The 57,671-nt window shown below is 61.9% G+C and carries 52 protein-coding genes and 2 pseudogenes (2 of these 54 cut by a window edge); 32 read left to right on the top strand and 22 right to left on the bottom strand.

What is annotated here, in order from left to right; all coding sequences use genetic code 11:
• From GV819_RS06285 to GV819_RS06245, 9 genes are all read left to right on the top strand, one after another.
• Positions 1–638 carry the 3' portion of a class I SAM-dependent methyltransferase gene (locus GV819_RS06285; RefSeq protein WP_161754557.1) on the top strand. Its footprint begins 124 nt before the window's first position, so 638 of the gene's 762 nt are visible here — the last part of the coding sequence; the start codon falls outside the window, past its left edge; its stop codon occupies positions 636–638.
• A complete protein-coding gene (locus GV819_RS06280; protein ID WP_161754555.1) occupies positions 635–1,120 on the top strand; it encodes a DUF3261 domain-containing protein in 486 nt (161 codons plus the stop codon). Before GV819_RS06285 ends, GV819_RS06280 begins: the two co-directional genes overlap by 4 nt.
• Complete coding sequence (locus GV819_RS06275; RefSeq protein WP_161754553.1) at positions 1,117–2,313, top strand: beta-ketoacyl-[acyl-carrier-protein] synthase family protein; 1,197 nt, start codon at positions 1,117–1,119, stop codon at positions 2,311–2,313. The genes GV819_RS06280 and GV819_RS06275 overlap by 4 nt, the downstream gene beginning before the upstream one ends.
• Positions 2,310–2,783: an ApeP family dehydratase gene (locus GV819_RS06270; protein WP_161754551.1), complete on the top strand. Its 474-nt coding sequence runs from the start codon at positions 2,310–2,312 to the stop codon at positions 2,781–2,783. Before GV819_RS06275 ends, GV819_RS06270 begins: the two co-directional genes overlap by 4 nt.
• Entirely contained in the window at positions 2,780–3,508 is a 729-nt protein-coding gene (fabG, locus tag GV819_RS06265) for a 3-oxoacyl-ACP reductase FabG (protein WP_161754549.1), read from the top strand. Before GV819_RS06270 ends, fabG begins: the two co-directional genes overlap by 4 nt.
• Positions 3,508–4,734 (top strand): beta-ketoacyl-ACP synthase, encoded by a 1,227-nt coding sequence (locus GV819_RS06260; protein ID WP_161754547.1) that lies wholly within the window; start codon positions 3,508–3,510, stop codon positions 4,732–4,734. Before fabG ends, GV819_RS06260 begins: the two co-directional genes overlap by 1 nt.
• 25 nt (positions 4,735–4,759) lie before the next feature.
• The gene (locus GV819_RS06255; protein WP_161754545.1) at positions 4,760–5,206 is read left to right on the top strand and encodes a hypothetical protein; all 447 of its coding nucleotides are present in this window, start codon (positions 4,760–4,762) and stop codon (positions 5,204–5,206) included.
• A 66-nt stretch (positions 5,207–5,272) separates the two neighbouring features.
• Positions 5,273–5,719, top strand: coding sequence for an excinuclease (locus tag GV819_RS06250; RefSeq protein ID WP_161754543.1), 447 nt, complete (start codon positions 5,273–5,275; stop codon positions 5,717–5,719).
• A gap of 215 nt (positions 5,720–5,934) precedes the next feature.
• Complete coding sequence (locus tag GV819_RS06245) at positions 5,935–6,423, top strand: excinuclease (RefSeq protein WP_161754541.1); 489 nt, start codon at positions 5,935–5,937, stop codon at positions 6,421–6,423.
• Here GV819_RS06245 and GV819_RS06240 read toward each other — a convergent pair.
• Positions 6,391–7,290, bottom strand: coding sequence for a LysR family transcriptional regulator (locus tag GV819_RS06240; RefSeq protein WP_161754539.1), 900 nt, complete (start codon positions 7,288–7,290; stop codon positions 6,391–6,393). The genes GV819_RS06245 and GV819_RS06240 overlap by 33 nt on opposite strands.
• 121 nt (positions 7,291–7,411) lie before the next feature.
• On the opposite strand from GV819_RS06240, the gene GV819_RS06235 reads away from it, so the two are divergent.
• A complete protein-coding gene (locus tag GV819_RS06235; protein WP_161754537.1) occupies positions 7,412–8,680 on the top strand; it encodes an MFS transporter in 1,269 nt (422 codons plus the stop codon).
• 485 nt (positions 8,681–9,165) lie between these two features.
• On the opposite strand, the gene hemE is transcribed toward GV819_RS06235, so the two are convergent.
• The 11 genes and pseudogenes from hemE to pilM all read right to left on the bottom strand — a co-directional run bounded on the left by hemE (position 9,166) and on the right by pilM (position 24,337).
• Positions 9,166–10,233: a uroporphyrinogen decarboxylase gene (gene hemE, locus GV819_RS06230; protein ID WP_161754535.1), complete on the bottom strand. Its 1,068-nt coding sequence runs from the start codon at positions 10,231–10,233 to the stop codon at positions 9,166–9,168.
• 211 nt (positions 10,234–10,444) lie between these two features.
• On the bottom strand, positions 10,445–11,863 hold the full coding sequence (locus GV819_RS06225) for an FAD-dependent oxidoreductase (RefSeq protein WP_161754533.1): 1,419 nt from the start codon (positions 11,861–11,863) through the stop codon (positions 10,445–10,447).
• Between the two features lie 33 nt (positions 11,864–11,896).
• Entirely contained in the window at positions 11,897–16,345 is a 4,449-nt protein-coding gene (gene gltB / locus GV819_RS06220) for a glutamate synthase large subunit (protein ID WP_161754531.1), read from the bottom strand.
• Between the two features lie 348 nt (positions 16,346–16,693).
• Positions 16,694–18,271, bottom strand: coding sequence for an SPOR domain-containing protein (locus GV819_RS06215; protein ID WP_161754529.1), 1,578 nt, complete (start codon positions 18,269–18,271; stop codon positions 16,694–16,696).
• A 10-nt stretch (positions 18,272–18,281) separates the two neighbouring features.
• Positions 18,282–19,382 carry a 3-dehydroquinate synthase gene (gene aroB, locus GV819_RS06210; RefSeq protein ID WP_161754527.1) on the bottom strand — a complete coding sequence of 367 codons (1,101 nt, stop codon included), beginning with the start codon at positions 19,380–19,382 and terminating at the stop codon, positions 18,282–18,284.
• 144 nt (positions 19,383–19,526) lie between these two features.
• Positions 19,527–20,045, bottom strand: coding sequence for a shikimate kinase AroK (aroK, locus tag GV819_RS06205; protein ID WP_161754525.1), 519 nt, complete (start codon positions 20,043–20,045; stop codon positions 19,527–19,529).
• Positions 20,046–20,049: 4 nt separating this feature from the next.
• Positions 20,050–21,396, bottom strand: a pseudogene (locus GV819_RS06200) (type IV pilus secretin PilQ); the annotation flags it as partial.
• 169 nt (positions 21,397–21,565) lie between these two features.
• Positions 21,566–22,093, bottom strand: a complete 528-nt coding sequence (locus GV819_RS06195) for a pilus assembly protein PilP (RefSeq protein WP_161754521.1) — start codon at positions 22,091–22,093, stop codon at positions 21,566–21,568.
• Positions 22,090–22,713, bottom strand: coding sequence for a type 4a pilus biogenesis protein PilO (locus GV819_RS06190; RefSeq protein WP_161754519.1), 624 nt, complete (start codon positions 22,711–22,713; stop codon positions 22,090–22,092). Before GV819_RS06190 ends, GV819_RS06195 begins: the two co-directional genes overlap by 4 nt.
• Positions 22,710–23,276: a PilN domain-containing protein gene (locus GV819_RS06185; protein WP_161754517.1), complete on the bottom strand. Its 567-nt coding sequence runs from the start codon at positions 23,274–23,276 to the stop codon at positions 22,710–22,712. Before GV819_RS06185 ends, GV819_RS06190 begins: the two co-directional genes overlap by 4 nt.
• Entirely contained in the window at positions 23,276–24,337 is a 1,062-nt protein-coding gene (gene pilM / locus GV819_RS06180) for a type IV pilus assembly protein PilM (protein ID WP_161754515.1), read from the bottom strand. The genes GV819_RS06185 and pilM overlap by 1 nt, the downstream gene beginning before the upstream one ends.
• Positions 24,338–24,555: 218 nt before the next feature.
• On the opposite strand from pilM, the gene GV819_RS06175 reads away from it, so the two are divergent.
• Entirely contained in the window at positions 24,556–26,988 is a 2,433-nt protein-coding gene (locus GV819_RS06175; protein WP_372242031.1) for a penicillin-binding protein 1A, read from the top strand.
• Positions 26,989–27,093: 105 nt separating this feature from the next.
• On the opposite strand, the gene GV819_RS06170 is transcribed toward GV819_RS06175, so the two are convergent.
• The 3 genes from GV819_RS06170 to rpmE form a co-directional block, all read right to left on the bottom strand.
• Positions 27,094–28,362, bottom strand: coding sequence for a malic enzyme-like NAD(P)-binding protein (locus GV819_RS06170; protein ID WP_161754511.1), 1,269 nt, complete (start codon positions 28,360–28,362; stop codon positions 27,094–27,096).
• 187 nt (positions 28,363–28,549) lie between these two features.
• Entirely contained in the window at positions 28,550–29,329 is a 780-nt protein-coding gene (locus GV819_RS06165) for a thermonuclease family protein (RefSeq protein ID WP_161754509.1), read from the bottom strand.
• A 41-nt stretch (positions 29,330–29,370) separates the two neighbouring features.
• Positions 29,371–29,592: a 50S ribosomal protein L31 gene (gene rpmE / locus GV819_RS06160; RefSeq protein ID WP_161754507.1), complete on the bottom strand. Its 222-nt coding sequence runs from the start codon at positions 29,590–29,592 to the stop codon at positions 29,371–29,373.
• A 299-nt stretch (positions 29,593–29,891) separates the two neighbouring features.
• Here rpmE and GV819_RS06155 point away from each other — a divergent pair, with 299 nt between their 5' ends.
• The 10 genes from GV819_RS06155 (at position 29,892) to GV819_RS06110 (ending at position 42,766) form a co-directional block, all read left to right on the top strand.
• Complete coding sequence (locus GV819_RS06155) at positions 29,892–32,111, top strand: primosomal protein N' (RefSeq protein WP_161754505.1); 2,220 nt, start codon at positions 29,892–29,894, stop codon at positions 32,109–32,111.
• Positions 32,112–32,321: 210 nt separating this feature from the next.
• Complete coding sequence (gene argS, locus GV819_RS06150) at positions 32,322–34,058, top strand: arginine--tRNA ligase (protein WP_161754503.1); 1,737 nt, start codon at positions 32,322–32,324, stop codon at positions 34,056–34,058.
• Position 34,059: 1 nt separating this feature from the next.
• A complete protein-coding gene (locus GV819_RS06145) occupies positions 34,060–34,767 on the top strand; it encodes an SPOR domain-containing protein (protein ID WP_161754501.1) in 708 nt (235 codons plus the stop codon).
• Between the two features lie 200 nt (positions 34,768–34,967).
• On the top strand, positions 34,968–35,498 hold the full coding sequence (hslV, locus tag GV819_RS06140; RefSeq protein ID WP_016984593.1) for an ATP-dependent protease subunit HslV: 531 nt from the start codon (positions 34,968–34,970) through the stop codon (positions 35,496–35,498).
• A gap of 56 nt (positions 35,499–35,554) precedes the next feature.
• On the top strand, positions 35,555–36,892 hold the full coding sequence (gene hslU, locus GV819_RS06135) for an ATP-dependent protease ATPase subunit HslU (RefSeq protein ID WP_161754499.1): 1,338 nt from the start codon (positions 35,555–35,557) through the stop codon (positions 36,890–36,892).
• Positions 36,893–36,984: 92 nt separating this feature from the next.
• Positions 36,985–37,362 carry a gamma-butyrobetaine hydroxylase-like domain-containing protein gene (locus GV819_RS06130; RefSeq protein WP_161754497.1) on the top strand — a complete coding sequence of 126 codons (378 nt, stop codon included), beginning with the start codon at positions 36,985–36,987 and terminating at the stop codon, positions 37,360–37,362.
• A gap of 257 nt (positions 37,363–37,619) precedes the next feature.
• Positions 37,620–39,299: a class II poly(R)-hydroxyalkanoic acid synthase gene (gene phaC, locus GV819_RS06125; RefSeq protein WP_161754495.1), complete on the top strand. Its 1,680-nt coding sequence runs from the start codon at positions 37,620–37,622 to the stop codon at positions 39,297–39,299.
• Positions 39,300–39,429: 130 nt separating this feature from the next.
• Entirely contained in the window at positions 39,430–40,290 is an 861-nt protein-coding gene (gene phaZ / locus GV819_RS06120; RefSeq protein ID WP_161754493.1) for a poly(3-hydroxyalkanoate) depolymerase, read from the top strand.
• A 108-nt stretch (positions 40,291–40,398) separates the two neighbouring features.
• Positions 40,399–42,081: a class II poly(R)-hydroxyalkanoic acid synthase gene (gene phaC, locus GV819_RS06115; protein WP_161754491.1), complete on the top strand. Its 1,683-nt coding sequence runs from the start codon at positions 40,399–40,401 to the stop codon at positions 42,079–42,081.
• 64 nt (positions 42,082–42,145) lie between these two features.
• Complete coding sequence (locus GV819_RS06110; RefSeq protein WP_161754489.1) at positions 42,146–42,766, top strand: TetR/AcrR family transcriptional regulator; 621 nt, start codon at positions 42,146–42,148, stop codon at positions 42,764–42,766.
• 83 nt (positions 42,767–42,849) lie between these two features.
• Here the strand turns inward: GV819_RS06110 and GV819_RS06105 are convergent, their stop codons facing one another.
• From GV819_RS06105 to GV819_RS06095, 3 genes are all read right to left on the bottom strand, one after another.
• On the bottom strand, positions 42,850–43,668 hold the full coding sequence (locus tag GV819_RS06105; protein ID WP_161754487.1) for a phasin family protein: 819 nt from the start codon (positions 43,666–43,668) through the stop codon (positions 42,850–42,852).
• 10 nt (positions 43,669–43,678) lie between these two features.
• Positions 43,679–44,101 (bottom strand): phasin family protein, encoded by a 423-nt coding sequence (locus GV819_RS06100; RefSeq protein WP_161754484.1) that lies wholly within the window; start codon positions 44,099–44,101, stop codon positions 43,679–43,681.
• Positions 44,102–44,321: 220 nt separating this feature from the next.
• Complete coding sequence (locus GV819_RS06095; RefSeq protein ID WP_161754482.1) at positions 44,322–44,597, bottom strand: polyhydroxyalkanoic acid system family protein; 276 nt, start codon at positions 44,595–44,597, stop codon at positions 44,322–44,324.
• 155 nt (positions 44,598–44,752) lie between these two features.
• On the opposite strand from GV819_RS06095, the gene ubiE reads away from it, so the two are divergent.
• The 11 genes and pseudogenes from ubiE (at position 44,753) to GV819_RS33650 (ending at position 52,888) form a co-directional block, all read left to right on the top strand.
• Positions 44,753–45,523, top strand: coding sequence for a bifunctional demethylmenaquinone methyltransferase/2-methoxy-6-polyprenyl-1,4-benzoquinol methylase UbiE (ubiE, locus tag GV819_RS06090; RefSeq protein ID WP_161754480.1), 771 nt, complete (start codon positions 44,753–44,755; stop codon positions 45,521–45,523).
• Complete coding sequence (locus tag GV819_RS06085; protein ID WP_161754478.1) at positions 45,523–46,146, top strand: ubiquinone biosynthesis accessory factor UbiJ; 624 nt, start codon at positions 45,523–45,525, stop codon at positions 46,144–46,146. The genes ubiE and GV819_RS06085 overlap by 1 nt, the downstream gene beginning before the upstream one ends.
• On the top strand, positions 46,143–47,747 hold the full coding sequence (gene ubiB, locus GV819_RS06080) for a ubiquinone biosynthesis regulatory protein kinase UbiB (protein WP_161754476.1): 1,605 nt from the start codon (positions 46,143–46,145) through the stop codon (positions 47,745–47,747). The genes GV819_RS06085 and ubiB overlap by 4 nt, the downstream gene beginning before the upstream one ends.
• A gap of 80 nt (positions 47,748–47,827) precedes the next feature.
• On the top strand, positions 47,828–48,220 hold the full coding sequence (gene hisI / locus GV819_RS06075; RefSeq protein ID WP_161754474.1) for a phosphoribosyl-AMP cyclohydrolase: 393 nt from the start codon (positions 47,828–47,830) through the stop codon (positions 48,218–48,220).
• Position 48,221: 1 nt separating this feature from the next.
• Entirely contained in the window at positions 48,222–48,554 is a 333-nt protein-coding gene (locus GV819_RS06070; protein ID WP_161754472.1) for a phosphoribosyl-ATP diphosphatase, read from the top strand.
• A gap of 25 nt (positions 48,555–48,579) precedes the next feature.
• The gene (locus GV819_RS06065) at positions 48,580–48,861 is read left to right on the top strand and encodes a twin-arginine translocase TatA/TatE family subunit (protein WP_161754470.1); all 282 of its coding nucleotides are present in this window, start codon (positions 48,580–48,582) and stop codon (positions 48,859–48,861) included.
• Positions 48,862–48,871: 10 nt separating this feature from the next.
• Positions 48,872–49,339, top strand: a complete 468-nt coding sequence (tatB, locus tag GV819_RS06060; RefSeq protein ID WP_161754468.1) for a Sec-independent protein translocase protein TatB — start codon at positions 48,872–48,874, stop codon at positions 49,337–49,339.
• On the top strand, positions 49,336–50,130 hold the full coding sequence (tatC, locus tag GV819_RS06055; RefSeq protein ID WP_161754466.1) for a twin-arginine translocase subunit TatC: 795 nt from the start codon (positions 49,336–49,338) through the stop codon (positions 50,128–50,130). The genes tatB and tatC overlap by 4 nt, the downstream gene beginning before the upstream one ends.
• Positions 50,127–50,834: a 16S rRNA (uracil(1498)-N(3))-methyltransferase gene (locus tag GV819_RS06050; protein ID WP_161754464.1), complete on the top strand. Its 708-nt coding sequence runs from the start codon at positions 50,127–50,129 to the stop codon at positions 50,832–50,834. The genes tatC and GV819_RS06050 overlap by 4 nt, the downstream gene beginning before the upstream one ends.
• 101 nt (positions 50,835–50,935) lie before the next feature.
• Positions 50,936–52,030, top strand: a pseudogene (locus GV819_RS33655) (methyl-accepting chemotaxis protein); the annotation flags it as partial.
• Positions 52,016–52,888 carry a methyl-accepting chemotaxis protein gene (locus GV819_RS33650; protein ID WP_372242029.1) on the top strand — a complete coding sequence of 291 codons (873 nt, stop codon included), beginning with the start codon at positions 52,016–52,018 and terminating at the stop codon, positions 52,886–52,888. The pseudogene GV819_RS33655 and the gene GV819_RS33650, both read left to right, overlap by 15 nt.
• Before the next feature lie 81 nt (positions 52,889–52,969).
• Here GV819_RS33650 and GV819_RS06040 read toward each other — a convergent pair whose 3' ends face one another.
• The 4 genes from GV819_RS06040 to mdoH form a co-directional block, all read right to left on the bottom strand.
• Positions 52,970–53,704: an amino acid ABC transporter ATP-binding protein gene (locus tag GV819_RS06040; RefSeq protein ID WP_161754460.1), complete on the bottom strand. Its 735-nt coding sequence runs from the start codon at positions 53,702–53,704 to the stop codon at positions 52,970–52,972.
• Entirely contained in the window at positions 53,697–54,656 is a 960-nt protein-coding gene (locus tag GV819_RS06035) for an amino acid ABC transporter permease (RefSeq protein WP_161754458.1), read from the bottom strand. The genes GV819_RS06040 and GV819_RS06035 overlap by 8 nt, the downstream gene beginning before the upstream one ends.
• 121 nt (positions 54,657–54,777) lie before the next feature.
• A complete protein-coding gene (locus GV819_RS06030) occupies positions 54,778–55,575 on the bottom strand; it encodes a transporter substrate-binding domain-containing protein (protein WP_161754456.1) in 798 nt (265 codons plus the stop codon).
• Between the two features lie 350 nt (positions 55,576–55,925).
• Positions 55,926–57,671, bottom strand: the 3' portion of a protein-coding gene (mdoH, locus tag GV819_RS06025) for a glucans biosynthesis glucosyltransferase MdoH (RefSeq protein ID WP_161754454.1). 825 nt of this gene lie beyond the right edge of the window; the window shows 1,746 of its 2,571 coding nt (coding positions 826–2,571); its start codon lies off the right edge, out of view — the gene reads right to left on this strand; the stop codon is at positions 55,926–55,928.

Below are 57,671 nucleotides of genomic sequence, written 5' to 3'. Positions count from 1 at the left end.
GCTCGCTGTTCGACGGCGAGCCGCCCAGCCACCCGGTGCTGCTGGATGCCGGCTGCGGCCAGGGCAAGTCCTTCCAGTACCTGCGCCAGGTATTCGCTCCGCAGCGCCTGATCGGCCTCGACGCCGACCCCCACAGCCTCCAGCTCAGCGCCGAAGAAGCCCGCCGCCAGCAGCTTCAGGTGGAGCTGATCGGCAGCGACTGCGCCACCCTGGAGCTGGCTGATGCCAGCGTCGACCTGCTGTTCTGCCACCAGACCTTCCATCATCTGGTGGAGCAGCAACAGGCCCTGGCCGAGTTCTACCGGGTGCTCAAGCCCGGGGGTTACCTGCTGTTCGCCGAATCCACCGAGGCCTACATCGATACCTGGGTGATTCGCTGGCTGTTCCGCCATCCGATGCAGGTGCAGAAAAGCGCCGCCGAATATTTGCAGATGATTCGTCAGCAGGGCTTTGAATTCGGCCCGCAGAACGTGTCTTATCCCTACCTGTGGTGGAGCCGCGCCAAGGACTTCGGCCTGCTGGAACGCTTCGGCCTGCGCCAGCCACCGCCGGTGGGCCAGCGCGAGGAAACCCTGGTCAACGTGGTGGCCCGCAAGCCCCTGAATAGCCCTGCTGCCGAGGAAGACCTGTCCGAATGATCCGCGCCCTGCTGCTCGGTTGTGTCCTGTTGCTGAGCGCTTGCGTCAGTCAGGCTCCGCTGCCCGAGAGCAGCCCCTCGCTGGCGTTGCCTCTGCAGTTGCATGTGCAGCGCGAGGCTGAAGGCCAGCGCCAGGACTGGCTGCTGGTGATCCAGGCCGAAGGCCCGAGCTTGCGCTGGTCGCTGATGGACCCCCTGGGCATTCCCCAGGCCCGCCAGCGCCTGGTCAATGGCCAGTGGCAGGCCGACGGCCTGCTGCCGCCCAACCCGGAAGCCCGGGAGCTGTTCGCCGCTTTGCTGTTCGCCCTGACGCCCGCAGCCGAACTGACGGCCAACTACCCCGGTGCCCGACAACAGGGCGCCCAACGCACCCTCGGCCCACGCTGGCGGATTGACTATCAACAACCTCTGGATTTCGAGTTGAACCTGCCTCAAGGCCCGCACTACCACATCACCGCCCTGCGCTCCGAGGCCGTGCCATGACGGCTTACCTGAATGCCCTGGGGGTGATCTGCGCCCTGGGCCGCAATTGCCAGGAAGTCGCTCGCAACCTGTTGGCCGGCGACTGCTCGGGCATGCGTGACGAAAGCCATTGGGTGCCCGAGCGCACCCTGCCAGTGGCTGCGGTGCGTGGCCCATTGGCCGGTATGCCGGCCGGCCTTGAAGCGCAGAACAGCCGCAACAACCAGTTGCTGCTGGAGGCCACGCTGCAGATCACGGACGATATCCAGCAGGTGATCCAGCGCTACGGTCGCAGCCGCATCGGCATTGTCCTGGGCACCAGTACCTCGGGGATCGACGAAGCCAGCCGTGGCATCGCCCACTACCTGCAGGACCGGCAATTCCCGGCAGAGTACGACTACCGCCAACAGGAACTCAGCGCCCCGGCGAACTTCCTCGCCGACTGGCTGCAATTGAGTGGCCCGGCCTATGTGATTTCCACCGCCTGCACCTCCAGCGCCCGGGCCCTGATCAGTGCCCGGCGCCTGCTCGACCTGGGCCTGTGCGACGCCGTGCTGTGCGGCGGGGTCGACAGCCTGTGCAAGCTGACCCTCAACGGCTTCAGGTCCCTGGAGGCGGTTTCCGGGCAACGCTGCAATCCGTTTTCGCGCAACCGCGACGGAATCAACATCGGTGAAGCGGCGGTGCTGTTCCTGATGAGCCGCGAGCCCGCCGGCGACGCCCCCATCGCCCTACTGGGCGGAGGGGCCAGCTCCGACGCCTACCATATTTCCGCCCCGGCCCCCGATGGCCGCGGCGCCCTGCAGGCCATGAGCCTGGCCTTGCGCAGCGCCGGCCTGCAGCCGCAGCAGATCGGCTACCTGAACCTGCATGGCACCGCCACCCTGCACAACGACGCCATGGAAAGCCTGGCCGTGACCCAGCTGTTCCCCGAAGGCGTGCCCTGCTCTTCGACCAAGCCCATGAGCGGCCACACCCTGGGCGCCGCCGGGGCCCTGGAAGCGGCGTTCTGCTGGCTCAGCCTGAGCGCCGAGAACCCCGGCCACGCGCTACCGCCGCACCTCTGGGACGCCCAGGCCGACCCGGCCCTGCCGGTGCTGCGCTGGGTCACCCCGGCCGACCACCTGGACCCGCACGCACCGCGCCGCCTGATGAGCAACTCCTTCGCCTTCGGCGGCAACAACGTCAGCCTGATAATCGGAGACGCCCCATGATTGACTGGCCGCTCGCCGAGTTGCTGCCCCATGCCGGGGACATGATCCTCATCGATCAAGTCCTGGCCTTTGATGAAGAACAGATCCGCACCCGCCTCGAAGTCCGTCCCGGTGGCCTGTTCAATCGCCCCGACGGCAGCCTGCCGGCCTGGGTCGGCGTCGAGCTGATGGCCCAGAGCGTGGCCGCCTACGCCGGTTGCCGCGCCCGCCAGCAGGGCCTGCCGGTGGAGCTGGGCTTTCTTCTCGGCACCCGTAAATTCGAATGCAATGTCGAGCACTTTGCCGTCGGCAGCACCTTGGAAATCCATGCCCTGCGCTCTCTGGAAGACGACAACGGCATGGGTGTGTTCGAGTGCCACCTCACCGGCCCCGGCATCACCGCCAGCGCGCGCCTGAACGTGTTCCGCCCGCCCCAGGCCGCCGACTACCTGCATGAAACACCTGCCTCTTCTACAGGAACCCCGTCATGACTGACTCCGTACTGGTCACCGGCTCCAGCCGTGGCATTGGCCGGGCCATCGCCCTGCGTCTGGCCCGGGCCGGGTATGACCTGGTGCTGCACTGCCGCAGTGGCCGCACCGAAGCCGACGCCGTCAAGGCCGAAGTCGAGGCCCTGGGCCGCAGCGCCCGCGTCCTGCAATTCGATGTCTCGGACCGGGAGGCCTGCCGGGCTGCCCTGGAGGCCGATGTCGAAGCCCATGGCGCCTATTACGGCGTGGTACTGAACGCCGGCCTGACCCGCGACGGCGCCTTCCCGGCCCTCAGCGAAGAGGACTGGGACCAGGTGCTGCGCACCAACCTCGACGGTTTCTACAACGTCCTGCACCCAGTAATGATGCCGATGATCCGCCGCCGTGCAGCCGGGCGCATCGTCTGCATCACCTCGGTGTCGGGGCTGATCGGTAACCGTGGCCAGGTCAACTACAGCGCCTCCAAGGCCGGGGTGATCGGCGCCGCCAAGGCCTTGGCCATCGAGCTGGGCAAGCGCAAGATCACCGTCAACTGTGTCGCTCCGGGGCTGATCGACACCGCCATGCTGGATGAAAACGTGCCGGTGGAAGAACTGCTGAAAATGATTCCCGCCCAGCGCATGGGCACCCCGGAAGAAGTGGCCGGCGCGGTGAACTTCCTGATGTCCGCCGAAGCGTCCTACATCACCCGCCAGGTGCTGGCGGTGAACGGGGGCCTGTGCTGATGAAGCGTGTGGTCGTCACCGGCATGGCCGGCATCACCTCCCTGGGCAACGACTGGGCCAGCATCGCTGAACGCTTTGGCGCCAACCGCAGCGGCATCCGGCGCATGGACGAGTGGGACCGGTTCAGCGAACTCAATACTCGCCTGGCCGGCCCCATCGATGATTTCCAGGTGCCCGCACACTGGACCCGCAAGCAGCTGCGCAGCATGGGTCGAGTCTCGCGGCTCGCCGTCGGGGCTGCCGAGCAGGCGCTGGCCGACGCCGGGTTGCTGGGCGACCCGTCGATCAAGGACGGGCGCATGGGCGTGGCCTGTGGCTCGTCCACCGGCAGCACCGACGAGATCAAGGCCTTCGGCAACATGCTGCTGAACTCGGTGGCAGAAGGACTCAACGCCAACTCCTACGTGCGCATGATGCCCCACACCACGGCAGCCAATATCAGCATCTTCTTCGGCCTCACCGGGCGCCTGATCCCCACCTCCAGTGCCTGCACCAGCGGTAGCCAGGGCATCGGCTACGCCTATGAGGCGATCAAGTTCGGGCGCCTGCCGCTGATGCTGGCTGGCGGCGCCGAAGAGCTGTGCCCCACCGAGGCCATGGTGTTCGACGCACTCTACGCCACCAGCCTGAAGAACGATGCGCCGCACACCAGTCCCCGGCCCTACGATTGCGATCGCGATGGCCTGGTGATCGGTGAAGGCGGCGGCATGCTGGTGCTGGAGGAACTGGAGCACGCCCTGGCCCGTGGCGCGCGCATCCACGCGGAAATCGTCGGTTTCGGCAGCAACGCCGATGGCCAGCACACCACTCGGCCCGAACAAAGCACCATGCGCCGGGCCATGGAGCTGGCACTGGAGGACGCAACCCTGGCACCGACGGCCATTGGTTATGTGAACGGCCACGGCACCGCCACCGAACAGGGCGACATCGCTGAAACCCAGGCCACCAGCAGCTTGTTCGGCAGCCGCATGCCCATCAGTTCGCAGAAGAGCTTTCTCGGCCATACCCTGGGCGCCTGCGGTGCACTGGAATCCTGGTTCAGCATCGAGATGCTCAACCGCGACCTGTACGTGCACACCTGCAACCTGGATCAGGTCGACCCCCGCTGCGGCGAGCTGGACTACCTGCGGGACGGCTTTCGCGCCATGAGCCACGAATACGTGATGAACAACAACTTTGCCTTTGGCGGCGTCAACACTTCGTTGATCTTCCGCCGCTGGCCCTAATGCCTCACTTCACTGGAGAAATGGAATGTCTTCCCTGCTTCGCGCCACCCTCATCGTCCTCGCCCTGCTCAGCGTCACTGCCTGTACCAGCAAGCGGATGTACACCCCCAACCGAGTGCTCCCGGCCACCATCCAGGCCGACCAGGAGCAGGTCAAACAAGCGATCCTGAAAAACCTGGTGGCCCGCAAGTGGACCGTACAGCGCATCAGCCCGGAACTGATCCAGGCCGAGATCACCGTGCGCCAGCAGTTCCACGCGGAGATCGATATCCAGTACTCCGCCAACCACTACAAGATCGTCTACCGCGACAGCCGCGACATGGACTACAAGGACGGCAAGATCCACAAGAACTACATCCGCTGGGTGCGCCTGCTGGACAAGGGTATCTTGCGCGAACTGCGGGACAACCAGAATGAGCGGACCGCGCAACAGCTGTCCGACACGGCGGCCAAGGCCTTCCCTGCGCCGTAATGATTCCTGCCCTGTGACCCCGCTCACAGGGCTGCTTTGCCCCCTTTGCACGTCAAGGAGAATACGATGCGTTTGAAGACTCTGGCGGCCACCGTCACCCTGCTGCTCTGCACCCTGCCCGGCGTCAGCCAGGCTCGCGACACCACCCTGTACCTGCCCTTCGACAAAGTCGTGGCCGAAGCCATCAGCACCGGCAAGATCGACGGCAGCGTGAAGTTTTACCTGGCGGGCAACAAGCCCACCGGCAAGGTCTCGGTACTGAGCCCGGGCGCGGTCACCAACAAGAAGACCAACGCTTTCGGCAAGGCCGACCAGGTGGCCTGCGAATGGGCCCTGCAGTCGGCGCTGATCACCCTGCATGAAGCGGCGAAGAAAGTCGGCGCCAATGCGGTGACCGACATCGCCAGCTTCTACAAGAGCCATGAGCGCAAGGATGCCACCACTTACGAATGCCACGCCGGCGCGATCATGGCGGGCGTCGCCCTGCGCGGTGATCTGTCCAAGGTCCAGTGAGCTGAGTCCTGCGGATGCTGAAGGGCGCCTTGGGGCGCCCTTTTTTGTTGCACGCCAGCGCCTCGAACTGCGCCAATCCCCGTCTACACTCGCAGCAGCAGGCTGAGTCACCGCAGCCTGCGCAAGCCGCATGGCGACGGGATGCTGTCGGGCACCAGCCCGGTCGGCCGATGTGCAATGGCGGCTGTCCTTTCACGTCCGTCAAGGAGCCGACCATGCAAGTGAAAGCACTGATTGCCGTGGCCCTGCTATCCAGCCTGAGCGTCCCCAGCCAGGCCACCAACCTGATGTACATGCCCTTCGAAAAAGTCGTCGCCGATGCCCAGCGCGCCGGGCGCCTGGACGGCAGTGTGAGCTTCTACCTGATGGGCAACCCACACCCGCCAGTGCTTGCAGTCAAGGTCACCGAGCTGCCCACCAACAAGAAAACCAATGCCAGCAACAAGAGCGATATCGACGCCTGCGAGTGGGCCCTGCAATCGGCACTGATCACCCTGCAAGCCGCAGCCAAAAAGGTCGGGGCCAATGCCGTGACCAACATCGTCAGCTACTACAAGCATCACGTGCGCAAGGACCTCAATACCTACGAGTGCCACGCCGGGGTGCTGATGGCGGGCGTGGCCTTGCGCGGCGACCTGGTGTTCCTGCAGGCCCCTGAGCGGCCCAATAGCTCAGGTCGCGGCCCCGGTCTTGCGCGTCAGTAGCTCGACAAACGCTTTGGCCATGGGCGAGCACTGGTCCTTGCGCTGTACCAGCCACACCGCCGACATGGCCTCGGGATCCAGCAAGCGGCGATAGACCACACCGTCGATGCGCATGCGCTGATAGGACGCCGGCAGCACCGAGACACCAAGACCGGCCGCCACCAGGCCGATGATGGTCATGGCTTCCGCCGCCTCCTGGGCGAAATGCGGAGTGAAGCCGGCATCCCGGGACAGCGTCAGCAACTGGGCATACAGGCCGCTGCCATAGCTGCGAGGGAAGAACACAAAGGGCTCGTTGGCCAGTTCCACCAGGTGCACCCCCTCTGCACTGCCACTGGCCAACGGGTGCTTGGAACTGAGCACCGCTACCAGCGGCTCGCGCAGCAACTCCACCACCGACAAGGAATCCGGCAGCGGCAAGGGACGCATGATGCCGACTTGGATCGACTGGTCCACCAGGGCTTCGGCCACCTGGGTGCTGCTCATTTCCTTGAGCTTGAGATGTACCGCTGGAAAGCGCTGGCGAAAGGCGAAGATCGCCTGAGGAATCGTCGAGTTGAATGGGGCCGATGAGGTGAAGCCGATCTTCAACTCCCCCAGCTCGCCCAACTGCGCACGCCGCGCCACATCCGCGGCCTTGTCCACTTGGGCCAGCACCAGGCGTGCCTCTTCGAGAAACAGCCGCCCGGCTTCGCTGAGCTCGACCCGACGATTGGTACGCTCGAACAACCGTGCCCCCACCTCCTGCTCCAGTGCCTGGATCTGCTGGCTCAGGGGCGGCTGGGAGATGCCCAGCACCTGGGCCGCGCGGCCGAAATGCAGCTCTTCGGCGACGGCGATGAAGTAGCGCAGGTGACGCAATTCCATGGGGACCTCATCAAGTCTTTAAACCTATCAAACAGGTCGAACAATATATTGGAAAGAATCATTAGCCAGCTATATGCTTTTTCCATTGCCTGACCGGCTGCGTTCCCCCCCGAGGTCCCCCGTGAAATCCGCTGTTGCCGCTGTTGCCCCCACTGCCCATGAAACCCCTGCCACGCCCCTGGACGAGGTGGTCGCCCAGCTCAACGAGATCTACATCGAGAAAGGCACACCGATGTTCATGCGCACGGTGCTGGCCCTGTTCTCCGGGGGCTTCGCCACCTTCGCCTTGCTCTACTGCGTGCAACCGATGATGCCACTGCTGTCCCGGGACTTTTCCATCAACGCGGCCCAGAGCAGCCTGATTCTCTCGGTCGCCACCGGCATGCTGGCCATCGGGCTGTTGATCACCGGGCCGGTTTCCGACCGCATCGGGCGCAAGCCGGTAATGGTGGCAGCCCTGCTGGCCGCCGCCCTGTGCACCATCGCCAGCGCGCTGATGCCCAGTTGGCACGGGGTGCTGCTCATGCGCGCCCTGGTGGGCCTGTCCCTCAGCGGGCTGGCAGCGGTGGCCATGACTTACCTGAGCGAAGAGATCCACCCGCAGCACATCGGCCTGGCCATGGGCCTGTACATCGGTGGCAATGCCATTGGTGGCATGAGCGGGCGGCTGATCACCGGCGTATTGATCGACTTCGTCAGTTGGCACACGGCGATGCTGGTGATCGGCGGCCTGGCGCTGATTGCCGCGGCGGTGTTCTGGAGAATCCTTCCCGAGTCGCGCAATTTCCGTCCCCGCTCGCTGCACCCGCGCAGCCTGCTGGACGGCTTTGCCATGCACTTTCGCGATGCCGGGCTGCCCTGGCTGTTTCTCGAAGGCTTCCTGCTGATGGGGGCCTTCGTCACCCTGTTCAACTACATCGGCTATCGCCTGCTGGCCGAGCCCTATCACCTGAGCCAGGCCTGGGTCGGGATGCTCTCGGTGGTCTATCTGTCGGGGATCTACAGCTCGGCGAAGATTGGCGCCCTGGCGGACCAACTGGGCCGACGCCGAGTGCTGTGGGGCACCATTGTGCTGATGTTGGCGGGGATCGCCCTGACCCTGCTGAGCCCACTGTCCCTGATACTGATCGGCATGCTGCTGTTCACCTTCGGCTTCTTCGGCGCCCACTCGGTGGCCAGCAGCTGGATCGGCCGCCGGGCCACCAAGGCCAAGGGCCAGGCCTCATCGCTGTACCTGTTCAGCTACTACGCGGGTTCGAGCATTGCCGGAACCGCTGGCGGCGTGTTCTGGCACCTGGCGGGCTGGAACGGCATTGGCCTGTTTATCGGCGCCTTGCTGATCGGAGCCCTGCTGATCGCCATGAAGCTGGCCAAACTCCCTCCTTTGTAACGCCTAGCCTGCGTAGGAGCTGGCTTGCCAGCGAAGGCGGCCGCCAGACAGGCGCAAGTCTCGAAGACCCATTCGCCAGCAAGCTGGCTCCTACACAGGGCGGATCGTAGCCAATGGCCCTTGTAGGAGCTGGCTTGCCAGCGAAGGCGGCCGCCAGACAGGCGCAAGTCTCGAGGGCCCATTCGCCAGCAAGCTGGCTCCTACACAGGCCGGGTCGTAGCCAATGGCCCTTGTAGGAGCTGGCTTGCCAGCGAAGACGGCCGCCAGACAGGCGCAAGTCTCGAAGACCCATTCGCCAGCAAGCTGGCTCCTACACAGGCCGGGTCGTAGCCAATGGCCCTTGTAGGAGCTGGCTTGCCAGCGAAGGCGACCGTCAGGCAGGTGCAAGTCGCGAGGGCCCATTCGCCAGCAAGCTGGCTCCTACAAAAAAGTGTTCGCCAATGAAAACGCCCGGCAGGTGCCGGGCGTTTTTTATGGGGTGGCGCTTATACGTGGTACTGCGCCGACAACTCGTGAACCGCTTCGAGGAAGGCCCCGGCATGCTCCGGTTTCACTTCAGGGGTGATGCCGTGGCCCAGGTTGAACACGTGGCCGCTGCCCTTGCCGTAGCTGGCAAGGATGCGTGCGACTTCAGTGCGAATCGCTTGCGGGTTGGCGTACAGCACCGTGGGGTCCATGTTGCCTTGCAGCGACACCTTGCTGCCGACCCGACGACGGGCTTCGCCGATGTCGCAGGTCCAGTCCAGGCCCAGGGCATCGGCGCCGGCGTCAGCAATGCTTTCCAGCCACAGGCCGCCACCCTTGGTGAACAGGATCACCGGAACCTTGCGCCCATCGTGCTCACGGATCAGGCCGCTGACGATCTTGCGCATGTAGGCCAGGGAGAACTCCTGGTAGGCCGCCGACGACAGGCTGCCGCCCCAACTGTCGAAGATCTGCACCGCTTGCGCACCGGCCAGGATCTGCCCGTTGAGGTAAGAAGTGACCGACTGCGCCAGCTTGTCCAGCAGCAGGTGCATGGCTTGCGGGTTGTCGTAGAGCATGGCCTTGGATTTGCGGAAGTCTTTCGACGAGCCGCCTTCGACCATGTAGGTGGCCAGGGTCCAGGGGCTGCCGGCGAAACCGATCAGCGGTACCCGGCCGTTGAGTTCACGACGAATGGTACTGACCGCATCCATCACGTAGCCCAGGTCCTTTTGCGGATCGGGGATCGGCAAGGCCTCGACGTCGGCCAGGGTGCTGACCACTTTCTTGAAGCGCGGACCTTCACCGGTCTCGAAGTACAGGCCTTGGCCCATGGCATCGGGGATGGTCAGGATATCCGAGAAAAGGATCGCCGCATCCAACTGTGGATAGCGGTCCAGAGGCTGCAGAGTGACTTCACAGGCGAACTCCGGGTTCATGCACAGGCTCATGAAGTCACCGGCGTTGGCGCGGCTGGCACGGTATTCAGGCAAGTAGCGCCCGGCTTGCCGCATCATCCACACCGGGGTGACGTCTACGGGTTGCTTGAGCAGGGCACGAAGGAAACGGTCGTTCTTCAGGGCAGTCATGTCGGCATCCGGAAAAAAAGTGCGGGCATTTTCTCAGAGCGCGACATAAAAGGCACGGCAAGAGCCGTTTCTTTATGTCTATGGGGTCAATTTGTCACGGGGACGGGCACGGACCCCGTAGGAGCCAGCTTGCTGGCGAAGCGATCGACGCGGTGCAGCAACTGCACCGCGGTATCGTTGTTCGCCGGCAAGCCGGCTCCTACAAGGTGGGTCAGACGCCCAGGTAGTCGAGGATCCCTTCGGCGGCATTGCGCCCCTCGAAGATCGCCGTCACCACCAGGTCGGAACCGCGGACCATGTCGCCACCGGCAAAGATCTTCGGGTTACTGGTCTGGTGCTTGTACTGACCTTGCTCCGGAGCCACTACGCGGCCCTGGCTGTCGGTCTGGATGGCGAACTGCTCGAACCACGGCGCCGGGCTCGGACGGAAGCCGAAAGCGATGACCACGGCATCGGCCGGGATGATCTCTTCGGAACCCGGGATCGGCTCGGGGCTGCGGCGGCCACGGGCATCCGGCGCGCCGAGACGGGTCTCGACCACCTTCACGCCTTGGACCTTGTCTTCACCGACAATCGCAATCGGCTGGCGGTTGTAGAGGAATTTCACGCCTTCTTCCTTGGCGTTCTTCACCTCTTTGCGCGAGCCGGGCATGTTGGCTTCATCACGGCGATAAGCACAGGTCACCGACTTGGCACCCTGGCGGATCGAAGTCCGGTTGCAGTCCATCGCGGTGTCACCACCACCTAGCACCACCACCTTCTTGCCTTTCATGTCGACGAAGTCTTCCGGCGACTTTTCAAAGCCCAGGTTGCGGTTGACGTTGGCAATCAGGAAGTCCAGCGCGTCATACACGCCCGGCAGGTCCTCACCGGCAAAACCACCCTTCATGTAGGTGTAGGTGCCCATGCCCATGAACACCGCGTCGTATTCAGCCAGCAGTTGCTCCATGGTCACATCCTTGCCCACCTCGGTGTTGAGGCGGAACTCGATGCCCATGCCAGTGAAGACTTCGCGACGATTGCTCAGCACGGTCTTTTCCAGCTTGAACTCGGGGATGCCGAAGGTCAGCAAGCCGCCGATTTCCGGGTTCTTGTCGAACACCACCGGGGTCACGCCGCCCCGCACCAGCACATCGGCGCAGCCCAGGCCCGCCGGGCCCGCGCCGATGATCGCCACGCGCTTGCCGGTGGGCTTGACCTTGGACATGTCCGGACGCCAGCCCATGGCAAAGGCGGTGTCGGTGATGTACTTCTCCACCGAACCGATGGTCACTGCGCCAAAACCGTCGTTGAGGGTGCAAGCACCCTCGCACAGGCGATCCTGTGGACAAACCCGGCCACAGACTTCCGGCAGGGTGTTGGTCTGGTGCGACAGCTCGGCGGCGGCGAGGATGTTGCCCTCGGCCACCAGCTTGAGCCAGTTGGGAATGAAGTTGTGCACCGGGCACTTCCATTCGCAGTACGGGTTGCCGCAGCCCAGGCAACGGTGGGCCTGGTCGGCCGACTGCTGGGGTTTGAAGGGTTCGTAGATCTCCACGAACTCTTTCTTGCGCTGACGCAACAGTTTCTTCTTCGGATCCTTGCGCCCGACCTCGATGAACTGGAAGTCGTTATTCAGACGTTCAGCCATTGTTAAAACCTCATCAAACTTCTCAGGCGCATATCACTGCGGGTTGGCACGGGTGCTGGAAAGCAACGATTTCAAGCTGGCAGCCTTTGGCTTGACCAACCAGAAACGCCGCAGATAGTCATCGAGGTTCTCGGCGAGTTCACGACCCCACTCGCTGTCGGTTTCCTCGACGTACTCGTTCAGCACACGCTGCAGGTGGCTGCGATAGGACTCCATCGCTTCGCCGCTGATCCGTTGGATCTCCACCAGTTCGTGGTTGACCCGGTCAACGAAGGTGTTGTCCTGGTCGAGCACGTAGGCGAAACCGCCGGTCATGCCTGAGCCGAAGTTGTAACCGGTCTTGCCCAGTACGCAGACAAAACCACCGGTCATGTACTCGCAGCAGTGATCGCCCGTGCCTTCCACCACAGTGTGGGCACCGGAGTTGCGCACGGCGAAACGCTCGCCTGCAGTGCCGGCGGCGAACAACTTGCCGCCGGTAGCACCGTACAGGCAGGTGTTGCCGATAATGGCACTGTCCTGAGTCTTGTAGAGGCTGCCCTTGGGCGGAACGATCACCAGCTTGCCGCCGGTCATGCCCTTGCCCACGTAGTCGTTGGCATCGCCTTCCAGGTACAGGTTCAGGCCACCGGCGTTCCACACGCCGAAGCTCTGGCCCGCAGTACCTTTGAAGCGGAAGGTGATCGGCGCCTGGGCCATGCCCTGGTTGCCATGCAGCTTGGCGATTTCGCCGGAAATCCGTGCGCCGATGGAGCGGTCGCAGTTGCAGATATCCAGAGCGAAGTCGGCGCCGCTCTTGTCATTGATCGCCGCGCGGGCCATCTCGACCATCTTCTCGGCCAGCAGGCCTTTGTCGAATGGCGGGTTGCGCTGCACCTGGCAGAACTGTGGCTTGTCTGCCGGGATGTGGTCGCTGCCCAGCAGCGGCGTCAGGTCCAGGTGCTGCTGCTTGGCAGTCTGACCTTCCAGTACCTCCAGCAGATCAGTACGCCCGATCAATTGCTCAAGGGAACGCACGCCCAGCTTGGCCAGCCACTCACGGGTTTCTTCGGCAACGTAGGTGAAGAAGTTCACCACCATGTCGACGGTGCCGATGTAGTGATCCTTGCGCAGCTTCTCGTTCTGGGTCGCAACGCCGGTGGCGCAGTTGTTCAGGTGACAAATACGCAGGTATTTGCAGCCCAGGGCAATCATCGGCGCGGTGCCGAAGCCGAAGCTTTCGGCGCCGAGAATGGCCGCCTTGATCACGTCGAGGCCGGTCTTCAAGCCACCGTCAGTCTGTACCCGCACCTTACCGCGCAAGTCGTTGCCGCGCAGGGTCTGGTGGGTTTCCGCCAGGCCCAGTTCCCACGGTGCACCGGCGTACTTGATCGAGGTCAGCGGCGAGGCGCCGGTGCCACCGTCGTAGCCGGAGATGGTGATCAGGTCGGCATAAGCCTTGGCCACACCGGCGGCAATGGTGCCGACACCGGCTTCCGCCACCAGCTTCACCGAGACCAGCGCCTGCGGATTGACCTGCTTGAGGTCAAAGATCAGTTGCGACAAGTCTTCGATGGAATAGATATCGTGGTGCGGCGGTGGCGAGATCAGGGTCACGCCGGGAACCGCGTAGCGCAGCTTGGCGATCAGGCCATTGACCTTGCCGCCTGGCAGTTGGCCGCCCTCGCCGGGCTTGGCGCCCTGGGCCACCTTGATCTGCAGCACTTCGGCGTTGACCAGGTATTCCGGGGTTACCCCGAAACGACCGGTGGCCACTTGCTTGATCTTCGAGCTCTTGATGGTGCCGTAGCGCGCCGGGTCTTCGCCGCCTTCGCCGGAGTTGGAACGCGCACCGAGGCGGTTCATGGCTTCGGCCAGGGCTTCGTGGGCCTCGGGCGACAGGGCGCCCAGGGAGATACCGGCGGAGTCGAAGCGTTTGAGGATCGACTCCAAAGGCTCGACTTCACTGAGATCCATCGGCGTGTCCAGGGTCTTCACCTGGAACAGGTCGCGGATCATCGACACCGGACGGTTGTCCACCAGCGCGGTGTATTCCTTGAACTTGGCGTAGTCGCCCTGCTGCACGGCGGCTTGCAGGGTGTTGACCACGTCCGGGTTGTAGGCGTGGTACTCGCCACCGTGGACGAACTTCAGCAGGCCGCCTTGCTGGATCGGCTTGCGCGGGCTCCAGGCTTCGGTCGCCAGGGCTTTCTGCTCGGCTTCGATGTCGACAAAGCGCGCGCCCTTGATCCGGCTCGGTACGCCGCGAAAGCTCAGGTTGCAGACTTCCTCTGACAGGCCAATGGCTTCGAACAGCTGCGCACCACGGTAGGAGGTGATGGTGGAGATGCCCATCTTCGAGAGGATCTTCAACAGGCCCTTGGTGATGCCCTTGCGGTAGTTCTTGAACACCTCATAGAGGTCGCCCAGGACTTCACCGGTACGGATCAGGTCGCCCAGCACTTCGTAGGCCAGGAACGGATAGACCGCCGAGGCGCCAAAGCCGATCAGTACCGCGAAATGATGCGGATCGCGGGCGGTGGCGGTTTCCACCAGGATGTTGGAGTCGCAGCGCAGGCCCTTTTCGGTCAGGCGGTGATGCACCGCGCCGGTGGCCAGGGACGCGTGGATCGGCAACTTGCCGGGAGCGATATGACGGTCACTGAGGACGATCTGGGTGCGGCCGGCTCGGGCGGCTTCTTCAGCCTGGTCGGCGACATTGCGGATCGCCGCTTCCAGGCCGACGCTCTCGTCGTAGTTCAGGTCGATGATCTGCCGCTCGAAGCCCGGGCGATCGAGGTTCATCAGCGAACGCCACTTGGCCGGGGAAATCACCGGCGAGCTGAGGATCACCCGCGAAGCGTGCTCAGGCGACTCCTGGAAGATATTGCGCTCGGCACCGAGGCAGATCTCCAGGGACATGACGATGGCTTCGCGAAGCGGGTCGATCGGCGGGTTGGTGACCTGGGCGAACTGCTGGCGGAAGTAGTCGTAGGGGGTACGCACGCGCTGGGACAGCACCGCCATCGGCGTGTCGTCGCCCATGGAGCCCACTGCTTCGTAGCCCTGCTCGCCCAGTGGGCGCAGCACCTGGTCACGCTCTTCGAAGGTGACCTGGTACATCTTCATGTACTGCTTGAGCTGGTCGACGTCGTAGAAAGCCGAACCGTGGTCGTTGTCTTCCATGGTGGCCTGGATACGCAGGGCATTCTTGCGCAGCCATTGCTTGTACGGATGACGGGACTTCAAGCGGTTGTCGATGGCGTCGGTGTCGAGGATCTGCCCGGTCTCGGTGTCCACGGCAAAGATCTGCCCCGGGCCGACACGGCCCTTGGCGATCACGTCTTCAGGCTGGTAGTTCCAGACGCCGATTTCCGAAGCCAGGGTGATGAAACCATTCTTGGTGGTGACCCAGCGCGCCGGGCGCAGACCATTACGGTCCAGCAGGCAGACGGCGTAGCGGCCGTCGGTCATGACCACACCGGCAGGGCCGTCCCACGGCTCCATGTGCATCGAGTTGTACTCATAGAACGCCCGCAGGTCGGGGTCCATGGTCTCGACGTTCTGCCACGCTGGCGGAATGATCATGCGCACGCCGCGGAACAGGTCGATGCCGCCGGTGACCATCAGTTCGAGCATGTTGTCCATGCTTGAGGAGTCGGAACCCACACGGTTGACCAGCGGGCCGAGTTCTTCCAGGTCCGGGATCAGGTCGTTGGCGAACTTGGTGCGACGAGCAACCGCCCAGTTGCGGTTGCCGGTGATCGTATTGATCTCGCCGTTGTGGGCAAGGAAGCGAAATGGCTGGGCCAACGGCCATTTCGGCAGGGTGTTGGTAGAGAAGCGCTGGTGGAACACGCAGATCGCGGTTTGCAGGCGCGGATCGCCCAGGTCCGGATAGAAGGCGGCGAGGTCCGCCGGCATCATCAGGCCTTTATAGATGATGGTCTTGTGGGAAAAGCTGCAGATGTAGTGGTCAGTGTCGGCGGCGTTGGCCACCGAGGAGCGCCGACGGGAGCTGAACAGCTTGATGGCGAAATCCTGATCGCTCAGGCCTTCGGCACCGATGAACACTTGCTCGATCTGCGGCAGACGCTCCAGGGCCAGGCGCCCGAGCACACGGGTGTCGATCGGCACTTTGCGCCAGCCCACCAACTGCAGGCCGGCGGCGAGGATCTCGCGATTCATGTTCTCGCGAGCGGCTTCGGCCTTCACCGGATCCTGGTTGAAGAACACCATGCCCACCGCATATTGCTTGGGCAGGTCATGGCCGAAGTGTTCCTTGGCTATCGCGCGCAGGAACAGATCGGGCTTTTGCATCAGCAGACCGCAACCGTCGCCGGTCTTGCCGTCCGCGTTGATCCCACCGCGGTGGGTCATGCAGGTCAGGGCCTCAATGGCCGTTTTTAACAAGGTGTGACTGGGTTCGCCCTGCATATGGGCTATCAGGCCGAAACCACAGTTATCCTTAAATTCATCTGGTTGGTACAGACCTGCTTTCATAGACACTTTCTCACCAGGCTGCCTCTTATCGAGACAAATTTCTTTTCAATTCAACCACTTGTCATCCACGTCGAACGTACGTCGACTTTGTGGCGGCAAAAGGGAGGTCATTGTACACACCGACACAAAGGCTCACAAATTTAGCGACGATTTGTCGAAAATTTATGTCGCATTTATGAACGTTTTAAAGCGATACGCTGTGCTAGTCAAAATGTTTTGATCTTGACTGCCGCGACTCAAAAACTACTGTGACGCAGACACCACAAGGCACGCGGCCTGGAAGGCAGCATGCCGATGCGGAAATTTGAGGTTGCCGGGAGAGGCGGCCTGGGTAAGGCCGCCGAATCTTCAGCGGGTTGTTGCCAGTTCTTGTTGAACGCTAGCGACAGTGCGAGGCCAAGGTTTACCAGCCTGAACCTTCGCTGGCAAGGATTTGATGGCGCTGACCGCTGCATCGCGGCTGGAGAAGTTGCCGTAGGTGATCACATACAGCGGCTTGCCGTTGAGGACTTTCTTGAAGTAGCGGTATTCGCCGCCCTGTTCCTTGACGAAGTTCTGCGCAGTGGCTTCCGAGCTGGTACCGAGGATCTGCACCACATAGTTGCCTGGCGCCTGCCCGGCGTACCAGCTGCCACCGGCGGCCTTGGCCACGGTGACCGGCTTTTCTGCCGGCTTGGCGGCTGCAGCAGGTTTGGCGGCCAGTGGTTTTTCCACTGGCTTGGCCGCAGGAACCGGCTTGGCGCTGGCAACCTGGGTCGGTGCTGGAGTTGGACGTGCTGCCGGCGTTGGGGTCGGACCGGCCGCTACACCACTAGGTGGCGCAATAGTGGTGACCGTCGGCGGAACGGCGCTGGAGCCTTCCACAGGAACCCCGTCATCGCCTTCGCTGATACCGCCTGCGGCTTCCGCCAATGGACCGCGCATCACCGGTTGCGACTGACCGACCAACGGCAGCGGCATCGGCTGCGATGAGCCGGCAAATTCCACCGCTGGGTTGCCATTGGCTGTCGGCGTTTGCCCCAGAGGCAGTTGCGCCTGCTCATTGGCAGGAGCCCCGGTAGTTGGCGCCTTGCTGCGACCCGGCATCAACCAGGCCGCGGCCACGGCCACAACCACTACAGCGGAAATGGCCAATACGTGTTTCTTCGGCATGTTGAACCCCATACTTGGACGCTTCACCGCAGAGCGGCTGGCGATCATGGCTTCGATCATTGCATCCCTGGCGACCTGGTTGATGTTGCCCGGCCAGCCATCGGAGCTTTCGTGAATATCACTGATCTGATCTGCGGAGAAAAGTTCGATACCCTGACCTGCGCCTTCAAGTCGCTGGGCCAGATATTCGCGGGTTTCCTCTTCGGTATAGGGCTGCAACTCGATGACGTGGAAGCGCTCTTCCTCGGTGCTCAGTTGATCCAGGTCGGCAATCAGCGACGACTCGCCGAACAGGAACACGTGCGGGCGACCTTCCGGAGCACCGGCCGCCAGGGCCAGCAGGGCCTCAAGCGCGGATTCGTCAAGCTGCTCGGCATCATCCACCAGCAGATAGACTTCCTGGCCGGTCAGGGCCAATTGCACCACCTGAGCCAGGATCGCGCCGATTTCGGCCTGAGCCACGTTCAGCGCCTGAGCCACCTGGCGCAGCACGCCGGCAGCGTCGCCAGCCCCACGGGCGGAGACCACCACGCTCTGCACCGATTGCTTGTTGGTGCTGGCTACCAGGGCCTGGCGCAGCAGGGTCTTGCCGCTGCCCTGAGGTCCGGTGACCACCAGCAGCAGCTGGCTGTAGCGGGCCAGGTGATGTAGTTGCCCCAGCACAGGCTTGCGTTGGGCAGGAAAGAACTTGAAGCCAGGGACCCGTGGAGCGAAGGGATCATGGCTCAACTGGTAATGGCCGAGGAAAGCCTCGTCGGCGTGCAAACTAGTCATCGGGATCTTATTAACCTTTAAGCTGAGCCAGGGCGCGGTAATCCGCTCCCAGCGTGGCCTGTAAAACCTCTTTCGGATAATCGTCGGTCACTACGGCTTCGCCCATGTGGCGCAACAGCACCAGACGCAAACGACCGTCGATCACTTTCTTGTCAATTGCCATGTGTTCGAGAAAATCCGCTTCGGTCATCTCCTCAGGAGGGATGACCGGCAAGCCCGCGCGCTGGAACAAGCGAATACCGCGGTCACGCTCCTGGCTGGAGATCCAGCCCAGGCGCGTGGACATTTCCAGGGCCATTACGGTGCCGGCAGCCACCGCCTCCCCATGCAACCAGACACCGTAGCCCATGTGGGTTTCGATGGCGTGGCCGAAGGTATGACCCAAGTTGAGGGTGGCACGCACCCCCGATTCACGTTCGTCGGCACCCACCACGGCGGCCTTGGCCGCGCAGGAGCGCTCGATGGCGTAGGTCAGCGCCTGCTGGTCCAACGCCCGCAGACGGTCGACATTTTCTTCCAGCCAGGTGAGAAACGGCTCATCGCAGATCAGGCCGTACTTGATGACTTCCGCCAGGCCCGCCGACAGCTCGCGGCTCGGCAGGGTATTGAGGCTGGTGGTGTCGATCAGTACCACATTCGGCTGATAGAAAGCGCCGACCATATTCTTGCCCAGGGGATGGTTGATACCCGTCTTGCCGCCCACCGAGGAGTCCACCTGGGACAACAGGGTGGTGGGAACCTGGATGAAGTCCACTCCACGCTGATAACAGGCCGCGGCAAAACCGGCCATGTCACCGATCACACCGCCCCCCAGGGCGATGACGGTAGTACGGCGGTCGTGACGCGCAGTCAGCAGGCCGTCGAAGATCAGCTGCAGGGTTTCCCAGTTCTTGTAGGCCTCACCATCGGGCAAGACCACCGAGATCACCGAGAACTGCGTCAGGCTGCGGGTCAGGCGCTCTAGGTACAGCGGCGCGACGGTCTCATTGGAAATAATCGCCACTTGCCGCCCGGCAATGTGCGGCACCAGCAACTCAGGCTGGTCCAACAATCCTTCACCAATATGAATCGGGTAGCTGCGCTCGCCTAGATCGACCTTAAGTGTCTGCATGTGTCCCCACAGTGAAGATGGAAGCAGGCGTTCTGCCTTTATTGACGATGGGCCTCGTCTGGTTTTCTGACGCCGCCCGATAGCTCTGCGCCACACCTTGGCGGTCAGGCGCGACGCCGAGAATAGCGCATTTCGCTCGATGCATTAACGGGGTGGCAGCTGCTGCAGGCGCTCAAGTATGTCCAGCACCACCATTCGTGGCGGCCGCTCATCGGTTTCCACCACCAGATCGGCGATTTCCCGATAAAGCGGGTCGCGGATCTCCAGCAGGTCACGCAGGGTCTTGGCCGGATCGGCGGTGCGCAGCAAGGGACGATTGCGGTCCCGAGCGGTGCGCCCTACCTGCTGCTCCACCGAGGCATGCAGATAGACCACTCGTCCGCCGGCACGCAGTGCCCGACGATTGGCTTCGCGCATTACCGCACCGCCGCCGGTGGCCAGGACCACGCCATCGGCACTGCACAGCTCGGCGATCATCGCCTGCTCGCGATCGCGAAAGCCCGGCTCGCCTTCCTTATCGAAGATCCACGGGATATTCGCGCCTGTACGCAGTTCAATTTCCTTATCGGAATCTTTGAATGGCAGGCGCAGCTCTTTGGCCAGTAAGCGGCCTATGGTGCTTTTTCCAGCCCCCATCGGCCCAACAAGAATCAAATTTCGCACAGAATCAACGACTCACAGCAATCGCCTGGTTGTTCATGATACGTGGAGTGAGAAATACCAGCAGCTCGGATTTTTTCTCCGACACCACGTCACGCCGGAAAAGGCGGCCAAGATACGGCACATCGCCAAGAAATGGCACTTTATCTACAACCTTGCTTTGGGTATTCGAAAAAACCCCGCCAATGACGATGGTCTCACCGTCACTGACCAGGACCTTGGCATTGACTTCGCTCTTCTTGATCGGCGGTACATCCTGGACCTTGTTCAAGTAGTCGGGCTCATCCTTGGTGACCTTGACCTCGATGATGATGCGATTGTCCGGAGTGATCTGCGGCGTCACTTCCAGAGAGAGCGAGGCCTCCTTGAATGACACCGAGGTCGCGCCACTGGAGCTGGCCTCCTGATAGGGAATTTCGGTGCCCTTGAGGATCTTCGCGGTTTCCTTGTCGGAAGTGACCACCTTGGGCTGGGAGACAATCTCGCCATTGCCGGTCTTCTCCATTGCAGCCAGTTCCAGGTCCAGCAACACGTTGTTGGTGATGTAGGCGATGCCGATACCCGAAGTGTTGGCCGTGGCTCCCAGATCGACAAACGGCGAGTTGCTGCCACTGCTGCCTTGGCTGCCAATGGTCGACGAACCGCTGGCCCCGTTTTGCACGCCCGAGGCGTTCCAATTGCCCTTGTTCTGCACCGACCCGCCCCAGCGCACGCCCAGGCTCCTGTCGTAGTCGACATTGGCCTCGACGATCCGTGCCTCGATCATCACCTGGCGTACCGGAATATCCAGCTGAGCGACGATGCGCCGCAGCTCGTCAAGGCGCTCCTGGATCTGGTAGGCAATGATGTTGTTGGTACGCTCATCGACGGTGATCGAACCACGCTGCTCAGCTTTCTCCTCGGTACCGGTCACCGACTGGAACAACTTGGCGATGTCTGCAGCCTTGGCGTAATTGACCTGCAACAGCTCCCGTCGCAGGGGTGCCAGATCCTCCAAGTGTTTCTGCGACTCCAGCTCCTGGCGTTCCCGGGCGGCGATTTCATCCGCCGGGGCCACCAGCAGTACATTACCGATCTTGCGCTGGTCCAGGCCCTTGGTCTTGAGGACCAGGTCCAGGGCCTGATCCCAGGGCACATTCTGCAGGCGCAAGGTGATGCCGCCTTGCACGGTGTCGCTGGTCACCAGATTGAGGCCGGTGAAATCGGCGATCAGTTGCAATACCGAACGCACCTCGATGTCCTGGAAGTTCAACGAGAGTTTTTCGCCGCTGTAGTCAGGAGCCGATGCACTGCGCCTGGCATCTGCATCCGCCAGAGGACGGACGCTGGCGCTCAACCGGGCATCGGCGTGGAAGGTCGAGCGCACCGTATCCGCAGGTTCAGCCAGGCGCTTGCCCGGCACTTGAGTTACTCCACCAGAAGTGGCGGCCTTGGGCTCGGCAGCGCCGACCATCGACGCCTGCAACGCTATCCATAGCGCAGCACCGAAGGCTGAAACAGTCCTGTTCATTTCCAGATCCCACTTAAGAGTGTGTTTTCAGCGGCAGAGTCCGCGGTCGCTCCAGCCAGGCTCCCGTTCCATCGGGAACAATTTCCACTACCTCCACCTGGGAATCCCTGATGGCCACGATCCGGCCTTCGCTGCGGCCCAGGTAGTCACCGACCTTGAGCCGATGCACCCCACCGGCGCCGCGCAGCAGGGCAAAGCTTCCCGAGGCGTTGGACAGGGTCCCGACCATCTGCAACTGCTCGATATCGAAACCTTCGAGGTATTGCCGGACCCGCTGCGGATCGGGCCGAACCGCACTCACTCCCTGCTGACGAGCTGCCAGGTCGGTTGTTTGCTTCGGCTGAAACGGACTGCGCAATGCACTGGCGCTGTAGGTGAACGAGGGGTAAGAGCGGATGAGCGGTGTTGGTTCAATCGGCCCTACTGATTGCCCGCGCACTTCATTCATATAGGCGTCCAGGTCAGCGAAGTCATCGCCACCGCTACAACCCCACAGGCCCACGCACAAGCAACCGAACGCAGCCCAGCGCAAGCGCCTCACGACTGCGGCTCCAGGCGGTCATACCTGTAGGTTCGCGCCTCAATGCTCATGCGCAAGCGCTCGGGATTGCCGGCTTCCACAGGCTTGATCTGAAAATCATGCAGGGTGACGATTCGTGGCAACCCGGCGACCCCGCTGACGAAGGTCGCCAGATCGTGATAGGCACCGGTGACGGTGATCTGAATCGGCAACTCGACATAAAACAGCCGGGCCACCTCCGATTGCAGCTTGATCTCTTCAAAGGCCAAGCCACTGCCCAACCCCACGCGACTGATGTCTTCAAGCAGCCCTGGAACTTCGGCGTCATTAGGCAACTGGCGCAGCAACAGCTCAAAGCTGTTTTGTATGGCCTCTAACTGCTCGCGGTAACGCTCAAGATTGGCCCCCTGTCGAGCCTTATCAGCGAATTGCTGCTTGAAACGGATCTCTTCCTGGCGCTGCCGGTCCAGTTGTTCCAGGCGCGAAGCCAGATAAAGGCTGTAGCCCGACACCAGCACCAACAGCAACAGCAGAACCGCCACCAACGTCTTGATCAGTGCCGGCCAGGAGCCAAGGTTGCCCAGGTCCAGCGCCCGCAGATCGCTGCGACGCAACTCCACTAACCAGCGTCCCACGCTCATCCTCCCGGCTCCACAGGCAACACGGGCGTCTGCCCCACACTGAGCCGAAACAGGTTACCCAGGCCCTGATTGGTATCCGCAGCGCTCTTGACCTTGGTCAGGCTGGGCGCGGCAAAACCCTCGGCAGATTGCAAATTGCGCATCAAGTCCGATACCCGGTTGTTCGACTCGGCAGCCCCGCTGATGACCAGGCTCTGCCCCTGCAGATCCACTTCGGTGAAATACACGCCATCGGGCAAGCTGCGGGTCAACTGCTGGAAAACCCGCACATTGGACGAGCGATTGCCCTGCAGGCCTTCAATGATGCTCATGCGCTCAAGCAGTTGCTGACGCTGTGCCTTGAGCTCATGAATACTGGCGATCTGCTTGTCCAGTCGCAGCGTCGCCTGCCCCAGATATTGGCCACGCAGACGCTGCCGCTCGATCAGCCGACCGATGTAGGCGTCGGCCAACAGGACTACCCCACCCCCGAGCACGATCATTGCTGCCAGCGCCTGCAGGAAACGCCGGCGTCGAAGCTCACGCGACGCCTCGCGCCAAGGCAGAAGATTGATCCGAGCCATCAGTCAAATCCTCTCAACGCCAGGCCGCAGGCGATCAGCAGGCTCGGAGCCTCTGCTGCAAGCAGCTGGGCATCGACCTGGTCGCTCACCGCCATGCCGAGAAAAGGGTTGGCGACAAACGTGCTAATTCCTAGTTGCTGCTCCACCCGTCGGTCCAAACCCGCCGGGCGACTGCCATCACCTGCCAGCAACAACAGGCCCACCGGCTGTTGCTGGGGCGAGGCAGCAAACAACTGCAAGGAGCGGGACAACTGCTGGAGCACGCCTTGTTCGAACGCACGCAGTACTTCCTCGGCACAACCCTCCGGTAGACCGTCCTGACGCTGCGCCAGCAGCATCTCGTCCAGCGTCAATGAATAACGTTGCTCAAGGGTCTCCAGCAACGCTCGACTGCCGAACAGCTGCTCGTGGCTGTGGATGATCTGCCCACCGTGCAGCACGCTGAAAGTGCTCATGTTCGCGCCTATCTCCAGCAGTGCCACAACCGAGCGGGACGCAGATGGCAGATGCACAGTCAGCGTCTGCAGGCAGCGCTCCAGGGCCAGGGGCGCGGTCTCCACTATCTGCGGGGTCAGGCCGGCCAGGGTCAGCACCAATTCGAGGTGTTCAACATGTTCGTTGCGACAGGCCACCAGCAACACCTGGACCCGCCGGGGATCGCCGTGCACCGCGCCCTGCACCTCAAAGTCGATGGTCACCTCCTCCAGGGGATAGGGAATGTACTGACCGGCCTCCAGCACAAGTTGGCTCTCCAGTTCATCGGCGGGCAGCCCCGCCGGCATCTCGATCAGCTTGCTGATCACCACCTCACCGGCCACCGCCACCACCGCGCCCTTGAGGCGGCTGCCGCTCTTGAGCCAGGCGCGAGACAAGGCCATGGCCAGCACCTCGGGATCGGCGCTGCGCTGGTCGAGCAACGTCTCGGGCGCCAGGCACTCCCTGGCATAAGCCTCGACCCGGTAGCCCGTCCCCTGACGACTCAAGGCCAGAAGCGTGACTGAGGTCGCACTGATATCGATCCCCAGAAGGGAACTCGGCTTTTTGCTGAAGAGTCCAAGCACGACCAATTCCCTATGACTATCCGTGAGTTACGGACTCCTTGAGGCGCCTTGCGCTCAATCGCCGCGTCTTGACAGACGGGCAAATGACGCTCTCGGTGGAAAATGCTTATAATGCCCAGCGTTTTTTCCGCTTTTACCTGCTGCGTGGGTCGGCCCCTGATTGCCGTCAATGCCCTGACGCCTAATTCATTCCTTTCTCTGGAAATCCAAAAGCCTTGATTCGTCTGCTGAAGTTTTTCGGGTGGTCCATCGTCGCGGTGTTCTGCGGGCTGCTCCTCGCCCTTTCCGGTGCGTATCTCTATCTTAGTCCCGGCCTGCCGTCGGTTGAGGCCCTGAGAAGCATCCAGTTGCAGATTCCCCTGCGGGTGTACAGCAGCGACGGCAAGTTGATCGCAGAATTTGGCGAAATGCGCCGTACCCCCATACGTTTCGCCGACATTCCACCCAACTTCATCAATGCGTTACTAAGTGCTGAAGACGACAACTTCGCTAACCATTACGGGGTTGACCCCAGCAGCCTGATGCGCGCTGCGACCCAGCTGGTCAAGAGCGGACACATCCAGTCGGGCGGTAGCACCATCACCATGCAGGTGGCGAAGAACTTCTTCCTCAGCAGCGAACGCAGCTTCTCGCGCAAGACCACCGAAATTCTCCTGGCCCTGCAGATCGAACGGCAATTGACCAAGGACGAGATCCTCGAGCTGTACGTCAACAAGATCTACCTGGGTAACCGCGCCTACGGTATCGAGGCAGCGTCCCAGGTGTATTACGGCAAGTCCATTCGTGACGCGAGCCTGGCCCAGATGGCGATGATCGCCGGCCTGCCCAAGGCGCCTTCGCGCTTCAACCCGCTGGCCAACCCGGCGCGCAGCAAGGAACGTCGCGACTGGATCCTCGGCCGCATGTACAAGCTCGGCAAGATCACCGAGGCAGCCTACACCGAGGCGCTCAACGAGCCGCTGAATGCCAGCTATCACGTACCGACCCCGGAAGTGAATGCGCCGTATGTCGCCGAAATGGCCCGCGCCGAGATGGTCGGTCGCTATGGCAGCGACGCCTATACCGAAGGTTTCCGAGTCACCACCACGGTGCCCAGCGACCTGCAGGAGATGGCCAATACCGCGGTCCACGAAGGCTTGATGACCTATGACCAGCGCCACGGCTATCGCGGTCCGGAATCCCGCCTGCCAGGCAAGACCCAGGCAGCCTGGACCACCGAGCTGACCAAGCAGCGCACTATCAGCGGCCTGGAACCGGCGATCGTCACCCAGGTCGAGAAGAATGGCGTCCAGGTGCTGACCCGCAACGGCGAAGAGCATGTGGCCTGGGACACCATGAAATGGGCCCGGCCGTTCCTCAACACCAACAGCATGGGGCCGGTCCCTCGCCAACCAGCGGACGTAGCCCAGGTCGGCGACCTGATTCGCGTGCAGCGCCAGGCGGACAACTCGCTGAAGTTCAGTCAGATCCCGGTGGCTCAAGGCGCCCTGGTGACCCTGGATCCGCAGAATGGGGCCATCCGCGCCCTGGTGGGCGGCTTTGCCTTCGAGCAGAGCAACTACAACCGGGCGATGCAGGCCAAGCGCCAGCCCGGCTCGAGCTTCAAGCCGTTCATCTATAGCGCCGCCCTGGACAACGGCTACACCCCAGCCAGCCTGGTGAACGATGCACCGATCGTGTTCGTCGACGAATACCTGGACAAGGTCTGGCGTCCGAAAAACGACACCAACACCTTCCTCGGCCCGATCCGTATGCGCGAAGCGCTGTACAAGTCGCGCAACCTGGTGTCGATCCGCCTCCTGCAAAGCATGGGCGTGGACCGCACCATCGACTACATCAGCAAGTTCGGCTTCAACAAGCAGGACCTGCCGCGCAACCTGTCCCTGGCCCTGGGCACCGCGACCCTGACGCCCATGGAAATCGCCACTGGCTGGAGCACTTTTGCCAACGGCGGCTACAAGATCAGCCCGTACATCATCGACAAGATCGAAAGCCGCAACGGCGAGATGTTGTTCAGCGCCAACCCGCCCAGCGTCCCCACCGGTGATACCGCCAGCAGTGGCATCGCGGCCCCGGAGCACAACTTCACGGTCAACACAGTCGCTGGCGAGAATCCAGCACAAGCGCCGGTGCAGACTCCAGCAGTGGCCGAGCGGATCATTGACGGACGCACCTCCTACATCCTCAACAGCATGCTCGAGGACGTGATCAAGCTGGGGACCGGGCGCCGCGCACTGGCCCTTGGCCGCTCGGACCTGGCCGGCAAGACCGGTACCACCAACGATTCCAAGGATGCCTGGTTCTCCGGCTACAACGCCGACTACGTGACCACGGTGTGGACCGGCTTCGACCAACCGGAAAGCCTGGGGCGTCGTGAATACGGCGGCACTGTGGCGCTACCGATCTGGATGAACTTCATGGGTGCCGCCCTCAAGGGCAAGCCGCCGCATACCCAGCCCGAACCGGAAGGCATCCTCAGCCTGCGGGTCGACCCGGTCAGTGGCCGCGCCGCTACTCCGGGCACGCCCAATGCCTACTTCGAACTGTTCAAAAGCGAAGACAGCCCACCGTCGGTCAACGAACTGGGCAATGGCGCGGCCCCGGGCAGCCCTCTGCCAGCGGACGAAGCGGCACCGATCGATCTGTTCTAGATCAACCTCAGGCGGCAAGAACGAGCGACACCGCGCGCTCTTGCCGCTTGAAAATTCTGCATAAAAAAACCCGGCACCAAGGCCGGGTTTTTTATGGGTCTGCGATTAACCGTTGAACACGTCATCCACGCTTTTCAGCGGGTAGTTCTTCGGATACGGCAGGGTTGCCACGCCAGTCTCGAGAGCGGCCTTGGCCACTGCATCGGAGATCACGGTGATCAGGCGAGCATCCATTGGCTTCGGAATGATGTACTCACGGCCGAATTCCAGCTTGATGCCGCCGTAGGCATCGCACACTTCCTGTGGCACTGGCAGCTTGGCCAATTCACGCAGGGCGTTGGCCGCGGCGATCTTCATTTCTTCGTTGATGCGCTTGGCACGTACGTCCAGGGCTCCACGGAAGATGAATGGGAAGCCCAGCACGTTGTTCACCTGGTTCGGGTAGTCCGAACGACCGGTGGCCATGATCACGTCGTCACGGGTGGCGTGAGCCAGCTCTGGAGCGATTTCCGGATCAGGGTTCGAGCAGGCGAACACGATCGGGTTCGGCGCCATCGACTTCAGGCCTTCAGCGCTCAGCAGGTTCGGACCGGACAGACCGACGAACACGTCAGCACCTTGCAGGGCGTCGCCCAGGGTGCGCTTGTCGGTGGTGTGGGCAAACACTGCCTTGTACTGGTTCAGGTCATCACGGCCGGAGTGGATCACACCGGTACGGTCAACCATGAAGATGTTCTCGATCTGCGCACCCATGCTCACCAGCAACTTCATGCAGGAGATGGCAGCAGCACCGGCACCCAGGCAGACGATCTTGGCATCGGCCAGGGTTTTGCCAGCGATTTCCAGGGCGTTGATCATGCCGGCTGCGGTCACGATCGCAGTACCGTGCTGGTCATCGTGGAATACCGGGATGTCACACTGCTCGATCAGCGCGCGCTCGATCTCGAAGCACTCAGGTGCCTTGATGTCTTCGAGGTTGATACCGCCGAAGGTGATGGAGATGCGCTTGACGGTGTCGATGAAGGCCTGCGGGCTTTCGGAATCGACTTCGATGTCGAATACATCGATCCCGGCGAAACGCTTGAACAGTACGCCTTTGCCTTCCATCACTGGCTTGGAGGCCAACGGACCGAGGTTACCCAGACCGAGAATCGCGGTGCCATCGGAAATGACGGCAACCAGGTTGCCTTTGCCGGTGTACTTGTAGGCCAGTTCCGGATCGCGAGCGATTTCGCGTACCGGTTCGGCTACGCCGGGGCTGTAGGCCAACGCCAGATCACGAGCGGTAGCAGTGGCCTTGGTGAGCTCGACACTCAGCTTTCCTGGACGAGGATGGGCATGATATTCGAGAGCGGCAGTTTTCAAATCAGACATGTGGGCATTCCGCTTTTTGCTGTTGGACAGACGGACCGCCGAGGATACGCGTGTCGCATAGTCCCCACAAGACTGGCCAGTCACCCCTGTCAAGGCCTGTAGCGTACGACTTTGGGCCAAGAGCCGCGGGATACAAGGCTTTCAACTGTTCACAATCTGATTAAAAAATGTCTACAATTTTTCTTTATCAGAGAAGTCTGAAGGCGGAGGGATCACTCAATGACAACATCCAGCGTGCTCCGGCAGATTTGAAGCGGTCTTCGCGCGAGCGATCCATCACCCAGCCGCGAACCTCGATCCGCCGTCCCGAAAGACCTTTGAGCAACTGGCGATCGAAGCGCCCCAGGACATTGGGTGCAATATGCAATACAACCTTGCCCTGCAATGCGATCCAAATCCCGCCACGATTGCGCTGCACCTTGCTCACACGGCCCTCGACCAAGGCAAAACCCGAGCGGCGGATCTGCTCCGCTTTCAGTACAGGTGAACGTCGCCAAAGCCCCAGCCCAGCACGGCGCGCATGGTTTTCAGCGGCCTGTTGGCAGGCGATCTGGGCGACGTTCGGCGCTACCGCGACCTGATAGGCGAGCCCTTCAGCGATCAGTCGGGCCTCAAAGTTGATGCCACTGGCGCCATAGACATGGGCCAGGGTCCGACCATAGCGATCACGCCTTTCGCGCCCCACCAGCAAGCCAACCCTGCCACCACTTTGTGCCACTAGCTGTTGCAAGCGCTGCCGTGCCGCCAGCGCATAGGGCTCTGCGGGACGCCCCTTGCCGGCCAACTCCGGCGCATTGAGACCGATCATGCGCACGCTGCGGCCATCCTTGAGGCGCAACGTGTCGCCATCCACTACCCGCTGTACCGTCGCAGGAATCAGCCCCTTTGGTGCCGGGCAAAACGCCTGGGCGGCGGTCAGCCAAATCGCGCCCACAAAAAAGGCGCCCACTTGGGACGCCTTTTTCATCAGCGAGGAAAGTCGATATCGGCTTTCCACAACGATCAGCCTTAGGCCTTTTTCGTTGCGCCGAAAGCACCGAAACGCGACTTGAACTTGTCGACACGACCGCCAACGTCCAGAGTTTTTTGCTTACCGGTGTAGAACGGGTGGCACTCGTTGCACACGTCCAGGCTCAGAGGCTTGGCCAGGGTGGAGCGAGTTTCGATGACGTTACCGCAGCTGCAAGTAGCGGTAATGGCTTCGTATACTGGATGGATATTGGCTTTCATGGTGTATTCCTCAGGCTAGCGTGCCGCCACCCAACACTATTGTTGAATACCGCACGAATTAGGGCGCGAATTCTACCAGACCGCATCAATCGCGCAAGAGACCCTGACTGCATTCCATCAGAAAAACCGCCCGTAACCTTGACAGCCCTCGCTTTGCCACCCTTCGAATCGCGCTTGGCGGATCTGGTTCTGCCAGCCTCCCAATCAGCGGGAGGCACGCACGCTTGTACAGGACACTCCACCGCTCCTCTGTTAGGCTCCGGGGCTTATTTACCGTCCGCTCAACGAGATTTTCCCGCGTGCCCGACGCCATCCTGCGCCTCGCCCTGCCTTCGCCCCTGCGCCGCCTGTTCGACTACCGTGCTCCGGCCGGCGTGCTGCGCGCCCAGCTGCATCCGGGCATGCGTCTGCGAGTGCCCTTCGGCCGCCGGGAAATGATTGGCATCCTGGTGGAAGTGGCGGATCACAGCGAGGTCCCGGCGGACAAACTCAAGCCGGCACTGGCCCTGCTGGACCCCACTGCGCCGCTGCCCCCGGCACTGTTCAAGCTGTGCCTGTGGACCGCCCAGTACTATCAGCACAGCCTGGGGGACACCCTGAGCTGGGCCTTGCCGGTGCTGCTGCGCCAGGGCGAACTGGCCGAAGCTCGCCAGGAGCGTTTCTGGTCGATTGCTCCCGGCGCCCGGCAGGACGACCCGCGCATCGCCCGCGCCCCGCGCCAGCGCGAAGCCCTCGCGACCCTGGCCCAGCATCCTCACGGCGTACCCCACACGCTGCTGAGCAAGCTGATGCTGAGCAAGGACAGCCTGGATCTGCTGCTGGCCAAGGACCTGGTGCAGGTAGAAGTGCGCAAGCACGCTCCCGGAGTGCGCCACGAACACTGGTTGGCCCAGCCGGAACTGCCGCTCAACAGCGAGCAACGCGCCGCCTATGAAGCCATTCGCGCAGGCTTCGACAGTTATCACGCCTTCCTCCTGGCCGGCGTCACCGGCAGCGGCAAGACCGAGGTCTACCTGCAACTGATCCGTGAAACCCTGGAAGCGGGCAAGCAGGCCCTGGTACTGATCCCGGAGATCAACCTTGGTCCGCAAACCCTGGCGCGCTTCGAGCAACGGTTCAACGCGCGCATCGCCCTACTGCACTCGGCGGTCAACGATCGCGAGCGCCTGGATGCCTGGCTCGCCGCCCGGGATGGCGAGGCCGACATCATCATCGGTACCCGCTCGGCGCTGTTCACGCCGATGAAGAACCCCGGGCTGATCATCATCGACGAAGAACACGACGGCTCCTATAAACAGCAGGAAGGCCTGCGCTACCACGCGCGCGACCTGGCCCTGGTGCGCGCGCGCCAGGAAAACATCCCGATTGTCCTCGGCTCGGCCACTCCGTCCCTGGAAAGCCTGCACAACGCCTACACCGGCCGCTATGGCCTGCTGCGCCTGAATGAGCGCGCTGGCGGTGCCAAGCAGCCGCGCTTCCTAAGGCTGGATGTGAAGAGTCGCCCCCTGGACAGCGGCATCTCCGGCCCCATGCAACAAGCCATCGGCCAGACCCTGGCGGCCGGGCAACAAGTGCTGGTGTTCCTCAACCGCCGCGGCTTCGCCCCGACCCTGCTCTGCCACGACTGCGGCTGGATGTCCGAGTGCCAACGCTGCGATGCGCGCATGACCGTGCACCAGCGCTCCGGCGAGCTGCGCTGCCACCATTGCGGCCATGTGGAGCGGGTTCCGCGCCATTGCCCACAATGCGGCAAGGTCGACCTGCGCCCCGTGGGAGCCGGCACCGAGCGGGCGGAAGAACGCCTGGGCATCCTGTTCCCCGATTACCCGGTGCTGCGGGTGGACCGCGACAGCACTTCGCGCAAGGACGCGATGAACCAGCTGTTCGCCACCATCCAGAAAGGCCACCCGTGCATCCTCGTGGGCACCCAGATGCTGGCCAAGGGTCACCACTTTCCCCGGGTCACCCTGGTGTCGATCCTCGACGCCGATGGCGGCCTGTTCTCCGGCGACTTCCGCGCCAGCGAGCGCATGGCGCAGCTGATCGTCCAGGTGGCGGGGCGTGCAGGCCGTGCAGAAGAGCCGGGCAAGGTGATCATCCAGACCCACCTGGCCGACCACCCGTTGCTGGTGCAATTGACCGAACAGGGTTACTTCGCCTTTGCCGAACAGGCCCTGAGCGAGCGCCGCGCCGCTGGCCTGCCGCCTTTTGCTCACCTGGCCCTGCTCCGTGCCGAAGCGCACAAGCCGGGCCAGGCCGAGGGCTTCCTCGATGAAGCCTGCAGCGAGGCCGAGCGCCTGCTAGCAGAACAGAATCTGGGGGGGATCGAACTATTGGGCCCGGTGCCAGCTCCCATGGAACGACGCGCCGGACGTTATCGGGCGCAATTGCTGCTGCAGGCTAACGCCCGGGCGCCACTGCATCGGCTGCTCAGCAGCTGGCTGTTGGTGCTGGAGCAGATGCCCAGCGGGCGCCAGGTCCGTTGGTCGCTGGATGTGGATCCGGTGGATTTGTATTGATCGATATCGCGTTTTCGCGGGCAAGCCCGCTCCTACAATGGGCAGCATCAAACCCGTAGGGGCGGGCTTGCCGGCGAAGGCACTCGAATGTCACCACCGATCCCCAAGCAGCCCTCTATAGTTGGCAAGCCCGTTCCAGCAACGGATAATGCTCAGTTTTTCCACCTGCGCACTGAAGCGCCGCCGCACCAGCGGTCGAAAGAGAAGACCATGAAAGACACCATTCGCCAGCTCATCCAGCAAGCCATCACCCAACTCGTCACCGAAGGTGTGTTGCCAGAAGGCCTGACGCCGGCGATCCAGGTCGAAAACACCCGCGACAAGACCCACGGCGACTTCGCCAGCAACATCGCCATGATGCTGGCCAAGCCTGCCGGCATGAAACCCCGCGACCTGGCGGAAAAGATCATCGCCGCGCTGCCGGCCGACGAAAACCTGAGCAAGGCGGAAATTGCCGGCCCAGGCTTCATCAACTTCTTCCAGAACACCCAGGCCCTGGCCGCGCGCCTGGATGCCGCCCTCGGCGACGATCACCTGGGTGTGCGCAAGGCTGGTCCGGTCCAACGCACCGTGATCGACATGTCGGCACCGAACCTGGCCAAAGAGATGCACGTCGGCCACCTGCGCTCCACCATCATCGGTGATGGCGTGGCGCGGGTCCTGGAGTTCCTCGGCGATACGGTGATCCGCCAGAACCACGTTGGCGACTGGGGTACCCAGTTCGGCATGCTGATGGCGTACCTGGAAGAGAACCCCATCACCAGCGACGAACTGTCGGACCTGGAGAATTTCTACCGCGCCGCCAAGCAACGCTTCGACGAGTCCGAAGCCTTTGCCGACCGCGCCCGTGGGCTGGTGGTCAAGCTGCAGGCCGGTGACCCGGACTGCCTGGAGCTGTGGACCAAGTTCAAGGACATCTCGCTGTCGCACTGCCAGAAGATCTACGAGCTGCTCAACGTCAAGCTGACCATGGCCGATGTCATGGGCGAGAGCGCCTACAACGATGACCTGATCAACGTGGTCAACGATCTCAAGGCCAAGGGCATGCTGGTGGAGAGCAATGGCGCCCAGTGCGTGTTCCTCGACGAGTTCAAGAACGCCGACGGCGAGCCGCTGCCGGTGATCATCGTCAAGGCCGACGGTGGCTATCTGTATGCAACCACCGACCTTGCCGCCGTGCGCTACCGCAGCGGCAAGCTCAAGGCTGATCGCGCGCTGTACTTTGTCGACCAGCGCCAGGCCCTGCACTTCCAGCAAGTGTTTGCCGTGGCCCACAAGGCCGGCTTCGTGACCCATCCGATGGAGATGGAGCACATGGGCTTCGGCACCATGAACGGTGCCGATGGCCGTCCGTTCAAGACCCGTGACGGCGGCACCGTGAAGCTCATCGACTTGCTGACCGAAGCCGAAGAGCGCGCCTACGCCCTGGTGAAAGAGAAGAACCCGCAACTGCCGGAAGCGGACCTGCGCAGCATTGCCAAGGTGGTGGGCATCGACTCGGTGAAATACGCCGATCTGTCCAAGCACCGTGCCAGTGACTACAGCTTCAACTTCGACCTGATGCTCAACTTCGAAGGCAACACCGCGCCATACCTGCTGTACGCCTACACTCGCGCCGCCGGGGTATTCCGCAAGCTGGGCAAGGAATTTAGCGAAGTGGGGGGCCAAATCGAACTGCACGCACCCCAGGAACTGGAGCTGGCGGCCAAGCTGGCGCAGTTTGGCGAAATCCTCAACAACGTGGCCGACAAAGGCACCCCGCACATTCTCTGCACCTACCTGTACGACGTAGCCGGGCTGTTCTCCAGTTTCTATGAAAACTGCCCAATCCTGTCGGCCGAGACGCCAACGCAGATGCACAGCCGCCTGCGCCTCACCGAGCTGACTCGCCGTACCCTCAAGCAAGGTCTGGAACTGCTGGGCCTCAAAGTCCTGGAGCAAATGTAAGTTGGCTGCCAAGAAAAAACCTGCACCCAAGCGTGGCGCCAGCCGTTACCAGGCCCCGGCCAAGCAGCCGATTCCGGGCTGGTTGTGGCTGGCCATCGGCCTGACCATCGGCGCATTCATTGTGTTCTTGATGAAGCTCGAGCCAGGCAAAGGCGGTGACAGCGTCAAGCGCGAGAAAATCGAGCAACAGAAAGCCAGCAAGATCGCCGAGGCCAACAAGACCCCGCCGAGCCCACAGCAACCGGTGAAGCCTAAGTACGACTTCTATACCCTGTTACCGGAATCGGAAGTCATAGTGCCGCCAGAAGCGGTGCCGGAAAAAACCCTGCCGACGCCACAGGTGCCGACGGTACCGACCACTCCGGTGACCCCGGCGGAAGCCGCGAAGATCGACACTGCCCGGGCCCAGGCGGCCCTGGCCGGTATCACTCCGCCGCCCCCGCCGCCTGTAGCCAAGGCCGCGCCTGTGACCAAGTTCTTCCTCCAGGCCGGCTCGTTCCGCAAGGAAGCCGATGCCGATAAGGTGCGCGCGCAGATCATCCTGCTCGGCCAGTCGGTTTCGGTAGAGTCCGGCACGGTGAAAGACGAAACCTGGTACCGGGTCTTGGTGGGGCCGTTCAGCAATCGTGAACAACTCACCGTGGCGCAGAAGCAACTGGCGGGCGCCGGCTTCAGCAACCTGCTGTTACAACAGCGCCAGAACCGTTAAGCCAAGCGCCAAACGCTTGATCGTGGGCAAGCCACTCCTACTACCTACTGCCCTGTAGGAGCGGACTTGCCAGCGCTGCTCTGCCCCCTCCCCGAGAATACCGCTGGTCCCTCGACACAGCCCCCGGTTGAAAAATTCTCAGCCACCCCCATATGAGTTTCCATCAGGGCACTTTCGCCCCGCTGCGTGGAGACTCCCCCTTGACCACCATCGTTTCAGTCCGCCGCCACGGCAAAGTCGTCATGGGCGGCGACGGCCAGGTTTCTCTGGGCAACACCGTGATGAAAGGCAACGCGAAAAAAGTCCGTCGCCTCTATCACGGCCAGGTCATCGCCGGTTTTGCCGGAGCCACCGCTGACGCCTTCACCCTCTTCGAGCGCTTCGAAGGCCAGCTGGAGAAACACCAGGGCCACCTGGTTCGCGCCGCTGTCGAACTGGCCAAAGAATGGCGCACCGACCGCTCTCTCAGCCGCCTGGAAGCCATGCTGGCCGTGGCCAACAAGGACGCGTCCTTGATCATCACCGGCAACGGTGACGTGGTTGAACCCGAAGACGGCCTGATTGCCATGGGTTCCGGTGGCGGTTACGCCCAGGCCGCTGCCAGCGCCCTGCTGAAAAAGACCGATTTGTCGGCCCGCGAAATCGTCGAGACCGCCCTTGGCATCGCCGGCGACATCTGTGTATTCACCAACCACACTCAAACCATCGAGGAGCAGGATCTCGCGGAATAAGCCTGTTTCGGCCCAGTGCCACGGCATTCATTCCTGCTTGAGAACCGCCAATTACTATGTCCATGACACCCCGCGAAATCGTCCACGAACTCAACCGCCATATCATCGGCCAGGACGATGCCAAGCGCGCCGTCGCTATCGCTCTGCGTAATCGCTGGCGCCGGATGCAACTGCCTGCCGAGCTGCGCGTTGAAGTGACCCCCAAGAACATCCTGATGATCGGCCCGACCGGTGTCGGCAAGACCGAAATCGCCCGACGCCTGGCCAAACTGGCCAATGCACCGTTCATCAAGGTCGAAGCCACCAAGTTCACCGAGGTCGGCTATGTCGGCCGCGATGTTGAATCGATTATTCGCGACCTGGCCGACGCGGCCATCAAGATGTTCCGCGAACAGGAAATGACCCGGGTCAGCCATCGCGCCGAAGATGCCGCCGAAGAACGCATCCTTGATGCCTTGCTGCCGCCAGCTCGCATGGGTTTCAGCAGCGATGACGCACCGGCCCAGGACTCCAACACCCGCCAGCTGTTCCGCAAGCGCCTGCGCGAAGGCCAACTGGACGATAAGGAAATCGAGATCGAAGTGGCGGAAGTCGCCGGGGTCGATATCTCCGCGCCTCCGGGCATGGAAGAAATGACCAACCAGCTGCAAAACCTGTTCGCCAACATGGGCAAGGGCAAGCGCAAGAACCGCAAGCTCAAGGTCAAGGAAGCGCTGAAGCTGGTACGCGACGAAGAAGCCAGCCGCCTGGTCAACGACGAAGAGCTGAAAGCCAAGGCCCTGGAAGCCGTCGAACAGCACGGCATCGTGTTCATCGACGAGATCGACAAGGTCGCCAAGCGCGGTAATTCCGGCGGCGTCGACGTATCCCGCGAAGGCGTGCAGCGCGACCTGCTGCCGCTGATCGAGGGTTGCACCGTCAACACCAAACTGGGCATGGTCAAGACCGACCACATCCTGTTCATTGCCTCCGGGGCCTTCCACCTGAGCAAGCCCAGCGACCTGGTACCTGAGCTGCAGGGCCGCCTGCCGATTCGCGTAGAGCTCAAGGCGCTGTCGCCGGAAGACTTCGAGCGCATCCTCAGCGAACCTCACGCGTCGCTGACCGAGCAGTACCGCGAGCTGCTGAAGACCGAAGGCCTGGCCATCGAGTTCCTGCCGGACGGGATCAAGCGCCTGGCGGAGATCGCCTGGCAGGTCAACGAGAAAACCGAGAACATCGGTGCCCGTCGCCTGCACACCTTGCTCGAGCGCCTGTTGGAAGAGGTGTCGTTCAGCGCGGGTGATCTGGCCAGCGCCCACAGCGAAGAACCGATCCGCATCGACGCCGACTACGTCAACAGCCACCTGGGCGAATTGGCACAGAACGAAGATCTTTCCCGTTATATCCTGTAAGCCTTCGCCACCCATGTAGGAGCTGGCTTGCCAGCGATAGGGCCACCCCCCGATCGCCGGCAAGCTGGCTCCTACCGGAAGGACTACAACTCATGAGCAAACTCCCCACCGGCATCAACCTGCACAAAGCCTCGAAAACCCTGACCCTGACCTACGGGCCGGATGAGGTCTATCACCTGCCCGCCGAGTTTCTGCGCGTGCACTCCCCCTCCGCCGAGGTCCAGGGCCACGGCAAACCCATCCTGCAATTCGGCAAGCTCGGCGTCGGCCTGAGCAAGGTCGAAGCGGCCGGCCAGTACGCACTGAAATTGACCTTCGATGACGGTCATGACAGCGGATTGTTCACTTGGGACTATCTGTATCAGTTGGCGCTGCGCCAGGACGATTTATGGACCGACTATCTGGCAGAACTGAAAGCTGCCGAAAAATCCCGCGATCCGAATGAGTCTGTGGTCAAGCTGATGCTCTAGCTCAAGGCTTCGACTGTTTAGAGGGCATTTTCTAATTTCATCTGCTTGAATGCGCTGCTGTATGGCCAATGAATGGCCTGCTTGCGAAAAAAATTAAACTCGGGTAACCAATGGTGCTGGCAAGTTCCCTGCAATGCTTTGCGAACTAAAAAGCAGTGGTGCGCACTTAACGGTCACCCGAGCAGTAGTACCTGGCATCGTACTGTGTGACTGCACAGCAGGTCCGGTACTCGTCTCAGGACAATGGAGCGTCGTAGATGAGTAACAAGAATAACGATGACCTGAAACGCCAAGCCTCGGAAAACACTCTGGGGCTCAATCCGGTCATCGGCTTGCGTAAAAAAGATCTGCTTACCTCTGCTCGAATGGTGCTCACCCAGGCCATCAAACAACCCCTCCACAGCGTCAAGCACGTCGCGCATTTCGGCCTTGAGCTGAAGAACGTGATGTTCGGCAAATCGACCCTGCAACCGGAGAGTGACGACCGTCGCTTCAACGACCCGGCGTGGAGCCAGAACCCGCTGTACAAACGCTATCTGCAAACCTACCTGGCGTGGCGCAAGGAGCTCCACGACTGGATCGGCGACAGCAGTTTGTCGGACCAGGACATCAGCCGCGGGCACTTTGTCATCAACCTGATGACCGAAGCCATGGCCCCGACCAACAGCGCGGCCAACCCCGCTGCGGTCAAACGTTTCTTCGAAACCGGCGGCAAGAGCCTGCTGGATGGCCTGTCCCATCTGGCCAAGGATCTGGTGCACAACGGCGGCATGCCCAGCCAGGTCAACATGGACGCCTTCGAAGTCGGCAAGAACCTCGGTACCAGCGAAGGCGCGGTGGTGTTTCGCAACGATGTACTGGAGCTGATCCAGTACCGACCGATTACCGAGCAGGTGCATGAGCGTCCACTGCTGGTGGTGCCACCCCAAATCAACAAGTTCTATGTTTTCGACCTCAGCCCGGACAAGAGCCTGGCGCGTTTCTGCCTGCGCAACAACGTGCAGACCTTCATCGTCAGCTGGCGCAACCCCACCAAGGCACAACGGGAATGGGGCCTGTCCACCTACATCGAGGCCCTGAAAGAAGCCGTCGACGTGGTGACTGCAATCACCGGCAGCAAGGACGTGAACATGCTGGGCGCCTGCTCCGGTGGCATTACCTGCACCGCGCTGCTGGGCCATTACGCTGCATTAGGACAGAAGAAGGTCAACGCCCTGACCCTGCTGGTCAGTGTGCTCGACACCACCATGGATACCCAGGTGGCGCTGTTCGTCGACGAGCAAACCCTGGAAGCGGCCAAGCGCCACTCCTATCAGGCCGGCGTCCTCGAAGGCCGTGACATGGCCAAGGTGTTTGCCTGGATGCGCCCCAACGACCTGATCTGGAACTACTGGGTCAACAACTACCTGCTGGGCAACGAGCCGCCGGTTTTCGACATCCTGTTCTGGAACAACGACACCACGCGACTACCGGCGGCGTTCCACGGTGACCTGATTGAAATGTTCAAAAACAACCCGCTGATCCGCCCCGACGCACTGGAAGTGTGCGGTACACCGATCGACCTGAAACAGGTAACCGCCGACATTTTCTCCCTGGCCGGCACCAACGACCACATCACGCCTTGGAAGTCCTGTTACAAGTCGGCGCAGCTGTTCGGTGGCAATGTGGAGTTCGTGCTGTCCAGCAGCGGTCATATCCAGAGCATCCTCAATCCACCGGGCAACCCGAAAGCGCGTTATATGACCAACACCGAGATTCCACTTTGCCCCGACCAATGGCAGGAAAACTCGGTCAAGCACACCGACTCCTGGTGGTTGCACTGGCAGGCCTGGCAGGCAGAGCGCTCGGGCGAGCTGAAAGCCGCGCCGAGCGTACTGGGCAACAAGAAATACGCGGCCGCCGAGGCAGCGCCGGGAACCTACGTCCACGAGCGCTGAGTCCAGGCATCCAACGATGCGGCACCAGGAGGTGCCGCCACGCCCTATTCTTAAGACGAGGCCTGGCCTCAGGAAATCTGGAGGACGCCCAGGACGGCGCTTCCAATGGTTCAATTCACAGGGCTACGGCATGCCACACTCTTTTATCTTTCGCACCGTCGACCTGGATGGCCAAACCATCCGCACCGCGGTTCGCCCCGGCAAGCCTCACTTGACGCCACTGCTGATCTTCAACGGCATCGGCGCCAACCTGGAGCTGGTGTTCCCCTTCGTCCTGGCCCTGGACCCGGACCTGGAAGTCATTGCCTTCGATGTCCCCGGCGTTGGCGGCTCCTCGACCCCCAGCCGACCCTATCGTTTCCCCGGCCTGGCCAAGCTGACTGCGCGAATGCTCGACTACCTCGACTACGGCCAGGTCAACGCAGTGGGCGTGTCCTGGGGCGGGGCGCTGGCGCAACAGTTCGCCTACGACTACCCCGAGCGCTGCAAGAAGCTGGTGCTGGCCGCCACTGCTGCCGGCGCCTTCATGATCCCTGGCAAACCCAAGGTGCTGTGGATGATGGCCAGCCCACGGCGCTATGTGCAGCCATCCCATGTGATGCGCATCGCGCCGCTGATCTACGGCGGCGCCTTCCGCCGCGACCCAAACCTGGCGGCGGAACATGCAGCCAAGGTGCGCTCGGCCGGCAAGCTGGGCTACTACTGGCAACTGTTCGCGGGGCTGGGCTGGACCAGCATCCACTGGCTGCACAAGATCCACCAGCCAACCCTGGTGCTGGCCGGCGACGATGATCCGCTGATTCCCCTGATCAACATGCGCATGCTGGCCTGGCGAATTCCCAATGCCCAGTTGCACATCATCGACGACGGTCACCTGTTCCTGATCACCAGGGCCGAGGCCGTCGCCCCGATCATCATGAAGTTCCTCCAGGAAGAACGACAACGGGCAGTGATGCACCCGCACCCTCTGCCGGTGCACCCGACGAAATAAAACCACTCAGTCAACAGGATCGTCTCGCGCAAGAAGGGCCAGGACCGACTATGTTATCTGTCTTGGATTGGTCTGCTTGTTAGTGGTTTGACGAAGGAGTGTTGACTCATGCAAGACAAACCTGCGGCGGGCTCGCTGCCCTCCCCTGCCGCGTACATCAACGCGCAGAGTGCGATCACCGGTCTACGTGGCCGGGATCTGTTCTCCACATTGCGCAGCCTTGCTGCCCACAGCCTGCGCAACCCGTTGCACAGTGCCCGCCATACCCTGGCCCTGGGTGGCCAGCTGGGACGTGTGCTGCTGGGCGAAACCCTGCACAAACCCAGCCCCAGGGACAACCGTTTCTCCGACCCGACCTGGAGCCTCAACCCCTTTTACAAACGGAGTCTGCAGGCTTACCTGAGCTGGCAGAAACAGGTCCGCCACTGGATTGATGACAGCGGCATGAGTGAAGACGACCGGGCTCGGGCGCATTTTGCCTTCTCCCTGATCAATGACGCAGTGGCCCCCTCCAACACTCTGCTCAATCCCCTGGCCCTCAAGGAGATTTTCAACACCGGGGGCAACAGCGTGGTGCGCGGCATCAGCAACCTGTTGGACGACCTGCTGCACAACAACGGAATGCCCAGCCAGGTGACCAAGCACGCCTTCGAGGTGGGCAAGAACGTCGCGGTGACCCAAGGCTCGGTGGTGTTTCGCAACGAGCTGCTGGAACTGATCCAGTACAACCCCATGAGCGAACAGCAGTACGCCAAGCCACTGTTGATCGTGCCGCCACAAATCAACAAGTACTACATCTTCGACCTCAGCCCGCACAACAGCTTCGTCCAGTACGCACTGAAAAACGGCCTGCAGGTGTTCATGATCAGCTGGCGCAACCCGGACGTGCGCCATCGCGAGTGGGGCCTGTCGACCTATGTCGAGGCTGCCGAGGAAGCGCTGAACGTCACCCGTGCCATTACCGGCAGTCGCGAAGTCAACCTCGCTGGCGCTTGTGCCGGCGGCTTGACCATCGCCGCCTTGCAAGGTCACTTGCAGGCCAAACGGCAACTGCGCCGGGTCTCCAGCGCCACCTATATGGTGAGTCTGCTGGACAGCCAGCTGGACAGCCCGGCCACCCTGTTCGCCGACGAAAAGACCCTGGAGGCGGCCAAGCGCCGCTCCTACCAGCAAGGCGTACTGGATGGTCGCGACATGGCCAAGGTATTTGCCTGGATGCGTCCCAACGACCTGATCTGGAACTACTGGATCAACAACTACCTGCTGGGCAAGGAACCGCCGGTCTTCGACATCCTCTACTGGAACAACGACAGCACCCGACTGCCCGCTGCCCTGCACGGCGATTTGCTGGACTTCTTCAAGCACAACCCGCTGAGCCATGTCGGCGGACTGGAAATCTGCGGCACACCGATCGATCTGCAGAAGGTCACGGTGGACAGCTTCAGCGTGGCTGGGATCAACGACCACATCACGCCCTGGGACGCGGTGTATCGCTCGACTCTGCTGCTGGGCGGCGAACGACGCTTCGTACTGTCCAACAGCGGGCATGTGCAGAGCATCCTCAATCCGCCGAGCAACCCCAAGGCCAACTATGTGGAGAACCCCAAGCTCAGCAGCGACCCTCGGGCCTGGTACTACGATGCCAAGCATGTCGACGGCAGCTGGTGGAGCCAGTGGCTGGGCTGGATCCAGGAACGCTCGGGAGCGCAACGGGACAGCCTCACCACGCTCGGCAACCAGAACTATCCACCGATGGAGGCTGCACCTGGCACTTACGTGCGCGTGCGCTGAAGACACCTTGCACCACGACTCCGCGCTGGAGTCGTGCCCCCTAATGGACCGACAAGAAGTCAGGATGAAAACCCGCGACCGAATACTCGAATGTGCCCTGCAGTTGTTCAACCAGAAGGGTGAGCCCAACGTCTCGACCATGGAGGTGGCCAATGAAATGGGGATCAGCCCCGGCAACCTCTACTACCACTTCCATGGCAAGGAGCCCCTGGTGCTCGGCCTGTTCGAACGCTTCCAGAACGAGCTGACGCCACTGCTGGACCCACCATCAGATGCGCAACTGGCCCCGGAAGACTACTGGCTGTTTCTGCATCTGATTGTCGAGCGCCTGGCCCACTACCGGTTTCTGTTCCAGGACCTGTCCAACCTGGCCGGGCGCCTGCCAAAGCTGGCCAAGGGCATTCGCAACCTGCTCAACGCCCTCAAACGCACCCTGGCTTCGCTGTTGGCACGGCTCAAGGCCATGGGACAACTGGTCAGCGGCACCCAGGCCCTGGGACAACTGGTGGAGCAGATCACCATGACCTTGCTGTTTTCTCTGGACTATCAGCGAATTCTCGATCGCGAAGGGGAAGTGCGCCTGGTGGTCTATCAGATCATGATGCTGGTGGCACCGCACCTGTTGCCACCGGCGAAGCTGGCCACCGAGCAGATGGCCCTGCGTTACCTGGATGAACAGGGGTAGTCGGTTGTACAGGGCATTGATTGCCGCTCAATAAAAAACGCCCGGGCTTTGCAGACCGGGCGTTTTTTGTGTTCCTGACTCAGTCAGGACTGGCTGCTTGGCGTCGCAGAGGTCGACGTGGCAGCTGGGCTTGCAGCCGGGCTTGACGCTGCAGCGGAGTTCGCCGAGCTGGCCGATGCCGTCGGGGCCGGAGTCGCAGGCTTGGCCGCAACAGCAGGTTTGATTGCAGGCTTGGCGGCTACGGGCTTCTTGGCCACAGGCTTTTTCGCCACGGCAGGCTTTGCAGCAGGCTTGGCTGCGGGTTTTGCCGCTGGCTTGGCTGCAACAGGCTTGGCAGCAGGTTTCGCTGCAGGTTTGGCAGCAGCGGTTTTCACCGCAGGTTTAGCCACGGCTTTGACTGCTGGCTTGGCAACAGGCTTGGCCAGAGGTTTGGCAGCCGATTTTACCGCTGGCTTAGCCGCAGCGGTTTTAGCCGCAACCGGCGCGACCTTGGCACCTGTGAGTTTTTCGATCTGCTTGGTCAGGGTATCGACCTTTTCATGCAGCGCCTTTACTTCATTGCGGCTTGGCACGCCCAGACGCGAGATGGCACTGTTCAAGCGCTTGTCGAAAGCACCTTCCAGTTCGTCCCACTTGCCCAGAGCGCGGTCCTTGACGTCGCTGATACGCGACTTGGCCGAACTGGCGGAATCCTTGGCGGCATCGACTTTCTTGCCGACTACGCTTTTAGTCAGCTTCTCGGCTTTCTCGCCATCTTTGACCAATGTCTCGAAAAGCTTGCTGCCGTCAGAGTCGATTTTCGAGTACACGCCTAAACCAGCAAGCCAAATTTTACGGGAGTAATCTTCGACTTTCCCGATCCACGAGCTGCCTTCTTTTTCAGTATTCTTTTTACCAGCCATCCCGTTCTCCTTAATGTTTACGCGCGACACGTTCGAGCAACGCCGTCAGCTCATCGAGCTTAGCAGAGAGTGTCTCGACGTCATGTTTAGACGGAATGCCGATACGATTCAAGGCACTGGCGACGCGCGTGTCAAAAGCCTTCTCGACCTTGTCCAGTTGCACTTCGACTTTGCCTTTAAGAGTGCTGACATCCCCTTTAACGCTATCTATCTGACTGTTGGCTGCTTCAAGTTGTTCAGTGACAACTTTTTTGCCTTTCTTTTCAACGGATTGACCTGTCTTGATCAGCTCCTGAAAGTACTCGCTGCCTTCCTGACCGACTTTGGCGTAGGCACCCAGGCCTGCCAGCCAGATCTTGCGGGCATAGGTTTTGACTTCACTCAGAGCAGTCGATTGAGCATCAACTTTTTTCTTCAGAATTACTTTGGCCATGGTGCACCTCACGCGCAGAAGGTTTGAGGAACTGCCCTCGAAAAGAGGACCTGAGGCACAACCTAGAGAGAAAAATTAGAATCGGCACCCTAACGAATGCAATAAAACCGTGATGGATCCTTGCAGGAGCGAGCGGACGGCATTGCGCTTGCCGGCGAAGCTCTATGAGCACCCTTGCAGTGCCCGGTGATTCGCTGGCGAACCAGCTCCTGCAAGTGGCTCAGACCAGCGCCTTGTCCAGGGCTTTCTCGATTTCGGACTTGATGGTGCCGCTCATGGCCGACATCAACAGGCCCAGTTCGACATCGATCCTGATGGACTCATCGCCTACATGCACCGTGCCTTTGACCCCGGAACGCTTGAGGTTCAGGGTATCCCCCGCCCACTGCGGCGCCAGGCCATATTGATCGGCGAGTTTCTGCGCCAGTTGGTCGGCCTTTTCACGGGCCGCCTGCTTACCCAGGCCATGGGCACGTTCAACACTAATACGGGCCATCTAAGGACTCCTGCTGGTTCGGGACTTGCCTGGAGCATCTTGACCCTGTGTGCGTCAAAACGTCCCGGCGGATCACTATCTTACATTCAGCCTTGCCAAGACAAAGACCGTCACCGGCATTAGAATGTCCCGCATTCTCTTTTGGTGACAGCGATATGACTGATCAGCGCAAAGGCAGCGATGCCGAACCCACCACTCACTTCGGCTTCAAAAACGTTCCTGAAAGCCAGAAAGCGGAAAAAGTCGCTGAGGTATTTCACTCGGTAGCGGCCAAGTACGACCTGATGAACGACGTGCTGTCCGGTGGCATGCACCGCTTGTGGAAGCGTTTCACCATCGAGTTGTCGGGCGTGCGCGCCGGCAACCGCGTACTGGACATCGCCGGTGGTACCGGTGACCTGACCAAGCGTTTCTCCCATCTGGTGGGTCCGACCGGCCAGGTCGTGCTGGCAGACATCAACGAGTCGATGCTCAAGGTCGGCCGTGACCGCCTGCTGGACTTGGGTGTGGCCGGCAACGTCGAGTTCGTCCAGGCCGACGCGGAAAAGCTGCCTTTCTCGGACAACCATTTTGACTGCGTGACCATTGCCTTCGGCCTGCGCAATGTCACCCATAAAGAAGACGCGCTGCGCTCCATGCTGCGGGTGCTCAAGCCAGGTGGCCGCCTGCTGGTGCTGGAATTCTCCAAACCCACCAGCACCTTGATGTCCAAGGTCTACGACGCCTATTCGTTCGCCTTCATGCCTCTGGCCGGCAAGCTGATCACCAACGACTCGGAAAGCTATCGCTACCTGGCCGAATCGATCCGCATGCATCCGAACCAGGAAACCCTGAAGTCAATGATGGTCGAGGCCGGTTTCGACCGCGTGACCTATCACAACATGACCGCAGGCATCGTCGCCCTGCACCGCGGCATCAAGCCCTGATGCTGCTCAGCGGCCTGCTCGCCAGCGTCGAGACCGGCATCAATCGGGTGCTGCGTCTGGACAGCACGGCCCTGCCGCGCCTGCAGCACCTGAACGGCAAGGTGATCGCTGTGGACTGCCGCAGCCCGGCACTGCAGCTGTTCATCCTGCCCAGCGATGAAGGCCTGATGCTGGCCTCGCAGTGGGCCGCAGACCCTGACTGCATCCTGCGGGCACCGGCCTCAAGCCTGGTGCGACTGGCCCTGAGCAAGGACAAGACCGCAGTCCTGCATGGTCCGGAAGTGGAGTTGGAAGGCGACAGCGGCGTGCTGTTGGACCTGGCGGCGATCCTCCAGGACCTGGAGCTGGACTGGGAATACGAACTTTCCCGCTGGCTGGGCCCAGTGGCCACCCAGCTGTTCAGCGGCCATGTGCGCAGCCGCGCGCGCTGGTATCAGCAAGGATTTGCCAGCCTGAACCAGAACCTCGCCGAATTCCTCGCTGAAGAATCGCGGACCCTGGTGGGTCAGCGTGAAGCCGAAGCGCGCTTTCGCGAACTGGATCAGGCCAAACTCGACCTGGAACGTCTCGAGGCGCGCTTCGAGCGCCTTTCCCGATCCCTTGACCCAAGCGATAACGCATGAAGCTGCTTGCCGTCCGCCGTCTGTTGCGCATCCAGCGCGTCGTGATCCGCTACCGCCTCGATGACCTGCTGTTCGAACTGCCCCTGCCCTGGTTTCTCCTGGCCTTGCGCTTCGCCCTGCCCTGGCGCTGGTTCCCGCGCAAGCCGCTGGACCTGAGCCGCGGTGCACGGCTGCGCCTGGCGTTGCAGGACCTGGGGCCGATTTTCATCAAGTTCGGGCAGATCCTCTCCACCCGCCGCGACCTGTTGCCGGAAGACATCGCCGACGAGCTGATGCTGCTGCAGGACCGGGTCCCGCCATTCGATTCGCAAAAGTCCATGGCGCTGATCGAAGAGCAACTGGGCCAGAAGATCAGCGACGTGTTCAGCCGCTTCGACATCGAGCCCCTGGCCTCCGCATCGGTGGCCCAGGTGCACGCCGCCAAGCTCAAGACTGGCGAAGAAGTGGTGGTCAAGGTGATCCGCCCGGGGCTCAAGCCGATCATCGCCCAGGACCTGGCGTGGCTGTTCATCCTCGCCCGGGCCGCGGAAAAGGTCTCTGCCGACGCGCGTCTGCTGCACCCGGTGGACGTGGTCAGCGACTACGAGAAAACCATCTACGACGAGCTCGACCTGCTGCGCGAGGCGGCCAACGCCAGCCAGCTCAAGCGTAACTTCGAAGGCTCGCCGCTGCTGTATGTACCTCAGGTCTACTGGGACTGGTGCCGACCGAAAGTGCTGGTGATGGAGCGTATCTACGGCATCCAGGTCACCGACCTGGCGACCTTGGCCGACCAGCGTACCGACATGAAGATGCTCGCCGAACGCGGCGTGGAGATTTTCTTCACCCAGGTGTTCCGTGACAGCTTCTTCCACGCCGACATGCACCCCGGCAACATCTTCGTCAGCACCGTACAACCCTGGAGCCCGCAGTACATTGCCATCGACTGCGGCATCGTCGGCAGCCTGACTCCGGAAGACCAGGACTACCTGGCCCGCAACCTGTTCGCCTTCTTCAAGCGCGACTATCGCCGCGTGGCCCAGTTGCACATCGACTCCGGCTGGGTCCCGGCAGAGACCAAGCTCAACGAATTCGAAGCGGCGATCCGCACGGTCTGCGAGCCGATCTTCGAAAAACCGTTAAAGGATATTTCCTTCGGCCAGGTGCTGATGCGCCTGTTCCAGACCGCTCGGCGCTTCAACATGGAGGTGCAGCCGCAGTTGGTATTGCTGCAGAAAACCCTGCTCAACATCGAAGGCCTGGGCCGCCAGCTGTACCCGGAACTGGACCTGTGGAATACCGCGCAACCCTTCCTCGAACGCTGGATGCGCGAACGGGTCAGCCCCAAGGCCTTGTTCGGCAATATCCACAGCCAGATCGAGCAGCTACCGCACCTGGCCAACATGACCCGTGACCTGCTCGAACGCATGTCGCAGCCTCATGCCGCCGACCCTCCGGCACCCTGGCACAAGCGCAAGGACGACTGGTTCCTGCGCCTGCTGGGCACCGCCCATCTGGGCGGTGGTGCGATCCTGGCCGCCGGTGGTCCACTGAATGAGCTGGGACATTGGCCTGCTGGCATCATGATTGCCGTGGGTTTGTATCTGATCGTTCGTCGATAGCCAGTGGCGCGACCTGCTGGCAAACTGTCGAAATCGTCGAGGCGCAACCAGCGGGTTGAGCCCGGTTGTCGGAGTCGAAAATGAAAGATTGGCTGGACCAGATCAAATGGGATGCGGACGGCCTGGTGCCGGCCATCGCCCAGGATCACAAGACCGGGCGCGTGCTGATGATGGCCTGGATGAACCGCGAGGCCCTGAGCCTGACAGCCGCCGAGCACCGCGCAATCTACTGGTCACGTTCCCGTGGCAAGCTGTGGCGCAAGGGCGAAGAGTCCGGGCATGTACAGCAGCTTCACGAAATGCGCCTGGACTGTGACGCTGATGTGATCATCCTGATGGTCGAGCAGATCGGCGACATTGCCTGCCACACTGGCCGCCATAGCTGTTTCTACCGCGTCTATGAAGACGGCGAGTGGAAAACCGTCGAACCGGTCCTCAAGGACCCGCACGCGATTTATTCTGCAGGACACTGACATGAGCGATACCCTCAGCCGTCTGGCCCAGGTGCTGGAAGAGCGTAAAGATGCTGCCGCCGATAGTTCTTATGTCGCCAGCCTGTATCACAAGGGTCTGAACAAGATTCTGGAAAAAGTCGGCGAAGAGTCGGTGGAAACCATCATCGCCGCCAAGGACGCCGCCATCAGCGGTGACTGCAGCGATGTGATCTACGAAACCGCGGACCTGTGGTTCCACACTATGGTCATGCTGGCGCAGCTGGGGCAGCATCCCCAGGCCGTGCTCGATGAGCTGGACCGCCGCTTCGGTTTGTCCGGACACGCCGAGAAAGCCTCGCGTCCGTCCGCCTGAACAACTTTCTAAAAGGAAACGCAGCATGGGCATTTTTGACTGGAAACACTGGATCGTCATCCTGGTGGTCGTGGTACTGGTATTCGGCACCAAGAAGCTCAAGAACCTGGGCACCGATGTCGGTGAGTCGATCAAGGGTTTTCGCAAGGCCATGAACGACGACGAAAAACCTGCCGACCCCGTAGTACCGCCAGCAGCGCAGCCGGTGCCACCGGTTCAACCGCAGCAGAACGCGCCGTTGAACCAGCCGCACACCATTGACGTGCAGGCGCAGAAAGTCGAAGAGACGACCCGCAAAGACTCGTGAGCACTGAATAATGTTTGGTATCAGCTTCTCTGAACTGCTGCTGGTGGGCCTGGTTGCCCTGCTGGTGCTCGGCCCCGAGCGCCTTCCCGGCGCTGCGCGCACCGCCGGCCTCTGGGTCGGGCGCCTCAAGCGCAGCTTCAACGCGATTAAACAGGAAGTTGAACGTGAAATCGGTGCCGACGAAATCCGTCGGCAACTGCACAACGAACACATTCTGTCCCTGGAGCAGGAAGCGCGGAAAATCCTCGCCCCGACCCAGCAGCCAGCGACTCCGGTGGAGCCCGTGTCCGAGCAGACCATTCACGCACCGGATGCCGTCCCTGTAGCCGCAGCCGACGCCGTGCCGGCCCAGGTACCGGAAACCCCTGCGGCTCCAGCGCCGAGCGCCGCTGCGCTGCCGGTCGAGCCGACCGCACCGACAGCGCCAGCCGCCACCAGCGCTCCCCACGACCCCACTTTGCCGCCGCGAGCACCATGAGCGATATCCCAGAGAACGACCAACATATGCCGCTGGTGTCGCACCTCACCGAGTTGCGTACCCGCCTGCTGCGCTGCGTAGCGGCGATCTTCATCATCTTCGCCGGGTTGTTCGCCTTCACCCAGCAGATCTACACCATCGTCTCCACACCACTGCGCCAGTACCTGCCGGTGGGCGCGACCATGATCGCCACCGACGTTGCCTCGCCGTTCCTCACGCCGCTGAAGCTGACGATGATGGTCTCGCTATTCCTGGCGATTCCAGTGATCCTGCACCAGATCTGGGGGTTTATCGCACCCGGTCTGTACAAGCATGAAAAGCGCATCGCCGTGCCACTGCTGGTGTCGAGCATCCTGCTGTTCTACACCGGCATGGCCTTCGCCTACTTCCTGGTGTTTCCGCTAATTTTCAAGTTCTTCGCTGCCGCCACCCCGGCCGGCGTGGAAATGATGACCGACATCACCAGCTACCTCGATTTCGTCATGACCTTGTTCTTCGCCTTCGGCGTGGCGTTCGAGATCCCGGTGGCCGTGGTCCTGCTGGTATGGATCGGCGTGGTCAATGTGACGTACCTGCGCAAGATCCGCCCTTATGTGGTCATCGGCTGCTTCGTGGTGGGCATGATCCTCACCCCGCCGGACATTTTCTCCCAGACCCTGCTGGCCGTGCCCATGTGGCTGCTGTTCGAGATCGGCGTGCTGTTCGGCGGGCTGATCAGCAAGCGCGGCGAGCACCCGGACGATACGCCGGCTGACGACCACAACGACCAGCCGCCAGCGACCCAAGCGTGAACCTGCTGCTGCTTGAGGAGGCCGATTTCATTGCGGCCGACCGTGTGGTGCTGCGCGACCGGCGCCTGACCCATATGCAGGAAGTGCATCGCGTGGCTGTCGGCGACAGCCTGCGGGTAGGGCGCATCGGTGGGCTGATGGGCTCGGCCCAGGTGCTGCGCCTGGAGCCTGCCGAAGCCGAACTGCAAGTGCAGCTTGAACTGCCGCCTCCGGCCAAGCTGCCACTGACCATGATCCTCGCCCTGCCGCGACCGAAAATGCTCCGCCGAGTGCTGCAGACCGTTGCAGCCATGGGCGTGCCACGGCTGGTGCTGGTCAACAGCTACCGGGTGGAAAAAAGCTTCTGGCAAACGCCCTTTCTCGAACCCGAGGCGATTCGTGAACAACTGGTCCTCGGTCTGGAACAGGCCCGCGACAGCGTGCTGCCCGAAGTCGTCATCGAAAAACGCTTCAAACCCTTCGTCGAAGACCGCCTGCCAGCCCTGAGCGCAGGCACCCTGGGACTGGTAGGCCACCCCGGCCAGTACCCGCCCTGCCCTCGCGGCCTGGATGAACCGGTAACCCTGGCCATTGGTCCGGAAGGTGGCTGGATCCCTTACGAAATCGATCTGCTGGGCAAGGCCGGCCTGCAACCGGTACAGCTGGGCGAGCGCATCCTGCGGGTCGAAACTGCGGTGACTGCCCTGCTTTCACGCCTGTTCTAAGCGCCATGCCCCCAACCCCGTACCGGCGGGGGCAACCCTCTTGCAGTGCCCTTTGCCGGCAAGCCGATTGCTACAGGAATGCCTATGGCCGCCGATAGCCTATGGTTAAGCCCAAACTGCTAAAAGGAGTTCGCAGCATGTACCGTTGGCTAGCCAGAAATCTGGGAAACGTGAGTGTCAGCCTCAAACTCGGCATCGGCTTCGGCCTGGTACTGCTGCTGACCCTACTGATCACCGCCACCGGCTGGACTGGCCTGGGCGCAGTGATCGACCGCGGCGACAAACTGGGCAACATTTCTAATCTCTACGCCATGACCAAGGACCTGCGCATCACCCGCCTCGACTTTGAGATGCGCCATGGCGAGCAAGGCCCGGCCGCTGTCAATGATGTGCTCAAGCAGCTCGACCAAGGCCTGCAGGCGGCCCGCGAGCAGTTGCAGCAACCCGAGAGCCTCGCCATGATCGAGCAGCAACTGCAGGCCGTAGCCGAATACCAGAAAGCCTTTGCCGACATGACCCGTGCCACCAGCAGCCGCGAAACGGCCCGGGCTCAGCTTGGCGCCAGCGCGGACAACGCCGTGGCCCGGGTGGCCGAAGTCGAGAAATCGCTGCTGCAAGGCGACAGCGTGGCGCAGTTCAACAACGTCATCGAACTCTCCAAACTGATCCAGCAGGCACGCTTCCAGGTACGCGGCTACACCTACAGCGCCAAATCCGAAGCCAAACAACCGGCCCTGGATGCCATCGACAACGCCCTGAACAACCTCACCAGCCTGCCAGCCCGGCTGCCAGAACAGCACATCGCCAGCCTGCAACAGGCCAGCGACTCGCTCCGGGCCTACCGGGCCGCCGTCAGCGCCTTTAGCGACGCCGAGGAGGCCAGTGCCAATGCGCTCAAGCGCATGGCCGCCCAGGGCGACCACCTGATGGACCTGAGCAAGCAACTGACCACGGCGCAGACCGTCAAGCGCGACAGCGAGGCCAGCCAGGCCAGGAGCACCCTGCTGATTGCCACCGCACTGGCCCTGGTGTTCGGCCTGATTGCCGCCTGGGCTATTACCCGGCAGATCATTCAACCCTTGCAACAGACCCTCAAGGCCGCCGAGCGAGTGGCCGCCGGCGATCTCAGCCAGAACCTCGTGGTGGATCGTCGCGACGAGCTGGGTCAATTGCAGAAGGCCATGCAGCGCATGACCCTCGGCCTGCGGGAGCTGATTGGCGGTATCAGCGACGGCGTGACTCAGATTGCCAGCGCCGCGGAGCAACTGTCCGCGGTCACCGAGCAGACCAGTGCCGGGGTCAACAGCCAGAAAGTCGAAACCGACCAGGTGGCCACGGCAATGAACGAAATGGCCGCCACGGTGCAGGAAGTTGCACGCAACGCCGAGGAAGCCTCTGAGGCCGCTGCGGCCGCAGATCAGCAAGCCCGCGAGGGTGATCGGGTGGTGAACGAAGCAATCGCCCAGATCGAGCGCCTGGCCAGCGAGGTTGGCCATTCCACCGAAGCCATGGGCCACCTCAAGCAAGAAAGCGACAAGATCGGCAGTGTGCTGGACGTGATCAAGTCCGTGGCCCAGCAAACCAACCTGCTGGCCCTCAACGCCGCCATCGAAGCGGCCAGGGCCGGAGAAGCCGGACGTGGTTTCGCCGTGGTGGCGGATGAAGTACGCAGCCTGGCTCAGCGCACACAGCAATCCACCGAGGAAATCGCTGAACTGATCATCAGCCTGCAAAGTGGCACCCAGCAAGTGGCCAGCACCCTGGACACCAGCCGCAGCCTGTCCGACAGCAGTGTCGAGTTGACCCGCCGGGCCGGCGGCTCGCTGGAAAACATCACCCGTACCGTGTCGGCGATCCAGGCGATGAACCAGCAAATTGCCGCGGCCGCCGAGCAGCAGAGCGCCGTGGCGGAAGAGATCAACCGCAGTGTGTTGAATGTGCGTGATGTGTCCGAACAGACTTCATCGGCCAGTGAAGAGACCGCAGCGTCCAGCGCCGAGCTGGCGCGACTGGGGATTCACCTGCAAGGGCTGGTGGGACGTTTCCGGGTCTGAGCCTGATAGCGGCTCGCATCCCTCGCCAGCAAGCCGACGCCTACAAAGGATGATGTAGGAGCCGGCTTGCTGGCGAAGCGATCAAAGCACCTGGCGCAAGAATGCCTGGGCCCGCGGGTCTTTCGGCGCAGCGAAAAACAACTCCGGTGCGGCATCTTCCAGCAACTTGCCGTGGTCGAAGAACAGCACCCGATCCGCCACTTCCCGGGCAAAACCCATCTCGTGGGTCACACAGACCATGGTCATACCTTCCAAGGCCAGGGTCTTCATCACGTCCAGCACCTCGCCGACCATTTCCGGGTCCAGGGCCGAGGTTGGCTCATCGAACAGCATGACCTTGGGTTCCATGGCCAAGGCCCGGGCAATCGCCACCCGCTGCTGCTGGCCGCCAGAAAGGCGCGACGGAAACTCATGGGCCTTCTGCGCGATTCCAACCTTCTCCAGCAGCGCCAGGGCCTTGGCCTCACGCTCCTGCTTGCCACGCTTGCGCACCACCTTTTGCGCCAGGCAAAGGTTCTCCAGCACGGTCATGTGGGGGAACAGGTTGAAGTGCTGGAACACCATGCCGACCTCGCGACGATAGGCGTTCACATCGGTCTTGGGATCGGCCAGTTGCAGGCCGTCGATACTTACCGAGCCGGAATCGAATTCCTCCAGGCCATTGAGGCAGCGCAGGAAGGTCGACTTGCCGGAACCCGACGGACCGATCACCACCAGCACTTCGCCCTTGGCCACCTGGGTGCTGACGTTATCCACCGCGCGCACCACCTGGCCACGGGTGTCGAAGACTTTTACCAGATCGCGGACTTCAATCACTTTGCGCGAGCCTCCGCTCAAGCCGGCTGGCCATCTTCGACAGCGGCAGGTTGATCAACAAATACAGGCCCGCCACACAGAACAGGATTTCAAACGGCGAGAACGAGGTGGTAATGACTTCCCGACCGCTCTTGAGCAACTCGGTGATAGCGATTACCGACACCAGCGAAGTGTCCTTGACCAGGCTGATGAACTGCCCGGCCAGGGGTGGCAGCACCCGCTTGAAGGCCTGTGGCAGCACCACGTGGCGCATCGACTGGCCAGCACTCAGGCCCAGGGAGCGAGCTGCTTCGTTCTGTCCACGGGTAATGGACTGCACCCCGGCGCGGACGATTTCCGCCACATAGGCCCCGGTGAACAGCGACAACGCGGCAATCCCCGCAAACTCCCGGGACAGGTTGAGCACCGTGCCGATAAAAAAGTAGAAAATGAAGATCTGCACCAGCAGCGGCGTGCCTCGCACCAGTTCGACATAAAGGGTCGACAGGTCACGCAGGGTCGGATTGCTCGACAGGCGGCACAGCCCGGTGCCCAGACCGATGAGCAAACCCAACACGCCGGACACTACCGACAACCACAACGTCGTCCACAAACCCCACAACAGCGGCCCCGCCGCCCAGTGCCGGGTCACACCGACCACGTCGCCTTCGGCCACATCATCGCCACGAGCCACCTGCAGGCTGCTTTCATCAACACTCAGGCGCTGTTCGTCACCAGAGTCGCCACGCAGCGTGACCTCAGCCTTGCCGCCCTGGCGCACCACCTCGGCGACCGTGGAAATCTGCGCTGCACGCAGGGGTTCTTCGGCCTGATAGGCGAAATACTGCGGTACGCGGTTCCAGCGCCATTCGTAGGACATCAGCGAGGTGGCGTAGTACAGGGCGCCGGCCAGGCCGATCAGCACCAGCGCGGTGAGCACGTGCCAGGGCCATTGGGCTTTCTTCTGTTTCATTGCTGTACAAATTCCGGAGTGGGTGTCGCGAATCCAGGCGCTTGCGCCTGTAGGAGCCGGCTTGCCGGCGAAGGTCCGCGGCACGGAGTCACTGCAAGGACGCCGCGCCGCTCAACCGGCGTTACTCCATGTCCTTGAGCCACTCGGTGCTCTTGAACCACTTGTCATGGATGCGATCGTAAGTACCGTCTTCGTGGATCTGGTGCAGGAAGTTATTGATGAAGTTGATGCTGTCGTAGTCACCCTTCTTCAGGCCGAAGGCCAGAGGCTCGTAGGTGAACGGCTTGTCGAGGAACGTGAGCTTGCCGTTGCCGACCTTGCTCAGCGCCACCACGTTGTACGGGGCGTCGTAGATGAAGGCGTCGGCCTTGCCGTTGACCACGTCGAGCACGGCTTCCTGCTCGTTGTCGTAGCCGTGGTACTTGGCTTTGGCGATCAGCTTCTTGGCAACCATTTCCCCGGTGGTGCCCAGCTTGGAAGTGATGCGGTAGTCCGCGCTGTTCAGGTCCTTGTAGGACTTGATGGTGCCTTCCAGGTCCTTGCGGATCAGCAGGGTCTGGCCGACCACGATGAAGGGCTCGCTGAAGTTCAAGCGCAGGTTGCGCTCCTGGGTCAGGGTCATGCCGCTGCCGATCATGTCGAATTTATCAGTCAGCAAGGCCGGGATGATGCCGTCATAGCCGGTGGACACTGTCTCCAGCTTGACCCCCATGGACTTGGCCATGGCCTTGAGCAGGTCGACTTCGAAACCGATGATCTCGCCGCGCTTGTTGGTCATCTGGAACGGCATGTAGGTCGGGTCCATGCCAACCTTCAGCGTGCCACGCTTGACCGCGTCGTCGATGGCGCCGGCCTGGGCCGTGTTGACCGCCAGCAGAGCTGCGGCGCCTGCCAGCAGCAGCGAAAGATACTTCTTCATCTCGAGTCCCCTGAAACCATTTTATTGTGGTGTCTGTGCGCAGCGGGCCTGGAACGGAAACTTTCGGAGATCAAGCCGCTGTCGATTACGCACAGAAATTTGCGGGTGCGATGCTAACGCACTCGGCCATTTGCACAAGGATTTTTGTTGTTACCGAGGGGCGACCTGTAGCCGCTGTCAAAGGCCTGCGATCGGCTCTGAAGGCCGTGCATTCTGGAGACCGCCGGAAAGCCCTGCAACGCTGGCGGTGTGCACGCAGTCCAGGCCCGCGGCAACGGCTACGAGGATTCGCGATAGGTCGACGGCAGAAAGTAAAACGCCCTTGAGCAAGAACTACAAGGGCGTTGGCTTCAGGCCGGTTGCGGCGCCGCGTTCAACGGCTGCAACGGCAACTGCGGAGCATGGGGATCAGCCTCCACCGACTGGCGCCAGGCGCCCAGCCATTCGCTGTGCCCCTCGCTCCAGACCTGCTCGTGCAGGCGCCCCAGGGCTACCGGATCACTCAACAGCGCCAGACGCTCGCTGTTGTTCAGGGCCGCCGGACCAACTTTCAGTGCATGCCGTACCCGTTCCTGACGCAGCCATTCAATCGGCTCGGCCTCAGTGTGTCGGGACGTCGCCAAGGCACAGGCCAGGGCATTCTGCTGCGGATCGACCACGGCCCGGACAAAACCGTCGTTAAGCGCATGCCAGCGGTTCTCATGGGTGTACTGGTCGGTTGCCAGCAGCGCCTGCGGCGGAGCGTATTCCTCAGGAATCAGGAACAGGCTTTCGTCACGGGACTTCAGGCCCAGACCAACACGGCTGGAGATCACCGACACCGGGATCGACAGCATCAGCGAACCGACGATCGGCACCAGCCACCAGAGGAAGCTCGGGTTCAGCCAGATCACCAGCAATGCCCAGCAGAAGCCCAGCAGGGTCTGCGGACCATGGCGGCGTACCGCCTCGCTCCATGGCGTGGAGTCATCGTCACGTTGTGGCGAGTTCCAGGTCGCGGCCCAGCCGAGGAACGCGGCCAGTACGAAACGGGTGTGGAAAATCATTCGCACCGGTGCCAGCAACATGGAGAACAGCATCTCCAGGAGCATCGACAGGGTCACCTTGAACTTGCCACCGAACTCCTTCGCACCCTTGGCCCAGATCAGGATGATGCTCAAGAGCTTGGGCAGGAACAGCAGCACGATGGTGGTGGAGAACAGCGCGATGGCCTTGTCCGGGTGCCACTGCGGCCACAGCGGATACAGCTGCCGTGGCTCAAGGAAGTACTGCGGCTCCATCAGGGTATTGACCGCCAGCAGGGCCGTGGACAGCACCAGGAAGAAGAACCACAACGGCGCCGACAGGTAGGACATCACCCCGGTGAGGAATACCGCGCGGTGCACCGGGTGCATGCCCTTGACCAGGAACAGGCGGAAGTTCATCAGGTTGCCGTGGCACCAGCGACGGTCACGCTTGAGTTCATCCAGCAGGTTCGGCGGCAACTCTTCATAGCTGCCGGGCAGATCGTAGGCAATCCACACGCCCCAGCCGGCACGGCGCATCAGCGCGGCTTCGACGAAGTCGTGGGACAGGATCGCACCGGCAAAGGCGCCTTTACCGGGCAGTGGCGCCAGGGCGCAGTGCTCGATGAAGGGCTTCATGCGGATGATTGCGTTGTGCCCCCAGTAGTGGGACTCGCCCAACTGCCAGAAGTGCAGGCCAGCAGTGAACAGCGGGCCGTAGACCCGAGTGGCGAACTGCTGCATGCGTGCATAGAGGGTGTCCATGCCCGACGCCCGTGGCGCGGTCTGGATGATCCCTGCATCCGGCGTGGCCTCCATCAGGCGCACCAGGCTGGTCAGGCATTCGCCGCTCATCACGCTGTCGGCGTCGAGCACCACCATGTACTTGTAGTCGCCGCCCCAACGACGGCAGAAGTCGTCGAGGTTGCCGCTCTTGCGCTTCACCCGACGGCGGCGACGGCGATAGAAGATCTTGCCGAAGCCCTTGGCTTCACGGCAAACATCCAGCCAGGCCTGCTGCTCGGCGATGCAGATATCGGCGTCGTTACTGTCACTGAGCACAAAGAAGTCGAAGCGGTCCAGGTCACCAGT

This window comes from Pseudomonas sp. Fl5BN2 (genome assembly GCF_009908205.1).
GTDB lineage: Bacteria > Pseudomonadota > Gammaproteobacteria > Pseudomonadales > Pseudomonadaceae > Aquipseudomonas.
This window is presented reverse-complemented; position numbering and strand designations above follow the sequence as displayed.

Bases quoted from the DNA above. Each gene is read 5' to 3' on its own strand.
- GV819_RS06030 (WP_161754456.1), bottom strand. From the start codon at position 55,575: ATGAAGAAGTATCTTTCGCTGCTGCTGGCAGGCGCCGCAGCTCTGCTG.
- GV819_RS06275 (WP_161754553.1), top strand. From the start codon at position 1,117: ATGACGGCTTACCTGAATGCCCTGGGGGTGATCTGCGCCCTGGGCCGC.
- GV819_RS06225 (WP_161754533.1), bottom strand. From the start codon at position 11,863: ATGGCTGAACGTCTGAATAACGACTTCCAGTTCATCGAGGTCGGGCGC.
- GV819_RS06240 (WP_161754539.1), bottom strand. From the start codon at position 7,290: ATGGAATTGCGTCACCTGCGCTACTTCATCGCCGTCGCCGAAGAGCTG.
- hisI (WP_161754474.1), top strand. From the start codon at position 47,828: ATGAAAGATTGGCTGGACCAGATCAAATGGGATGCGGACGGCCTGGTG.
- GV819_RS06165 (WP_161754509.1), bottom strand. From the start codon at position 29,329: ATGAAAAAGGCGTCCCAAGTGGGCGCCTTTTTTGTGGGCGCGATTTGG.
- GV819_RS06065 (WP_161754470.1), top strand. From the start codon at position 48,580: ATGGGCATTTTTGACTGGAAACACTGGATCGTCATCCTGGTGGTCGTG.
- tatB (WP_161754468.1), top strand. From the start codon at position 48,872: ATGTTTGGTATCAGCTTCTCTGAACTGCTGCTGGTGGGCCTGGTTGCC.
- rpmE (WP_161754507.1), bottom strand. From the start codon at position 29,592: ATGAAAGCCAATATCCATCCAGTATACGAAGCCATTACCGCTACTTGC.
- tatC (WP_161754466.1), top strand. From the start codon at position 49,336: ATGAGCGATATCCCAGAGAACGACCAACATATGCCGCTGGTGTCGCAC.
- GV819_RS06190 (WP_161754519.1), bottom strand. From the start codon at position 22,713: ATGAGCGTGGGACGCTGGTTAGTGGAGTTGCGTCGCAGCGATCTGCGG.
- GV819_RS06070 (WP_161754472.1), top strand. From the start codon at position 48,222: ATGAGCGATACCCTCAGCCGTCTGGCCCAGGTGCTGGAAGAGCGTAAA.
- phaC (WP_161754495.1), top strand. From the start codon at position 37,620: ATGAGTAACAAGAATAACGATGACCTGAAACGCCAAGCCTCGGAAAAC.
- phaZ (WP_161754493.1), top strand. From the start codon at position 39,430: ATGCCACACTCTTTTATCTTTCGCACCGTCGACCTGGATGGCCAAACC.
- ubiE (WP_161754480.1), top strand. From the start codon at position 44,753: ATGACTGATCAGCGCAAAGGCAGCGATGCCGAACCCACCACTCACTTC.
- GV819_RS06110 (WP_161754489.1), top strand. From the start codon at position 42,146: ATGAAAACCCGCGACCGAATACTCGAATGTGCCCTGCAGTTGTTCAAC.
- GV819_RS06250 (WP_161754543.1), top strand. From the start codon at position 5,273: ATGCGTTTGAAGACTCTGGCGGCCACCGTCACCCTGCTGCTCTGCACC.
- hemE (WP_161754535.1), bottom strand. From the start codon at position 10,233: ATGACTGCCCTGAAGAACGACCGTTTCCTTCGTGCCCTGCTCAAGCAA.
- GV819_RS06100 (WP_161754484.1), bottom strand. From the start codon at position 44,101: ATGGCCAAAGTAATTCTGAAGAAAAAAGTTGATGCTCAATCGACTGCT.
- hslU (WP_161754499.1), top strand. From the start codon at position 35,555: ATGTCCATGACACCCCGCGAAATCGTCCACGAACTCAACCGCCATATC.
- aroB (WP_161754527.1), bottom strand. From the start codon at position 19,382: ATGCAGACACTTAAGGTCGATCTAGGCGAGCGCAGCTACCCGATTCAT.
- GV819_RS06035 (WP_161754458.1), bottom strand. From the start codon at position 54,656: ATGAAACAGAAGAAAGCCCAATGGCCCTGGCACGTGCTCACCGCGCTG.
- GV819_RS06085 (WP_161754478.1), top strand. From the start codon at position 45,523: ATGCTGCTCAGCGGCCTGCTCGCCAGCGTCGAGACCGGCATCAATCGG.
- gltB (WP_161754531.1), bottom strand. From the start codon at position 16,345: ATGAAAGCAGGTCTGTACCAACCAGATGAATTTAAGGATAACTGTGGT.
- argS (WP_161754503.1), top strand. From the start codon at position 32,322: ATGAAAGACACCATTCGCCAGCTCATCCAGCAAGCCATCACCCAACTC.
- GV819_RS06270 (WP_161754551.1), top strand. From the start codon at position 2,310: ATGATTGACTGGCCGCTCGCCGAGTTGCTGCCCCATGCCGGGGACATG.
- GV819_RS06095 (WP_161754482.1), bottom strand. From the start codon at position 44,597: ATGGCCCGTATTAGTGTTGAACGTGCCCATGGCCTGGGTAAGCAGGCG.
- ubiB (WP_161754476.1), top strand. From the start codon at position 46,143: ATGAAGCTGCTTGCCGTCCGCCGTCTGTTGCGCATCCAGCGCGTCGTG.
- GV819_RS06245 (WP_161754541.1), top strand. From the start codon at position 5,935: ATGCAAGTGAAAGCACTGATTGCCGTGGCCCTGCTATCCAGCCTGAGC.
- GV819_RS06130 (WP_161754497.1), top strand. From the start codon at position 36,985: ATGAGCAAACTCCCCACCGGCATCAACCTGCACAAAGCCTCGAAAACC.
- GV819_RS06260 (WP_161754547.1), top strand. From the start codon at position 3,508: ATGAAGCGTGTGGTCGTCACCGGCATGGCCGGCATCACCTCCCTGGGC.
- GV819_RS06280 (WP_161754555.1), top strand. From the start codon at position 635: ATGATCCGCGCCCTGCTGCTCGGTTGTGTCCTGTTGCTGAGCGCTTGC.
- fabG (WP_161754549.1), top strand. From the start codon at position 2,780: ATGACTGACTCCGTACTGGTCACCGGCTCCAGCCGTGGCATTGGCCGG.
- GV819_RS06170 (WP_161754511.1), bottom strand. From the start codon at position 28,362: ATGTCTGATTTGAAAACTGCCGCTCTCGAATATCATGCCCATCCTCGT.
- GV819_RS06185 (WP_161754517.1), bottom strand. From the start codon at position 23,276: ATGGCTCGGATCAATCTTCTGCCTTGGCGCGAGGCGTCGCGTGAGCTT.
- GV819_RS33650 (WP_372242029.1), top strand. From the start codon at position 52,016: ATGCAGCGCATGACCCTCGGCCTGCGGGAGCTGATTGGCGGTATCAGC.
- phaC (WP_161754491.1), top strand. From the start codon at position 40,399: ATGCAAGACAAACCTGCGGCGGGCTCGCTGCCCTCCCCTGCCGCGTAC.
- GV819_RS06105 (WP_161754487.1), bottom strand. From the start codon at position 43,668: ATGGCTGGTAAAAAGAATACTGAAAAAGAAGGCAGCTCGTGGATCGGG.
- GV819_RS06215 (WP_161754529.1), bottom strand. From the start codon at position 18,271: ATGACTAGTTTGCACGCCGACGAGGCTTTCCTCGGCCATTACCAGTTG.
- GV819_RS06255 (WP_161754545.1), top strand. From the start codon at position 4,760: ATGTCTTCCCTGCTTCGCGCCACCCTCATCGTCCTCGCCCTGCTCAGC.